Here is a 54917-nt window from a genome sequence, read left to right on the forward strand (position 1 = left end):
TCCTACGAGGGCGGGCACTACATCAGCGTCGTCGGCTACCGCGACAACGGCAACACCGTCACCATCGCCGACTCCGCCGACCCCAACCAGGCCGCCTACCAGATCAGCACCGAGCACCTCGCCGACTGGATCGCCACCCGCGGCTACGCCACCAGCTGACCCACACCACCCACACCACGGCAAGACCACACCACCGCAGCACCGCACCACGGCAAGGCCGCACCGCCGCAGCACCGCACCACGGCAAGGCCGCACCACCGCGAGCCCGCACAGCACCACAGCACGAGCGAAGGGCCGGACCCCTGTCACCGGGGTCCGGCCCTTCGGTCTGACCTGGTCGTCCACGTCGAACTCGCCAGACATGATCCGAAGGCGAGGGTCGATGGCTCGGGCCGCAGCCCGACCCGCAATCGACGCGGTGGTCGGGACCGTGACAGCGCCTCAACCGGCCAAGGACTCAACCGGCCCAGGCTCGGCCGGGCAGGGCCCCGCCGGCCAAGGACTCAACCGGCCCAGGCTCGCCCGGGCAGGGCCCCGCCGGCCAAGGGCACAACCGGCCAACGGCACAACCGGCCCAGGCACGGCCGGCCAAGGGCACAACCGTCCAAGGGCACGACCGACCAAGGGCACGACCGGCCAGGGGCTCAGCCGCCGGAGTCGTCCATCTCGGCACCCTCGGGGACGGCGTCGTCGTCGCGACTGGCCAGCCACCCATCCGGCAGGAAGACCTTGCCCGGCGAGTTGGTACGCCCGCGGGGCTGGCCCAGGGCGGTCAGCGGGAACGGTTCGGTCGGGTCGAGCTTGCCGAGCAGGTCGTCGAGCTGAGCCAGGCTTTCGATCATCGCCAACGAGCGGCGCAGTTCGCCCCCGACCGGGAAGCCCTTGAGGTACCAGGCGACGTGCTTGCGGAAATCGGCGCAGCCGTCCCGCTCACCCCCGGTGGGGTTGCGGGCGGCGGCCACGAACTGGTCGACGAGCAGCTCGGCGTGCCGGCGCATGGTCACCGCCACCTCGCCGAGGGTGGGCAGTCGCCGTTCCGACCGGCCGTTGAAGGCGGCTTCCAGGTCGGCGAAGAGCCATGGCCGACCCAGGCAGCCACGCCCGACGACCACGCCGTCGACCCCGGTGTGCGCGACCATCCGCAGCGCGTCGTCGGCCTCCCAGATGTCGCCGTTGCCGAGCACCGGCACGTCGAGGGCCTGCTTCAACGTGGCGATCGCGTCCCAGTCGGCGGTGCCCGAGTAACGCTGCGCCGCCGTCCGCCCGTGCAGGGCCACCGCGGCCACGCCGGCCTCCTGGGCGGCGAGCCCGGCTTCGACGTACGTCAGGTGGTCGTCGTCGATGCCCTTGCGCATCTTGACCGTGACCGGCACCCCGGCCGGCGCCGCGGCGTCCACCGCGGCCCGCACCAGCCGGGCGAAGAGCCGGCGCCGCCACGGCAGCGCCGCGCCGCCACCACGCCGGGTCACCTTGGGTACGGGGCAGCCGAAGTTGAGGTCGATGTGGTCGGCCAGGTCGCGTTCCACGACGATCCGGACAGCGGCGGCGGTGATCTCCGGATCGGTGCCGTAGAGCTGGAGGCTGCGCGGCTTCTCGTCGTCGCCGAACGCGATCATGTGCAGGGTCTTCGGGTTCCGCTCGACGAGCGCCCGGGTGGTGATCATCTCGCAGACGTAGATGCCGCCGCCCTGCTCACGGCAGAGCCGGCGGAAGCCGACGTTTGTGATCCCGGCCATCGGCGCCAGCACCACCGGCGGCCACACCTGGTAGCCACCGAGGGTCAACGGGCGTCCGGCCGCCACCGCGACATCACTCACCCGGCAAGTATACGGAGGGGTTCCTCCCCCTTTGCCGGGCGCAGGGGGCGCTCGGGTCGACGCCTCCGGGGCCGCGCCTACCGGGCCAGCCGTCGGGCGGTGCTGAAGCCCGTCCCGCTCCTCCCCGTGCAGGTCTGGAGCACGAGGTCGTATCGGCTCGCCCAGTGCGGCATCGTGCCGCCCTTGCGCGGCTGCCACCGGTGCCCGACCACCTGGTAGGTGCCCGCGCACGGCCCCGACGCGACCCGCACCACCCTCCCGGCCGGGAGGTCGTCCAGCCACGCCCAACCCATGGTGTCGTGCCCCGCCAGGAGGCACGTCGGCGAGGTCGTCCAGGTGACAAGCGCTCCGCTGTCGATCTTGGCTTGCGAGTGGATCGCCGTGACGGGGGTGAGACGTGTCACGGGCCGCGGGGGCGCGCTCCGCGCGGGACCACGGCGGGACGCGACCGATGCCTCAGGCCTCCCCTGGGCGGCCTCGATCATCCCCCCGACGGACGACGCGGCCGGCGTTCCCGGCGGACCCGGCATGGCCGACGGACCCGACGTGATCGACGGACCCGACGTGATCGACGGACCCGACGTGATCGACGGGCCCGACGTGATCGACGGACCCGGCATGGCCGACGGACCCGGCATGGCCGACGGACCCGACGGACCCGACGTGCCTGGCGTGGCCGGCAAACCCGGCGTGCCCGGCGGGCCGGGCGGGCCGGGCATGCCCGGCATGCCCTGCGTGCCCGGCGGACCCGGCGTGGCCGTGGCGACCGCGCCGGACGACCCGCGCCATACCGAGGACGCGTACGGCGGCGGCGCGGCCTGGGCGGCAGCCTCGGCACGGGCAGGCCGGACGCCGCTGTGGTGGGCCGTGGAGCCCGAGAGCGCCGGGAGCCCCGCGACGATCGCCGCCGCAGCGGTCACGCGCAGGACGGAGAGCCGCTTCGCCATGTCATCCCACCTTCTTCCGATCGAGACCCAAGATATCGAAAGATGGCATTGAATTAATTTCATCGGCCTGCGCGTCGCCGACGTGTCCCGCCCCTGGTCAGGCCGCCAAAAGGCCCCCTCTCGACCGCGGTCGGGAGGGGGCCTTCGGAGTACGTCAGCAGCCGGGGAGGCGCTCGATCAGGTAGCGCTCGACCTGGTCCAGGGAGACCCGCTCCTGGGCCATGGTGTCCCGGTTGCGCACCGTCACGGCGTTGTCGTCGAGCGTGTCGAAGTCGACGGTCACGCAGAACGGGGTGCCGATCTCGTCCTGCCGGCGGTAGCGGCGACCGATCGCCTGCGAGTCGTCGAACTCCACCACCCAGCGCTTGCGCAGCAGCGTGGCGAGGTCCTTCGCCTTGGGCGACAGCGCCTCGTTGCGCGACAACGGCAGCACCGCCACCTTGACCGGCGCCAGCCGTGGGTCGAACCGCATCACCGTGCGCTTGTCCACGCCGCCCTTGGTGTTCGGCGCCTCGTCCTCGTCGTACGCCTCGAGCAGGAAGGCGAGCACCGCGCGGGTCAGACCGGCGGCCGGCTCGATGACGTACGGCATCCAGCGCTCACCCTTGGTCTGGTCGAAGTACGACAGGTCGACGCCGGAGTGCTTGCTGTGCGTGGAGAGGTCGAAGTCGGTGCGGTTGGCGACACCCTCCAGCTCGGCGAACTCGGTGCCGCCGAACTGGAAGCGGTATTCGATGTCCACCGTCCGCTTCGAGTAGTGCGACAGCTTGTCCTTGGGGTGCTCGTAGAGGCGCAGATTGTCCGCCGACAGGCCGAGGTCGAGATACCAGTTCCAGCGCTCCTGGAGCCAGTACTCGTGCCACTCTTCGTCGGTGCCCGGCTCGACGAAGAACTCCATCTCCATCTGCTCGAACTCGCGGGTCCGGAAGATGAAGTTGCCCGGGGTGATCTCGTTGCGGAACGACTTGCCGGTCTGGGCGATGCCGAACGGCGGCTTCTTCCGGGCGACCGTCTCCACGTTCTTGTAGTTGACGAAGATGCCCTGCGCGGTCTCCGGGCGCAGGTAGTGCAGCCCCTCGTCGCTCTCCACCGGGCCCAGGTAGGTCTTCATCAGGCCGTTGAACATCTTCGGCTCGGTGAAGGTGCCCTTGTTGCCGCAGTTGGGGCAGTTCAGCTCGGCGAGCGAGGTCAGCGGCTTGCCGTGCTTCTCGGCGTACGCCTCTTCCAGGTGGTCCGCCCGGAACCGCTTGTGGCAGAACTGGCACTCGGTGAGCGGGTCGACGAACTCGGCGATGTGGCCGGACGCCTCCCACACCTTGCGGGCCAGGATCACGGCGGAGTCGAGGCCGACCACGTCGTCACGCTGCTGGACCATGTTCTTCCACCACTGCCGGCGGACGTTCTCCTTGAGCTCCACGCCGAGCGGGCCGTAGTCCCACGCCGATCGGGTGCCTCCGTAGATTTCGCTGGAGGGGAAGACGAAGCCTCGACGCTTGGCAAGGCTGACGACGGCATCGATACGGTCGGCTGGCATGTTTCCTCCTACGCCGGCTGGCGGTCGGCGGGGGCGAGATGTGGATGATTCGGTCGGTCCGGGTCAACGGTACGACCACCGTCGCCCTGAGCCCAGCAGAATACCGGGGGCGGGTCAGCTGACCCCGCAGACCTCCACGCCGCCGGTCTGCCCGTCGCGGCCGAGGCTGACCTGCTGCTGCTCCCGGTCGCCGCCGGCGAGGCTCACGTCCACCGGCACGGTCAGGTTGATGGCGTCGACCTCACCGAGCCGAAACGCGGTGACCTGCGGTTCGGCGGCGGCACGCCGTTCGAACTCGGGCCGGGACTCACGCCGCTGCGCGTCGTCGCAGAGCTGCTCGTACGCCCGCCCGTAGTCCCGCTCGACAAGCGCCTGGTAGTAGTCACCGGTCACGGTGCGGGCCTGTTCGCCGACCGCCTGCACACCGGTCACGGCCAGGCCGATGACGGCGCTGCCGCCCCCGCCACAGCAGAGCACCACGGCGAGCGCGCCGATGCCGAGGCCGATCCAGAGCCGAGTCCGGCGGCCCTCGGTGGGCGGCGCGGCGAACGGCGGAGCCACGCCGGGACCGGGTGGCGGGGCGGGTGCGGTCATAGGAGCAGCGTAGTGTCCGGCGCCTCAGCGGTAAGGACCCGCAGCCCGATCACTCTCGGCGACGACCACGGCCCCGCCGGGGGCGGCGGTGGCCAGCGCCTCGTACGCGGAGGGCTCGTCGACCGACTCGGCGAGCAGCGGGACGGCGCTGACCTTGACCTCGAAGGCGCCCAGTGCCCGGCGGTAGGTGCCGACCGACTCCCATTCGGTGACGAGCGACCAGTACCGGGGGTCGTCGAGCGCCCGGACCAGTTGACCGCGCAGGTAGCCGGGGCGGGCGGCCAGCGCGGTGAGGGCGGCGTGCGCCCGTTCGGTGAAGTCGTCGGCGACATCGACGTCGACCACGAACCGGTTGGTCACCAGCAACGGGTGTCCCTCCTCGTAGAGTCTGTGGGATGCAGCGTACGCAGCGCCCTCTGTTGGCCCGGTTGGCCGGGGCCAACCCGACGTCGGTGTTCCTGCTCACCCTGGTGGTGGTGCTGGTGGCGTTCTTCACGCCCGGGGTGATCGGCGGGCTGCTGACGCTCGCGCTCGCGGCCGTCCTGGTCGCCCTGTTGGCGACGACCTGGGCGGTTCAGGCGCCGCAGACCCGGCTGATTCGACTGGTGATGCTGACCCTGCTGGTGGCGGTGGGCCTCGCGAAGCTGCTCTGACATGCAATCATGCGTTTTTGACAATCATTATCGTTGCCACGGACAGTTGACGACATGAGCAACCGCACCACCTTCCGTGTCCTGGCCGCCACGACCGCCCTGCTCGCCCTGGGTGCCGGGGCCGGCTGCTCCACCAGCGCCGGCGGCGCCGACCCCAAGCGGGTCGACGTGGTGGCCGCGTTCTACCCCCTGCAGTTCCTGGCCGAGCGGATCGGCGGCGACGCGGTCCGGGTCACGAACCTGGCCAAGCCCGGCGCCGAACCGCACGACCTGGAGCTCAACCCCAGCCAGGTCGGCCAGGTCAGCGAGGCCGAGCTGATCGTCTACCTGAAGGGTTTCCAGCCGGCGGTGGACGACGCCGTCACGCAGAACGGTGGCGACCGGGCGTTCGACGTGACGAGCGTGCAGCCGCTGTTGGACGCGACAGCCGGCGGGCACAACCACGAGGGCGAGGAGGAGCACCCCGAGGAGGGCGCCGGCAAGGACCCGCACGTCTGGCTCGACCCGACCCGGCTGGCCGCCATCGGTGACCAGCTCGCCCAGCGGCTCGGCAAGGCCGACAAGGAGCACGCCGCCGACTACACCGCCCGCGCCGCGGCGCTGCGCACCGACCTGACGGCCCTGGACGGCGAGTTCCGGAACGGCCTGGCGACCTGCCAGCGGCGGGAGATCGTGACCAGCCACGCCGCGTTCGGCTACCTCGCCGACCGCTACCAGCTCGACCAGGTCGGCATCACCGGGCTGAGCCCCGACGTCGAGCCCTCGCCGCAGCGGCTGGCGCACGCGATCGAGGAGGCGAAGGAGCACCACGCCACCACGATCTTCTTCGAGACGCTGGTCAGCCCGAAGGTCGCCGAGACCATCGCCGGTCAGGTCGGCGCGAAGACCGCCGTGCTGGACCCGATCGAAGGGCTCGCCGCCGGCAGCGACGGGGACTACCTTTCGGTGATGCGTACCAACCTGCGGACCCTGCAGACGGCCTTGGACTGCTCGTGACCTCCCCTGTCATCACCGTCGAGCACGGGGTGGTCGGCTACGACGGCCGCCCCGTGCTCCGGGACATCTCGCTCACCGTGACCGCCGGCGAGGTGGTCGCGGTGCTCGGTGCGAACGGCTCCGGCAAGTCCACCCTGATCCGCGCCGTGCTGGGGCTGGTGCCGCTCAGCGCCGGCTCGGTCGCCCTCTTCGACAGGCCGTTGCGCCGGTTCCGGCAGTGGGCGCGCATCGGGTACGTCCCGCAGCGTCTGGGCGCCGGCGGCGGCGTACCGGCCACCGTTCGTGAGGTGGTGGCCTCCGGGCGGCTGGCCCGCCGGGGGGTGCTCCGCCCGCCGGGTCGCGCCGACCGTGCCGCCGTCGACACCGCGTTGCTCGCCGTCGGGCTCGCCGACCGGGCCGGTGACCCGGTGGCCACGCTCTCCGGCGGCCAGCAGCAGCGCACCCTGATCGCCCGCGCCCTGGCCGGCCAACCGGAGCTGCTGGTCCTCGACGAGCCCACCGCCGGCGTGGACGCGGCCAGCCAGGAGGCGTTCGCCGCCGCGCTGCGCGACTTCGTCACCGGTGGCGGCACGGTGCTGCTTGTCGCCCACGAGCTGGGCCCCCTGCGACCGGTGATCAGTCGGGCGGTGGTGGTGCACGAGGGTCGCATCGCGCACGACGGCGCGGTGCCGGACCCGGCCGGCCATCACGCGGAGCCCGACCACGACCACGTGCACCCGCACTGCTACGACGAGCCCGCCGGGCTGTGGAGCAACTGACCCATGGGACTGTTCCAGTACTCCTACATGCAGCATGCCCTGATCGGCGCGCTGGTGATCGGCCTGGCCGCGCCGGCGCTCGGCATCTACCTGGTGCAGCGCCGACTGGCGTTGATCGGCGACGGCGTCGGCCACGTCGCGCTGACCGGCGTCGGCGCGGGCCTGCTGCTCAACCGCTCGCCGGTGCTCGTCGCGGTGCTCGTCGCCACCGCCGGCGCGATCGCCATCGAGGTGGTCCGGGCGCGTGGGCGTACCTCCGGTGATCTTGCCCTGGCCCTGCTCTTCTACGGCGGCATCGCGGGCGGCGTCCTGCTCGTCGGCCTCTCCGACGCGACGAGCGCGAACCTCAACGCCTACCTGTTCGGGTCGCTGATCACCACCTCCCTCGCCGACGTGGTCACCATCGCGGTGCTCGGCGCGGCGATCCTGGTCACGATGATCGCGCTGCGCCCGGCGCTCTTCGCGGTCAGCCACGACGAGGAGTACGCCCGGGTCTCCGGCCTGCCGGTGCGCACGCTGAACCTGCTGATCGCGGTCTCCACCGCGGTCACCGTGACCATCGCGATGCGGGCCGTCGGGGTGCTGCTGATCAGCGCGCTGATGGTGGTGCCGGTCGCCACCGCCCAGCAGGTCACCCGGGGTTTCCGCAGCACCATGACCGCCGCGATGGCACTCGGGCTGTTCGCCGCCGGCTCCGGTGTCTGGGTGGCTGCCACGGCGGACACCGCGCCCGGCGCCTCGGTGGTGCTGGTGGCGATCGCCTCCTTCCTGGTGGTCGCCGTCGCCGGTGGGGTCTGGCGGACGCTGCGCCGGCGGTCGACGCCGGCCCCCGCGCCGGCAGCGGAACCACACGAGGTCGTGCTGGGCCGATCCTGATCCACGAGCAGTCGGTGGTAATGGGTACCGTTGCGCAATGACCAGCGCGACGGGCTACGAGGGGTTCGACGGGGCCAGCGAACTGCTCCGCGCCCTGTCGGCGCCCATCCGGTTGGCCATTGTCAGCGAGCTGGCCAGCGGCGAACGGTGCGTGCACGAGCTGGTGGACAAACTCGGCGCCGCGCAACCGCTGGTCTCCCAGCATCTGCGGGTGCTGCGCGGCGCGGGAGTGGTGCGGGGTTCCCGTCGAGGTCGGGAGATCGCCTACAGCCTGGTCGACGAGCACGTCGCGCACATCGTGGCGGACGCGGTCAGCCACGCCGGGGAGGGATCATGAGCGAGAACGGCGCCGCGGTGCGCAACACCCGCCAGCGTTCGGCGGTGAGCGCGCTGCTGGGTGAGATGGCCGGCTTCCACAGCGCCCAGGATCTGCACGCGATGCTGCGCCAGCGCGGCGAGCGGGTCGGCCTGACCACCGTCTACCGCACTCTGCAGGGGCTGGCCGACGCCGGCGAGATCGACGTGATGCGACCGCCCGGTGGCGAGCACCTCTACCGCCGGTGCAGCGAGGGGCACCATCACCACCTGGTCTGCCGGGCCTGTGGCAACACCGTGGAGGTGGCCGGGCCCGCCGTGGAGAGCTGGGCCGACCGGGTCGCCGCGCAGCACGGCTACGCCGACGTCAGCCACACCCTGGAAATCTTCGGCACCTGCCCCAGCTGTGCCCCCTGACCGTTGATCCGGCCCTGCCGGGAGCGCTCGGTTCGTGACACGCTGTCCGGCGTGAAAATCTATGCCGATCGGTTTCCGACCGCCGCCCGCCAGTTGCTCACCGACCTGCTCGTCGTCGCCTGGGTGTACGCGGCGATCCGCGGCGCGCTGTGGCTGCACGACCTGGTGCAGAAGCTCGCCGTACCGGGGCAGAAGTTGGAGGGTGCCGGCAGCGGCCTCGCCGACAACCTCTCCGACGCCGGCGCCAAGGTCCGCCGGCTGCCGCTTGTCGGCGACGACCTGACCGCGCCCTTCCAACAGGCCGCCGCCGCCGCCCGAGGGCTCGCCGACGCCGGCCGCGACCAGCAGCACCTGGTCGACCAGCTCGCCCTCGCCCTCGCCATCGCGGTGTTGATCTTCCCGCTCGGCCTTGTGCTGTTCGGTTGGCTGCCCCTGCGGCTGCGCTGGATGCGCCGCGCGGGGTCGGCCGCGAAGCTGGCCGCCGGGCCGGCCGGCCGGGACCTGCTCGCCCTGCGGGCGTTGGCCACCCAGCCGCTGGGCCGGCTGACCCGGATTGGCCCCGACGTGGCCGAGGCGTGGCGGCGCGGCGACGACCAGACAGTCGACGCGCTGGCCGCGCTGGAGCTACGCCAGCTCGGCCTGCGCGGCCGGACCCGCTGACGCCGACGCGACGCCCCCGCTCGTGCTGGCGAACAGCGCTCGTGCCGTGATCAGGTGAGGAAAAGTAGGTCCCGGTGCTGCTTCTGACCTCCTTTTCCTCACCTGATCAACGCAACGGCGGTGCCGACCACCGCGCCGTCGCGGCCTGCGGGGCGGGGACCGTTAAGGTCTTCGGGTGTTCTACTTCCTGCTCGTCATCGCCGTCCTGCTGCTCGGCTACGCCGCTGTCCTGGTGTCCTTCGTCCGCCGGGGCAAGAAGATCCCGCCCGCGGCGTACCTCGGTCTGGCGGCGCTCAACGGTCTGATCCTGGCGGCGGTGCTGGCCTGGGCGGTCTCCCGCTGACCCGCGCCGTGGACGAGGCCGAGAGCCAGCGCCGCGCCGTGGACGAGGCCGAGAGCCAGCGCGGCGACGCGACCAGGCCGCGGGCCAGCGCGGCGACGCGGCTCACGGCTTCGGTGGGATGCGGCGGCGGACGTCCTCGGCGGTGGACGGGCCGGGCGACCAGCCGGCCACCCAGGGCAGCTCGTCGGACGGGGTGATCACGCCCTCCTCCAGGCCCGCGTAGCGGCCCGCGAGGATCCGCTTCGCGGCGGCGGTGTCGACCGAGTCGGTGTTGTCCCAGAGGGCCGAGAACAGGGCGTCCACCCGCACCCGCGCCTGCCGGCAGAACAGGTCGGCCAGCTCGACATTTTCCGGGCGGCTGTCCCGCTCGGATTGTGCCCGGACACAGACCGCGGACATCGCGAACAACTCGGCGCCGATGTCCACCACGCGGCCGAGGAACGCCTGCTTACGTTCCATCTTTCCCTGCCAGCGGGACATCGCGTAGAACGTCGACCGGGCCAGCTTGCGCGACGAGCGCTCCACCTGGCGCAGGTGCGCGGCGAGCGGCCCGAACTCGGCGTACGCCGACGGGCTCTGCCCCCGACCCACGGCCAGGGTGGGCAGCCACTTCGCGTAGAAGGCGCCGGCTCGGGCGCCGGCGCGTGCCTTGCGGCCCAACCCCGCGTCCGGGTCGATGATGTCGCCGGCCACCGACAGGTGGGCGTCGACCGCCTCCCGCGCGATCAGCAGGTGCATGATCTCGGTGGAGCCCTCGAAGATCCGGTTGATGCGCAGGTCGCGGAGCACCTGCTCGACGTTGGCGGGGCGTTCGCCACGGGCGGCCAGCGAGTCGGCCGTCTCGTAGCCGCGCCCGCCCCGGATCTGGACCAGGTCGTCGGCGATCTTCCAGGCCATCTCGCTGGCGTAGAGCTTGACCAGCGCGGCCTCGATCCGGATGTCGTTGCGGTCGTCGTCGGCGAGCAGGCAGCACAGGTCGAGCATGGTCTCCATGCCGTACGTGGTGGCGGCGATGAAGGAGAGCTTCTGCGCGACCGCCTCGTGCTCGCCCACCGGCCGGCCCCACTGGACCCGGTCGGCGGCCCAGCCCCGGGCCACGTTCAGCGCCCACTTGCCGGCGCCCACGCACATCGCCGGGAGCGACAGGCGGCCGGTGTTCAGCGTGGTCAGGGCGATCTTCAGCCCCTTGCCCTCGCCGCCGATGACGTTCTCGGCGGGCACGAACACATCGTGGAACCGGGTGAGGCTGTTTTCCAGGCCGCGCAGACCGACGAACTCGTTGCGCCGCTCGACGGTGATGCCGGCGCTGTCCCCGTCCACCACGAACGCGGTGATCCCACCCCGGCGCCCCTCGGTGGCGGGCACCCGGGCCATCACCACGAGCAGGGTGGCCACGATGCCGTTCGTGGCCCAGAGTTTCACCCCGTTGAGCCGGTAGCCGGTGCCGTCCTCGGTCGGCTCGGCGACGGTGGCCAGCCGGGCCGGGTCGGAGCCGACGTCCGGTTCGGTGAGCAGGAACGCGGACACCTCGCCGGCGGCGAGCCGGGGCAGGAAGCGCTGCTTCTGCTCGGCGGTGCCGAACATCTTCAGCGGCTGCGGCACCCCGATCGACTGGTGTGCGGAGAGCAGCGCGCCGATGGCCGGGCTGACCGAGCCGGCAAGCATCAGCGCCCGGCAGTAGTGCAGGTTGCTCAGCCCGAGCCCGCCGTACCTCCGGTCGATCTTCATGCCGAACGCGCCGAGGTCGGCCAGGCCGTGGAACACCGAGTCCGGAATGGACGCGTCGCGTTCGATGGCCGCGCCGTCCACCTCGGAGCTGAGGAAGGCGCGGAACCGACCGAGGAACTCCTCGGCGCGGGCCACGTCGTCCGGATCGGATTCGGGCCACGGGTCGATCAGGTCGAGGCGGAGGCGGCCGAGGAACAACTCCTTGCCGAAGCTGGGCCGGTCCCAGGCGGACTCGCGGGCGGCCTCGGCGACCCGCCGGGCCTCCTTCTCCGAGACCTGTCCGGCCTCCGCCGACAGCGGTGCGGCGGCCCCGGCGGTCTGCGGGGTGGTTGCGGAATCCGGGCCGTCCGGTGCTTGTCGACCGTCCTGTGTCGTGGTCACGGCTGCCCCCTCGAACCTCGGTGCGGCTGCTCGGCGTGTGCGACTACCGTCACGTTACTCCCGGGTATTACCCAGGGGTAGCTTTCGTGGCGAACTGCTCGATCAGCGTCCGGCGATCTCGTCCGGGTCGTCGTCCTCGTCGTCGATGTCGTCGTCACCCCAGTTGCGGCGGGCGAACGGCAGGGCTGCCCAGAACGTCAGGAACCAGAGCCCGGTCAGCGCGCTGAGCACGAAGGCGATCGGCCGGTCCAGCACGAAGTCGGTGATCAGCAGCACCGCGCTGACCATCGCGATGAGCATGAAGGCGAGACCGCCGGTGGCCATCCGGTGCGCGAAGCGCACCAACTCCGGCTTGCGCCCCTGGCGGAACAGCGCCCGGTGGAACGCCACCGGCGAGATGATCATCGCGGTGGCGGCGGCCGCGGCGAGCAGCGCGATGATGTAGACGTCCCGCTGGAACTCCGTGGTCTCGGTGAACCCGTTGCTGAACGGCAGGGTGAGCAGGAAGGCGAAGAGGATCTGCACGCCCGTCTGTGCGACCCGCAACTCCTGCAACAGGTCGGCGAAATTACGCTGCCAACGCTGCTTCTCGGTCTCCTTGGACACGCGCTACCTCCGGTGCGACGCTACTGCCGACGGTCCCGGCCGTCGGCAGCAACGCCAATGCCCCACCCGGCTGAGCGCGAAACGGGTTCACGACATCCGTTGTTCATCAGCGGTTCACACGCCGCCGGCCGACCGAGTCGACGCCGGGGACGGCCGGCGACGCCTGTCGGCCGGGCGGCGACGCCTGTCGGCCGGCCGGCGACGCCTGGCGGCCGCGGAGGTGCGGCGAGGCGTTCGCCCCGCGACGGCCTCACGACCCGCGTCGGATCCGGCCGGCGTACCGGGCCTCCAACTCCGCGTTGTGCGCGTCGCCGTCCGGGATGTTCGCCGACAGGTAGACCGGCGGCCGCACGCCCGCCGCCAGCAGCCGAGCCACCACCTCCACCGTCACCTGCTGCGCCAGCAGCGCCGCGGTGATCGAGGAGACCGCGCCGACCGCGCCGCCGCCGGGCAGCGGCAGCGTCGCGTCACCGTACGGAGCGCCGTTATCGAGCACGACGTCGGCGAGGTCGGCCAACGTGCGCCCGGACGGGTGGCGGGAGGTCATCCGGCCCGAGTGCTGCGCGGAGGTGATCGCCACCAGCGCGTGCCCGCGCGCCTTGACAAGCGTGGCGAACTCCACCATCGCGCCGTTGACCCCGGAGTTCGAAGCCAGCACGAAGACGTCGGTGGACCGCACCGGCGCCAACTCGTAGAGCCGGTGCGCGACCGCCGGATCCCGCTCCAGCAGCGGACCGAGCCGCTCGGCCGGTTCACCGCCGAGCAGCACCAGGTCACGCAGCGCGATCCGGTTCGTCGGCACCAGCCCTCCGGCCCGGCCGGCGATCTCCATGGCGAGAGCCTCGGAGTGCCCGGTGCCGAACGCGTGCACCACCCCGTCGGCGCGGACGGCGTCGGCGATCAGGTCCGCGGCCCGCCCCACCGCCTCCCGCTGGCTGGCGGCCACCCGGTCGATCGTCTCGGTCACCACGGCCAGGTAGGCCTCGGCACTCACCGTCATGCTTCCTCCGTCGTCCGGTTGCGGTCCAGCCAACGGACCGCGAAGTCGACAGCCGCCCGCTGCCGCATCAACCTGCCGGTCCCGGCGCCGACCGGTCCGGCGCGCACCGACCCGGTGGCCTCCAGGTCGGTGCCCAGCGCGTCGAAGTCGTCCACGTCGAGCCGTACGTCCTGCCACCACACCCACTCCCGACCACCACCGTCGCCGGTCCGCACCGCGGCGCCGACCCGCTCGCGGGGTGAACCCGAGCAGCGGTATTCCGCCAGGTGCAGCGAGGTGCTCACCGAGTGGTCCACGCCGAGCAGCAGGACGTCGGCGTCCAGGTCGTAGAGCCGGGCCAGCGGGGAGCCCTCACCCAGCATGTCGGCCAGGCCGTGACCGGCCACCACCTGCTCGGCGGCCGGCCCGAGCGCGGCGAACGACACGTGCGGATGCACGCTGCGCAGGGCACCGGGCCAGCCGCGAACCGTCTCGGCGAGCACGCCCATGAACCGGCTCGGAGTGACCGCCGGGTCGAAGCCCGGCATCTCGGCACGGATCAGCGGCCACCAGTCCGCCGGCACCGGGGGGTTGCGCCACCCCGCGGGGTCGCTGTTGTCCGGCGTGTGGGTGGGCACCACGATCGTGCCGTCCGGGCCCAGCGCGTCGCGCAGGGCGAGCACCACCGCGTGCGGTCCGCCGGTGACGAACCCCAGCGGACGCAGCGCGGCGTGCACCAACAGCGTGGCCCCGGGGCGTACGCCCAGCAGGCGCAGTTGCGCCGCGATCGTACGTCGAGTGCCCGGACCGCTGGTGTTCGTCGTCACGGTGCCCCTCCCTGACCGACCCGCACGGCTCAGGCCGTCCCGCCGGCCCGGGCGAGGATCGCCTCGGCGAGCGGGCCCGGCGCGGTGTCCGGAATCCAGTGACTCGCACCCGGCAACCGCACGAAGCGGTACGCACCGGTGACGTTCGCCGCGCACGCCTCGGCGGCGGTCCGGCCGATGGCGACGTCCCGGTCACTCCAGACGTACGTGGTGGGCACCGCGACCGGGCCGACACCGGCCAGGTCGGCGCGGGACATCGCCCGGTACCAGTTCAGGGCGGCGGTGAGCGCCCCCGGCTCGCGCATCGGGGCCGCGTAGCGGTCCACCCGGGGCCCGTCGCCCGCCCCGCCGAGCATCTTGCGCAGCGCGGTCGCGTGCCACGCCAGCAGCACCCGCTCCGCCGTGCCCGGCTTACGGAACAAGGTGATGTACGACGAGCGGGCCTTCTGCTGGCCGTCGTTGGCCAGGGCGTACGCCATGGCGGCCGGATGCGGCACGGACACGGCGGTCAGCGTGCGGACCCGGTCGGGGTGCCCGGCGGCGACCGCCCAGGCCACGATCGCGCCCCAGTCGTGGCCGACCAGGTGCACGGCGTCCAACCCCAGGGCGTCGAGCACCGCCACCACGTCGGCGACCAGCTCGGGGATCCGGTAGTCGGCCACCGCCGTCGGCCGCGCGCCGGGCGAGTAGCCACGCTGGTCGAGCGCGTACGTGCGCAGCCCGGCCGCGTGCAGCGCGGGCACCACGTCGTCCCACTCGCCGCTGTGCTGTGGGAAGCCGTGCAGCAGCAGGACGGGTACGCCGTCCGACGGACCACCGGCGGTTACCTCGAACGTGAGACCTCGCGCGTCGACCCGCATGATCGTCAGCCTACCCAGCCGGCGTGCGGCGGGGTGAACGCCGAGATGGCGGGACGCCCTGCTGGGCCGGCACCCCTGGTCGGTGTTAGCGTCGACGAGACAACTTCACATCCGACAGGGGAGCGCACAGCGCTGAGAGTGCGGGCACGCCCGCAGACCCTCGAACCTGATCTGGGTAATGCCAGCGCAGGGAGTTCGGTCGACCTCCAGCCGCGCCGCCGTCCGGTGCCACCGGACGCGCGGCGTGCGTCTTCTCCTGGTTCGCACGCAGAACTGGGAGTAACACATGACATCCACCACCGACACCGGTCGTTGGCGCACCATCGACATCGTGGTCGCCTCGGTGATCGCGGTCGCCTTCGGCGTCATCTTCTGGGCCTGGGGCCTGGTCTGGAGCGCCACCGAGGGTGCGTTCGCCTTCTTCCCGCCGGCGCAGGCGCTGCTCTACGGCGTATGGCTGATGCCGGCCGTGATCGGCGGTCTGGTCATCCGCAAGCCCGGCGCCGCGCTCTACTGCGAGACGGTGGCCGCGGTCCTGTCCGCGCTGCTGGGCAGCCAGTGGGCCGGCACGGTGATCCCGCAGGGCATCGTGCAGGGCATCGGCGCCGAGCTGGCGTTCGCCGCGTTCCGGTACCGGTCGTACCGGCTGCCGACCGCGATACTGGCCGGCGCGCTCACCGGTCTCAGCGCCGCGCTGTTCGACTTCTTCGTCTGGAACGACGCCTACGCGCTCGCCGACTACCGCATCCCGTACGCGCTGATCACCATCGTCAGCGCCACCGTGATCGCCGGCGTTGGCGGCTGGCTGCTGACGAAGGCCCTGGCCAACACCGGCGTCCTGGACCGCTTCCCGGCAGGCCGCGAACGCGCCCTGATCTAACCCCGCCCACTCGCGTCGGTCATGAGGTGAGAACCACCGTCAACCTCATGACCGACCGAGCAGGGTGGAGCCGGGCCGGAAAGGGGGTGTGTGGTGGGCGGGGTGTTGCTGCGGGGGTTCGGATGGCGGCACGCGGGGCGGCGCGCCTGGGCGGTGCGCGGGGTCGACCTGCGGGTTGAGGCGGGGGAACGCGTTCTGCTGCTCGGGCCCTCCGGGGCCGGTAAGAGCACCCTGCTCAGCGCGCTGGCGGGGCTGCTGCCGGAGGACTCCGGCGAGCAGGAGGGCACCGTCGAGATCGACGGCCTCGACCCGCGCAAGGGGCGGGAACGCGTCGGCATCGTCTTCCAGGATCCGGAAACCCAACTGGTGATGGCGCGCTGCGGCGACGACGTCGCGTTCGGGCTGGAGAACCGCGGGACACCTACCGACGAGATCTGGCCCCGGGTGGACGAGGCGCTGCGCCGCGTCGGCTTCCCGTACCCCCGGGACCGCCCCACCGCCGCGCTCTCCGGCGGCGAGCAGCAACGCCTCGCCCTGGCCGGCGCGCTGGCGCTGCGTCCCGAGTTGCTGTTGCTCGACGAGCCGACCGCGAACCTCGATCCGGCCGGGGCCGACCTGGTCCGCGAGGCGGTGGCCGGCGCGCTGCACGCCGACACCACGCTGATCCTGGTCGAGCACCGGGTCGCCGAGGCGCTGCCGCTCGTCGACCGGGTCGTCGTCCTGGAACCGGGCGGCGGGGTCCGCGCGGACGGCACCCCGGAGGCCGTCTTCGCCGCCCACGGTGCCTCGCTCGCCGCCGAGGGGGTCTGGGTGCCCGGTCACCCCATCGCGCCCCGACCGGCCACCGCCGCGCCCGGGGACCTGTTGCTCACCGCCGACCGGCTCGGCCTGCCGCCCCGGTTGGGCTCCACCGACCTGGCGGTACGCGCCGGAGAGGCACTCGCCGTACGCGGACCCAACGGCGCCGGCAAGTCCACACTGGCGCTCCTGCTCGGCGGGTTGCTCCGGCCGGGCGCCGGACGGGTCACCGCATCCGTCGAGCTGGCCGGCACCGACCACGGCACTCCCCCGCACCGGTGGCGGGCACCCGCGCTGGCCCGGCGGATCGGGTCGGTCTTCCAGGACCCGGAGCACCAGTTCGTCACCAGCACCGTCTTCGACGAGCTGGCGCTCGGGCCACGCCGCACCGGTCAGCCCGAGGAGGCCGTCCGGGAGACGGTGAGCGGGCTGCTGGAACGGCTGCGGCTGGTCCACCTCGCCGCCGCCAACCCGTACACCCTCTCCGGTGGTGAGGCGCGGCGGCTGAGTGTGGCGACCGCCCTGGCCACCGCGCCCCGCCTGCTGATCTGCGACGAACCCACGTTCGGTCAGGACCGGCGGACCTGGCGGGAACTCGTCGACCTCTTCGCCGACCTGCGCGACGCGGGGCACGGCGTGGTCGCGGTCACCCACGACGCGGACTTCGTGACCGCGCTCGCCGACCGCACCGTCACCCTGCGACGCGCCCCGGACGACGACCGATGATCACCATCGGGTCGGTCGCCACGCCCGGTGCGCCGTTGGCCCGCCGCAACCCGGTGGCGAAGGTCGCCGCCGCGCTCGTCTTCTCGTTCACCCTGCTCGCCACCCTGGACCCGCTGGCACCGGCGATCGCCATCGCGCTCGAACTCGCCGTGCTGCCGCTGTTCGGCATCGGCTACCGGGTGCTGGCCCGGCGGGCCTGGCCGCTGCTCCTCAGCGCCGCCGGCATCCTGGTCACCCTGACGCTCTTCGCCGCCGACCGGTCCGGCCGGGTCCTGCTGGACGCGGGACCGGTCCTGGTGAGCACCGGCGTGCTGCTCACCGCGCTCGGGCTGGTGCTGCGCGTCTTCGCGGTGGCCCTGCCCGGCGTGATCGTCTTCGCGACCACCGACCCCACCGACCTGGCCGACGCGTTGATCCAGAACGCGAAGGCGCCGGCCCGGTTCGCCATCGGGGCGCTGGCCGCGTTCCGGCTGGTGCCGCTGCTCGGTCAGGAGTGGCAGATGATCAGCATGGCCCGACGCGCGCGCGGCGTCGACGCGGGACGCAACCCGGTCACGAAGCTGCGACTGTTCGCCTCCACCGCGTTCGCGCTGCTCGTCGGCGCGATCCGCCGGGGCACCCGCCTGGCCGTCGCGATGGACGCCCGGGGCTTCGACGCCGGTACGCCCCGCACCGTGGCCCGCCACCAACGCTTCACCTACGCCGACGCGCTCCTCATCGCCGGGTCCGCCGTGCTGGCCGGCGCCGCCCTCACGACAAGCGTCCTGGTCGGCACCTTCCGCCCCCTGATCGGCTGAGCCCGACCGCCCCCGGTCGCCCCCGGTCGCCCCCGCGCGCGACCGACGCTCTCGCACGCCCGCACGCCCGCACTCCGCCCGCCGCCCGCACTCCGCCCGGCGCCGACTCGCCCCCAGCCCGCACTCCGCCCGCCGCCGGGCGCCGACTCGCCCGCGCTGGCGACTGGCCCGCCGCCCGCACGCCGCTCGCCGACTTGCCCGCGCTGGCGACTGGCCCGCCGTCCGCAGGCCGCTCGCTGCACGCCGACCGCCGACCGCCGAGCGGGGCAAGATCCGCGCAACAACAGGGATGTAGTGGCCTCGTTGGCGACGGAGGCCACTACATCCCTGATATTGCTGTCACCACCCAGCGCCTCCGCCAACGGCGGGGACGGCTCGGTCAGCTGCGGCGGAAGGCGTAACGGCGGGTCTGGCCGGCCTGTTGGCTGCGGCCGCCGCCCGAGCGGTTGCCGCCGCCCTGGGGCGGACCAGCCGTCGGCGCCGTTGGTCGCCCGGCCGCCGGTGGCAGGTCTTCCACCGCCGGCGCGTCGACCACCGTCGGCACGTCGACCGGCAGCGCGAACGCATCCGAGGCGGCCGCCACCGGCAGCGTCGACTCGATCGGCACCGCCGGCTCAACCAGCACCGCCGGCAACGTCGGCTCAACCAGTACCGCCGGCAGTGCCGGCTCGACCAGTACCGCCGGCAGTGCCGGCTCGATCGGTTCGACGGCGAGGTCGGGGTGGGTGGACAGGGACGGGCCGGGCTGGGCCGCCGGGTCGATGCCCAGCGGCGTCGCGCCGGGGATACGGGACTTCTTCGGATTGCGCCTGGCAGGCATCCGGGCCTCCTTCGGTGCCGACCGGCTCGGCCGTCCCGCGTTCCGGCGGTCGGTCGGATCGGCTGGTGACCGCCGCGTCGCGACGGTCGAACGGGAGAGAGACTGCTCACCGGGGGTCGGGCAGGGCCAGCACCGCCGAACTGCGGGTGGGATGCGGGACGCCCAGGAGCGCACGGACCGCGACGCGGGGCGGCGGGCCGGCTCGGAGAAGGGGCGTCAGTAGCGCATGCCCGCACACTATCGGCCGGTCGTCCGTCGGCGCAGCCGATTTTCCTGGCACCATCGGCGACATGCTTATCGCGTTCTCGGTAACCCCGCTCGGTGTCGGTGAGTCTGTCGGTGACCTGGTCGCCGAGGCGGTACGCGTGGTCCGCGACTCGGGCCTGCCCAACCGCACCGACGCCATGTTCACCACGATCGAGGGTGAGTGGGACGAGGTGATGGCTGTCGTCAAGCGGGCTGTCGACGTGGTGGCCGCGCAGGCGCCCCGGGTGAGTGTGGTGCTCAAGGCCGACGTCCGCCCGGGGGTGACGGACGCGCTCACCGCGAAGGTGGCACACGTGGAGGATCGCCTGGCCCGGCAGAGCTGAGCATCATTTGCCGATAACCGGCTGTCGAGACGACACGCCCACGTTCCGCCGCACCGCGATACGGTCCTAGCACGCAAGTCCGACGGCGAGAGGTGGCGGCACGAATGGCTGAGCAGGCGACGGCGCAGATCGGTGTGACCGGGTTGGCGGTGATGGGCCGGAATCTGGCCCGCAACCTGGCCCGCAACGGCTTCACGGTGGCGGTGCACAACCGGTCGCCGGAACGCACCCGCAGCCTGGTTGCCGAGCACGGTGACGAGGGCACGTTCGTGCCCGGCGAGACGATGGCCGACTTCGTGGCGTCGCTGGAGCGACCCCGTGCGGTGATCGTGATGGTCAAGGCGGGTGCGCCCACCGACGCGGTGATCGACGAGTTGGTGCCGCTGCTGGAGGAGGGCGACATCATCGTCGACTGCGGCAACGCCCACTTCGCCGACACCCGCCGTCGGGAGGAGGCGTTGCGCGCGCAGGGACTGCACTTCAGTGGCACCGGCGTCTCCGGTGGCGAGGAGGGCGCGCTGCTCGGGCCGAGCATCATGCCCGGCGGTTCCGCCGAGTCGTACGCCAAGCTCGGTCCGATGTTCGAGAAGATCGCCGCCCAGGTCGACGGTGTGTCGTGCTGCACCCATGTTGGACCGGACGGCGCCGGGCACTTCGTCAAGATGGTGCACAACGGCATCGAGTACGCCGACATGCAGCTCATCGCCGAGGCGTACGACCTGCTTCGGGCCGGTCTGGGCGCGAAGCCGGCGGAGATCGCGGAGATCTTCCGCGACTGGAACGGCGGCGAGTTGGAGTCGTTCCTCATCGAGATCACCGCCGACGTGCTCGCGCACACCGACGCGACGACGGGCCGGGCCTTCGTCGACATCGTGCAGGACCGGGCCGAGCAGAAGGGCACCGGCCGGTGGACCGTGCAGAGCGCCCTGGACCTGGGCATTCCGATCACCGGGATCGCCGAGGCGACCTTCGCCCGCTCGCTCTCCGGGCACGTCGACCAGCGGGAGGCGGCACGGCGGGCGTTCCCGGACGCGGGTGAGCAGTGGCAGGTCGACGACCGGGACGCGTTCGTCGAGGACGTCCGCCGGGCGCTGCTCGCTTCCAAGATCGTGGCGTACGCGCAGGGCTTCGACCACATCCGCGCCGGCAGCCAGGAGTTCAACTGGGACATCGACCTCGGCGGCACGGCCACGATCTGGCGGGGCGGCTGCATCATCCGGGCCCGCTTCCTGGACCGGATCCGCGAGGCGTACGACGAGAAGCCGGACCTGCCGACGCTGCTGGTGGCGCCGTACTTCGCCGAGGCGGTCGCCGCCGGCGTGCCGAGTTGGCGGCGGGTGGTGGCCGACGCGACCCGCGCCGGTGTGCCGACGCCGGCGTTCTCCTCGTCGTTGGCGTATTTCGACGCCCTGTGCGCCGAGCGCCTGCCTGCCGCGTTGATCCAGGGCCTGCGGGACAACTTCGGCGCGCACACCTACCAGCGGGTGGACCGCGAGGGCTCGTTCCACACCACCTGGGCCGGCGAGCGCACCGAGTCCCCGGCGTAGTCGGCGCGGCGCCCCGCGGCGCCGTGATCGTGCTCGATCCATGATGTAGTGGCCTTCCGCCCGTGGGGAGGCCACTACATCCATGTCAACGCCGTTGCGTTAGCGCCGTGGCCGGCAGGTCAACACGTGCTGGATAACGGGACTCCTGGGGAGTGCAGCTAGATCAGGGCGTGTCTCGCGAGAAGTTCGCGCCGATCTTGCAGTTTCGGTTGTCCATATAGGTGATATGCCCCTTGTGTCGGGACAGAAAGTGCAAGATCGCGGAGCGGAGGCAGTCCGGACCCGGCAATCACCTCATCCTGGTGCCGGGCTTGGGGCTTTATGGGCGCCCTGCCGCATGCCACAACTTCGTGACCGGCGACGCGGCGCGGTTGACGAGCAGCGGTCCCGCCTACAGCAACGGTGTTGTCCTGGATCTCAACGTGGTTACGGTGGCGCTGCGCCGGCCAGGCACGACCTCGATCACCAACCGCCCCGTCAGGCACGGTGCACGAGCCGCCCCCCTTTGCTCTGCACCCCAATAAGCACCGGTCACAGACCGTAGCCGTCGCACCCGCGGGTGCAGAGCAAAGGACCCCCGACCACCCCCCGGACACGCAGAGCCCGCCCCGTCGACCGGCACCCCGCGCACCCCTGGCCGATCAACCTGGGTCGACGCACAAGACCACCCCGGCACAACAGCATGAAAGGCGAGACACTGCCCGTTGACGAACAACCGCTCGCCCTAACACAACGGCGTTGACGTCCTGGTTCGAGCGAGATCATGGGCCAGGGCGGTGCGAGCCGCCCACCCCGGGCACCGGTCAGGTGACGGTGGCGTGCATCTCCCAGACGAGGATCTCGGCCGGTTCGTCGGCGGTGACCCGCCGGCCGCCGGTCCTGGTGAGCCGGGCCGCGTCGCCGGTGCGGAGCGGGCCGCTGCCCTCCAGGGTCACCGTGCCGTTGGGCACGTACAGGTGCACGAAGGGCGCGTCGGGGATGGTGACCTCGTCGCCGGGGGTGAGCCGCGCGGCGTGCAGGGTCGCGTACCGGTTGCGGATCCGGATGGCGGACGCGCCGTCGTAGCGGTCCATTCCGGAGGCGATCGGCACCAGACCGCCGCGGAGAAGCTCGTCCTCGATCTCCAACTGCTCGTAGCCGGGATCCACGCCCGGTTCGTCGGGGAGCACCCACATCTGCACGAAGTGGACCGGGTCGGTGTGCGGTTCCTGGTTGTTGAGTCGCCAGGCGTCGTTCTTCTCCGAGTGCAGGATGCCGGTGCCGGCGCTCATCCGCTGGGCCAGGCCCGGATAGATCACCCCGGAGTGGCCGGTGGAGTCCTGGTGCACCAGGGAGCCGCGCAGCACCCAGGTGATGATCTCCATGTCCTGGTGCGGGTGGGTCTCGAACCCGGCCCCCGGGCGTACCACGTCGTCGTTGTTGACGAGCAGCAGACCGTGGTGGGTGTTGGCCGGGTCGTAGTGCCGGGAGAACGAGAACGAGTGCTTGGAGTCCAGCCAGGAGATCCGGGTGGCGAAGCGGTCGTCGGCGCGACGCACCTCGACCGACGGCGCGGGAGCGGTCACCAGGCCCGCCGCGCGGTGTCGGGGGTCGTGGGCGCCCAGGTCAGAGCCGGTTCGCCGGTGGCCAGCTCGGCGATCTCACCGGTGCGCAGTTGCGGCGTGTGACCGAACTCGGCGCAGTGCTGCTCGGCGATCTCGGCACAGATGTCGGCCACCTGCGCACAGATCGGCTCGCCCAGATCCGCGGCGTTCAACGCCATGATCATTTTGTACCGGAGATCCCGCACAGCCACCCCCACCGCCGTCGTCCCGCCACTCTCGGACCCTACCCGGCCCCCATTTCCGCGGCACCCCAAAACAACCGACCCCGCCCCGGCCGTGCGCCCGACCCCCGGCCGTGTCGATCATGGAGTTGTGGTGGTGGACGTAAGTCGCATAAACGCCCGATCCGGCCACCACAACTCCATGATCAACCGGGCGGGGCGGGGAACACGCCGGGCTGGGAACGCGCGGGGGCCACGAACACGCCGGGGGCGGGGGCACGCCGGGGGTGGGGCACGCCGGGGGTGGGCACGCCGGGGGTGGGATGGACGGCGCCGCCCGCACCGGGGGTGCGGGCGGCGCCGGGGACGGGCGAAGGGTGATCAGAAGAAGCGGCGCCGCTTGGCCTTCTGGGGACGCACGAGGTCCGCGCCCTTGGTGAGCAACCGGGTCATCCCGGAGGGACCACGCCGGGTCTCCAGGGTGTGGCTGAGTCGGCGGGCGCCGGCAGCCGCCAGGGGCACCGCGACCGCCATCACCGCCCACTGGGCAATGCGCTTCTGGATCATGTGGGTTCACCTCCGTCAGTGGCTTCTGACAACTGTGATACCCAGGGTGACGAGAGCGTAAGCGCGTCGGCTCAGATCACCGGGGCGACCGGGTTGGGCAGCGCCCCGCCGAAACGTCGGTCCCGCTGCGCGTACAACTCGCACGCGTACCAGAGGTGGCGGCGGTCGAAGTCGGGCCAGAGCGTGTCCAGGAAGACCAACTCCGCGTACGCGGACTGCCAGAGCATGAAGTTGGAGATCCGTTCCTCCCCCGAGGGACGCAGGAACAGGTCCACCTCCGGGATCTCCGGGTGGTAGAGGTACTTCGCCACGGTCTTCTCGTTGACCTTGGCCGGATCCAGCCGCCCGGCCGCCACGTCGCGGGCGATCGCGGCGGCCGCGTCGCCGATCTCGGCCTGCCCGCCGTAGTTGACGCAGAACTGCAGGGTCAACGTCGAGTTGTCCCGGGACATCTCCTCGGCCGTCTGCAACTCGGAGATGACGCTCTTCCACAGCCGGCCGGAGCGACCCGACCAGACCACCCGGACGCCGAGGTCGACCAACTGGTCGCGGCGACGACGGATGACGTCCCGGTTGAACCCCATCAGGAACCGGACCTCGTCGGGCGAGCGCCGCCAGTTCTCGGTGGAGAACGCGTACGCCGTCAGGTACGGGATGCCCATCTCGATCGCGCCCTCGATGGTGTCGAAGAGGCTGTGCTCCCCGGCCTCGTGACCCTTGGTGCGCGCCAGCCCGCGATCCTTGGCCCAGCGACCGTTGCCGTCCATGACCACCGCCACGTGCTTCGGCACCGCCTCGGTGGGCAGCGCCGGCGGCCGGGCGCCGGACGGGTGCGGTGTCGGCGGCGTCGGCTCGCGCCGGCCGGCCTTCTTCGATCGGATCACTCGGTCACTCCCTGTTCGTGCCGTCCGCCCCGGCCTCGACGTCGCCACGTGGCCGGAGCACCACGACCCCGACGCCGTCCGGCGGCGAGGCCGTGCCGGCCGCCGAGGGACCCCGGTCGACCAGCGGCAGCGAGCGTAGCGCGCGCTCCAGGTGCCACTGCAGGTGAGCCGCGACCAGCCCACTGCACTCCCGGCGTACGCCGGAGTCGGTGGCGTCGGCGAGCACCCAGTCGCCGGTGGTCAGCGCGGACATCAGGTCGATGGTGGCCGGCGCGGGGTGGGCCGCGCCGGGCGGCCGGCAGTCCGGGCAGACCGCGCCCCCGGCGGGTACGGAGAAGGCGCGGTGCCGCCCGGGGGTGCCGCAGACCGCACAGGCGATGAGCGCCGGCGCCCAGCCGGCGAGGGCCATCCCCCGCAGCAGGTACGCGTCGAGCACCAGGGTGGTGGCGTGCTCGCCCCGGGACAGCGCCTTCAGCGCGCCCACGGTGAGCTGGAACAGCCGCAGCGACGGCTCCCGCTCGACCGGGGTCAGCCGCTCGGCGGTCTCGGCGATCGCACTGGCCGCCGTGTAACGGGGGTAGTCCCCGAGGAACCGCTTGCCGTACAGCTCGATGCCCTCGACCTGGCTGACGGTGTGCAGCGAGCTGCCGGTGTTGCCCTTCGGGTCGCCGGCGAGCTGGAGGTCGACGTGGCCGAACGGCTCCAGCCGGGCGCCGAACTTGCTGGTCGTGCGGCGGATCCCCCGCGCCACCGCGCGCAGCCGGCCGTGCCGACGGGTGAGCAGGGTGATGATCCGATCGGACTCGCCGAGCTTTTGCACACGCAGCACCACCGCGTCGTCGCGGTAGAGCTGTCGGCGATACCCGGCCATCGGGCCATTCTCCCTCGGGGTGTGAAATCAGGGTTGGTTCGGGGTGGATGCGCGGACGAACCCCGATGCGCCCGGCTCGCCGCCGGCCGTAGCGTGCTGGTCATGGCAACGCACCCCACCACCAGCGCCGTGCGTCGGCGCGCCACCGCGCCCGTCGCGCTGGGCCTGGCAACCGCCCTCATCCTTGTCGCCGGGTGCGACAACCTGGCCATGCGCCGGCTCGACTACGACGACACCGAGGCGGCGAAGATCACCACCATCCGGGTGTTGCCCGGTGCGGGCGACGTGATCGTCCGGGGCAACGGCACGGCCGGCGAGGCGCGGATCAAGCGGGTGGTGCGCTACCAGGGTGGCGAACCCCATGCCCGGTACGAGATCAAGGGCAGCGAGTTGGTGCTGGACACCAACTGTGGCGACAGGTGCAGCATCTCCTACGAGGTGGCCCTGCCGGAGGGCGTGGCTCTCCAGGGCGAGTCCGGCTCCGGCGACGTCGAGCTGACCCGGGTCGGCACCGTCGATCTGCGGCTGGGCTCCGGCGACGTACGGATCGTCGGCGCGTCCGGCGCGGTCGGGGTCGAGACGGGCTCCGGCGACATCGACGTGAGCGAGGCCAGCGGGGCGGTCCGGCTGCGCGCCGGCTCCGGGGACATCACCGCGCGCCGACTGGGCGGTGCGGTCGACGCGGAGGCCGGGTCCGGCAATGTCAACGTCGAGCTGGACAAGCCCGCCGCGGCCCGCGCCCATGCCGCCAGCGGCGATGTCACGCTGCTGGTGCCGGCGGGCAGCTACCGGGTCCGGTCCAACACCGGCTCCGGCGACGCCCGGGTCACCGTCGCCGATGACCCGGCCGCGTCGCTGGTGCTCGACGGCTCGGCGGGCAGCGGCAACGTCACCATCAGCCAGCGGTGACGGGCCGGCTTACCGCCGAGGACGCTCAGAAACCCAACTTGCGCAACTGCTTCGGGTCGCGCTGCCAGTCCTTCGCGACCCGCACGTGCAGGTCGAGATAGACCCGGCCGCCCAGCAACTCCTCGATCTGCCGGCGGGCGTTGGTGCCGACCTCCTTGAGCCGGCTCGCCTTGTGACCGAGCACGATCGCCTTCTGGCTGGGCCGTTCCACGTACAGGTCGGCGTAGATTTTCATGACCTGACCCTCGGGGATCATCTCCTCCACCACCACGGCGATGGAGTGCGGCAGCTCGTCCCGGACCCCCTCCAGGGCGGCCTCCCGGATCAGCTCCGCGACGAGCACCTGCTCGGGATCGTCGGTCAGCATGTCGTCCGGGTAGAGCTGCGGCGACGGCGGCAGATATTTGGTCATCACGTCGACAAGGGTGTCCACCTGGTGCCCGGAGACGGCGCTCACCGGCACGATCTCGGCGAACTCTCCCATCTGGCTCACCGCGAGCAACTGCTCCGCCAGGCGGCGCTTGTCGACCAGGTCGGTCTTGGTGACCACCGCCAGCACCGTGGCCTTCAGCTCGGCCAGCTCACCTGTGATGAACCGGTCTCCGCGCCCGACCGGCTCGTCGGCCGGGATGCACAGGCCGATCACGTCGACCTCCGTCCAGGTGGACCGGACGAGGTCGTTGAGGCGTTCGCCGAGCAGCGTACGGGGGCGGTGCAGCCCCGGGGTGTCGACCAGGACCAGTTGCGACTCCGGTCGGTGCAGCACGGCCCGGATCACGTGGCGGGTGGTCTGTGGCTTGTTCGAGGTGATCGCGATCTTGGTGCCGACGATGGCGTTGGTGAGCGTCGACTTGCCCGCGTTGGGTCGGCCGACGAAGCAGCCGAAACCGGCGCGGTACGGCCGGCTCTCCGGATCCCGGACGGGACTCACTCGGTCACCGTGCCGAGGACCGTGCCGTCCGGGGCGGCCACGTGGATCGGCGCGTCCGCCGCGAGGTCACGCACGGCCAAATGCCCGGCGCCGTCCAGGGTCGACGCTTCGGTCACCACCACCGCGGCCTCCAGCCGGCTCGCCCCGGCCGCCACGGCCGACGCGACAGCCAACTGCAGCGCGGTGAGGGTCAGCGAGGGCAGCGCGACACTTGCCGCCGCGTACGTCCGGCCGTCCTGATCCCGGACCGCGGCACCCTCCACGGCGGTGACCCGGCCACGGGCGCCCCGGGCCAGGACGACAAGCTTGGCGTCCTCGGCGCTCAGGGTTGCCGGCGCGGTGGGCGCGGGCTGGGCGGCGGGCGCAGCGGGTGTGTCAGGCATCGGCGGATTGCCTCTCGTCGTCTCGGTAGTTGTCCGTGTCGTCCCCGGAGCCGGCGTGCTCGCCGCGCCCCGCGGTGTCCTGCTCGTGGCCCGACTCCACCCTGTTGACCAGGACGGTGTCGATCCGGTTGCGCCGGCCGGTGGTGCCCTCGGCGAGCAGCCGGAGCCCGGCGACCTCGACCTCCGCGCCGGGGATCGGCACTCGCCCCAGCGACTGGGCCAGCAGGCCACCGACCGTCTCCACCTCGTCGGTGGGCAGCTCGGTGTCGAACATCTCGCCCAGGGTCTCCACCGGGAGGCGGGCGGTCACCCGCACCGAGGAGTCCGTCAGACGTTCGACGGGCGGGCGCTCGACATCGTACTCGTCGGTGATCTCACCGACGATCTCCTCCAGGATGTCCTCGATGGTGACCAGACCGCCGGTGCCGCCGTACTCGTCGACGACGATGACCAGGTGGTTGCGGGCCGCCTGCATCTCCGAGAGCAGGTCGTCGACAGGCTTGGACTCCGGCACGAAGGTCGCCGGGCGCATCAGCTCGGCCACCGGCAACTGCTCGGCCGCCGGGTCCCCACCACGGGAGCGCCGGATCAGGTCCTTGAGGTAGAGCACACCGAGCACGTCGTCGACGCTCTCGCCGATCACCGGGATGCGGGAGAACCCGGAGCGCAGGAAGAGCACCAACGCCTGCGCGAGCGTCTTGCCCTCCTCGATCCACACCATCTCGGTACGCGGCACCATCACCTCACGGGCGATGGTGTCACCGAGCGCGAAGACCGAGTGGATCATCTGACGTTCGCCGTGCTCGACCACGCCGCGCTGCTCGGCCAGGTCGACAAGCTCACGCAACTCGACCTGGCTGGCGAACGGCCCCTCCCGGAAACCGCGCCCCGGCGTGACCGCGTTGCCGATCAGGATCAGCAACGAGGCGAGCGGGTTGAGCGCCCGGCCCAGCCAGCGGACCAGCGGCGCCACGGCACGACCCACGGCGTACGCGTGCTGTCGGCCGATGGTGCGCGGAGCGACGCCGACGACCACGAAGCTGACCACGGTCATCGCGCCGGCGGTCACCAACGCGGCCCGCCAGCCGGCGCCGAAGCTGTCCACCGCGACGAGCGCCACCAGGGTGGTGGCGGTCAGCTCGGCGAGCAGCCGCAACAGCAGGAGCAGGTTGAGGTGCCGGACGACGTCGCCGGCCACGGCCTGGAGGGTACGGGCGCCCCGCACACCGTCGCGGGCCAGCTCGGCGGCCCGCGCCGGTGAGACCGCGGCGAGCGCCGCCTCGGTCATCGCGATCAGGCCGGCCAACACCACCAGGCCGGCCGCGAAGACGATCAGCTGGAAGTCGGGAAGGCCGGCGGTGGCGCCGGCCGCCAGTAACGGAGGAGTGGACATCACTGGGTGCGGGTCGACCGCCAGCTGGACAGCAGGCGGGCCTGGAGGGCGAACATCTCCCGCTCCTCCTCCGGCTCGGCGTGGTCGTAGCCGAGCAGGTGCAGCACCCCGTGCACGGTGAGCAGGTGCAGCTCGTCGGCCGAGGCGTGCCCGGCGGTCGCCGCCTGCTTGGCCGCGACCTCGGGGCAGAGCACGATGTCACCGAGCAGGGCGGGCTCGCCACCGGCCGGCGCGGACTCCCCCGGGCCGTGGTCGACGCTGCCCTCGTCCATGGGGAAGGCGAGCACGTCGGTCGGACCGTCGCCACCCATCCAGCGGTGGTTCAGCTCGGTCATGTAGTCGATGTCGACGAGCAGCACGGACAACTCGGCGAGGGGGTTGACCCCCATCTCGTCGAGGGCGTGCCGGGCGACGGCGAGCACGGCATCGGTGTCAACCTCGACACCGGACTCGTTGGCGATCTCGATGGACAACTGCTTTCCTCTGCTTTAGCGGCGGCGGCCGGCCCGGCCGCCCTGGGCGGGTCGCCCGGGCACGGCGTGGACGCCCTGCGCCTGCTGGTTCTCCCGCTCGGCGTCCCAGCGGGCGTACGCGTCGACGATCTCCCCCACCAGCCGGTGGCGGACCACGTCGGAGCTGGACAACTGGGAGAAGTGCACGTCGTCGACGTTTTCCAGGATCTCCCGGACGACCCGCAGGCCGCTGCTGGTCCCGCCGGGAAGGTCCACCTGGGTGATGTCACCGGTCACGACGATCTTGGAGTTGAAGCCGAGCCGGGTGAGGAACATCTTCATCTGCTCGGGCGTCGTGTTCTGGGCCTCGTCCAGGATGATGAACGCGTCGGAGAGCGTCCTGCCCCGCATGTAGGCCAGCGGGGCGACCTCGATCGTCCCCTGGGCCATCAGCTTGGGGATCGTCTCCGGGTCGAGCATCTCGTGCAGCGCGTCGTAGAGCGGGCGCAGGTACGGGTCGATCTTCTCGTTGAGCGTGCCGGGCAGGAAGCCCAGTCGCTCACCCGCCTCCACCGCCGGCCGGGTCAGGATGATCCGGTTGACCTGCTTGGCCTGCAACGCCTGGACGGCCTTCGCCATCGCCAGGTAGGTCTTGCCGGTGCCGGCCGGGCCGATGCCGAAGACGATGGTGTGGGTGTCGATCGCGTCGACGTAACGCTTCTGCCCGAGCGTCTTGGGGCGGATGGTGCGCCCGCGACGGGAGAGGATGTTGAGCGTCAGGACCTCGGCGGGCCGCTCGGCACTGCCCTCCTCGAGCATGCCGACGGTACGCCGGACGGCGTCAGTGGTCAGGGTCTCGCCTTTCTCGATGAGTTCGAGCAGCTCACTGAAGACTCGCTCGGCCAGGGCATTGTCCGCGGGGTCACCGGTGATGGTGATCTCGTTGCCGCGGACGTGCACGTCACTGCTGACCGAGCGTTCGACGAGCCGGAGGATCTCGTCGCCCGCGCCGAGCAGATTGACCATGATCTTCGAGTCGGGCACGGTGATCCTGGTCTGCACCCGGGGCGGGCCGGGAGGTGGGGTGCCGGTCATAAGTTGGGCCGAAGGGCCCTGCGCACCTGCTCTCGATCTCGGCGCCGGCCCTGCTGGCACGGCGTGCGGACGTTACACCCATCGTATCTGTTCAACGTGGGCGGCATCGCGCCCATTTCCGCTGGCCGCGATCAACTCCCGACGCGGAAGTCGTACCTGTCGAAGGTCTCCTGATGACGGGTGAACCGGTACGTCGCCCAGTGCATCCGGACCACCGCGCCGACCTCGTCCCGGGTCAGCCGCAGCAGCTCACCGGTCTCCCGACCGGAGACCGTGCGGAACACGTCCGGCTGGGCCGGCAACGGGGTGAAGATCGCCGGCGGACGTCCGGCCGGGCCGCCGACCCGCTGCGCCCGCAGGGTGCCGTCGTGCCAGGAGAAGACGTACTCGAAGCCCTCGCCCCACCAGCGGCCGAGAGCACCCCGCAGGGCCGCCGGCGCGGGTGCGCCGGGCCGCCAGGGCTCGATCTCGGCCGGGTCGTGCTCGACGGCCGTCGCGAGCAGCAGGTGCGGCAGGTCGAACACCTCGGTCGCCGTGCCGGACGAGCCGAGCACCGCGGCACCCATCGCGCCGGCCGTGCCGTCGCCTCCTCGCCGGCCGTAGACGGCGGCGAGGAAACCGGGCATCGCCCCGTCGTGCCCCACGTGCACCACCCGTTCCCCCTGCGGGACGAGGATCAGCCCGAGCCCGAATCCCTCGCCCCAGAGGGTCTCGTCGGTGGTGGTCACCGGCCAGCGCATCTCGTCGAGCGTGGTGGTGGCGAGGACCGCGCCGGCCGGATCCAGCGCGGCCGGGTCGGCGAGGAACGCCGCCCAGCGGGCCATGTCGGTAGCGGTGCTCCAGAGCTGGGCGGCCGGGCCGACCGCGCCGAAGTCGGTGGGCGGCTCGGGGTGTGCCTCGTCGGAGTAGGCGTCGACCAGGAACCCGGTGGCCGCCGTCGGCCGCGGGGTCACGCTGGTGTCGGCCAGCCCCAGCGGTGTCAGGACCCGGTCGGTGAGCGACCGCGCCCAACTCTCGCCGCGGAGCCGGGCGACAAGGTGACCCAGCACGGCCAGGCCGAGATTGGAGTAGTGGAACCGCCGGGCCGTCGGCAGCACCCGCTCGGCCCGGTCCAGCTCGGCCACCAACTGGTCGGCGTCCGGCGCGCGCAGGGTGTCCCAGACGTCACCGAACGGCTCGCGTTGCAGGCCGGCGGTGTGCGACAACAACCGGCGGACGGTCAGCTCGCCGTGCGCGGGCAGGTCCAGGTGCCGGCCCACCGGGTCGTCCAGGTCCAGCAGCCCGTCGTCGCGGCACTGCAGGACCAGCACCGCGGTGAAGGTCTTGGTGACCGAGCCGATCCGGAACTGGGTGCCCGGCCCCAACGGGCTGTCGGTGCCGGTCGCGCCGACGGCGCAGCTGAAGAGCGGTCGGTCGGCCCGGTGCAGCGCCGCCGACACCGCCGGCACCCGAGCGTCGGCCTGCACCCTGCGGACCAGCCGGCCCAGCCGCTCGTCCATCCGGGCGTCGGCCCCGGAACCCGCGGTCACGCCGCCGGTCCGCTCCGCCGCCCGCCGGCACGCGGCTGCACGCCGAGCCCGCTCACGCCAGGTCCCGGGCGAGCATCGGGCCGAGCGGCGCGCCACCGAGCAGGTGCGCGTGCACGTGGAAAACCTCCTGCCCGCCGTATGCGCCGGTGTTGAACATCAGCCGGAAACCGTCGCCGAGCAGGCCCTCGTCCTCGGCCACGGCGGCGGACGTGGCCAGCACGTCGGCGGCCAGCGCCGGGTCGCCCTGGGCGAGCGTGGCGACGTCGGCGTAGTGCTCCTTCGGAATGACCAGGACGTGCACCGGCGCCTTCGGGTCGATGTCACGGAAGGCGAGCGTGGTGTCGGTCTCCCGGACCACGGTGGCCGGGATCTCCCCGGCGACGATGCGGCAGAACAGGCAGTCGGATCCCATCGGGGCAGTCTAGGGACTGACGGGCCGGGGGCGCTCCGGCGCGGCAGGGGCAGCCGGCCCGTTCGCGGAAGGGGCGGCTGAGGCAGGATGGCCGCCATGACGGATCGAGCGGTACTCGTGACCGGGGCCTCGCGCGGCATCGGCCGGGCGGTGGCGACGGCGTTCGCGGCAGGTGGTGACCGGGTGGCGATCCACCACCGCGACTCCGCCGACGCGGCCGAGGAGCTGCGGGCACAGCTACCCGGCGCCGGGCACGTGGTGGTCCGCGCCGACCTCACCGACCCGGACGCGGTACGGGCCATGGTCGACCGGGCCGCCGAGCTGCTCGGCGGGCTGGACGTGCTCGTCAACAACGCCGGGACGTACGGCGACCGGGACGATCCGCACCCGGTCTTCGGCGCCTCCTACGAGCAGTGGCAGCAGCGCTGGCAGCAGGTGCTGGCGACGAACCTGACCGGTGCCGGCAACGTCACCTGGTGCGCCGCCCAGCACATGCGCGAGCGGGGCGGTCGGATCGTCAACGTCTCGTCCCGGGGAGCGTTCCGCGGCGAGCCGGACCAGCCGGCGTACGGCGCCAGCAAGGCGGGACTGAACGCGCTGGGTCAGTCCCTGGCGGTGGCGCTCGCGCCGTACGGCATCACTGTCGCCACTGTCGCGCCGGGCTTCGTGGCGACGGACATGACCACCGAGTACCTGCACGGCGAGCGGGGCGCGGCGATCCGGGCGCAGAGCCCGTTCGACCGGGTCGCCGAGCCTGCGGAGATCGCCGCCGCCGTGCACTGGCTCGCCTCTCCGCAGGCCGAGTGGGCCTCCGGCACGATCGTCGACCTCAACGGCGCCTCCTACCTGCGTAGCTGACGGCGGAACAGCCGCCCACATCACCCGGCCAGGGGGGTGGGTTGCGGCACGAGGCGGGTAAGTCTCACCGACATGGCCGACACCGCGCTGCTGGACCTCACCGCCGACTACCAGGTGGCCGATGGCCACGACGACGACCCTGTCCTGCTGCGCCCGGACGGCACCCCCGTGGAGACGTGGCGGGAGGACTACCCGTACGACGAGCGGATGGACCGCGACGAGTACGACCGCGACAAGCGACTGCTCCAGATCGAACTGCTCAAGCTCCAGGACTGGATCAAGGAGTCCGGCGAGCGCCTGGTGATCATCTTCGAGGGGCGGGACGCGGCCGGTAAGGGCGGCACCATCAAGCGGTTCATGGAGCACCTCAACCCGCGCGGCGCGTCCGTCGTGGCGCTGGCCAAGCCGGACGAGCGGGAAGCTGGCCAGTGGTACTTCCAGCGGTGGCTGGCGCACCTGCCGGCCGCCGGTGAGATCGTGCTGTTCGACAGGTCCTGGTACAACCGGGCCGGCGTCGAGCGGGTGATGGGCTTCTGCTCCCGCAAGGAGTATCTGGAGTTCCTGCGGCAGGCCCCGGAGCTGGAGCGGATGCTCGTGCGCTCGGGGATCCGGTTGGTCAAGTTCTGGTTCTCGGTGTCGCAGAACGAGCAGCGCACCCGGTTCGCGATCCGCCAGGTGGACCCGGTCCGGCAGTGGAAGCTGTCCCCGATGGACATCGCCTCGCTGGACCGGTGGGACGAGTACACGGAGGCCAAGGAGGCGATGTTCTTCTGGACCGACACGGCCGACGCGCCGTGGACGGTGGTGAAGAGCAACGACAAGAAGCGGGCCCGTGTCGAGGCGATGCGGCACGTGCTGCACCGCTTCGACTACACCGGCAAGGACCCCGAGGTGGTCGGCACGCCCGATCCGCAGATCATCGGGCCGGCCGGGCTGGACCTACGTCCGGAGGAGGAGGTCGTGCCCGTCTTCCCCCGCCCCTGACCGAGCACGCGTCGGGGGCACCGTTGTTACAGCGGGCCCAGAACCTCCTCGGGCGGGGCATCCAGCGAGAGTGTCTCGAGCACGCTGAGCAGCTGACGCTCCTCGTACCGAAAATGGCTCTCCATAATGGCTGCGGCGCCCTCGAGGTGACGACCCAACTCGGCAACCGGTGCCGCCCGATCGACCGCGGCCCGCAGTACGCCGAGTAGGTGCGCGATCATCGAGTGGTCCTGGGAGAGGTTGCGGAGCACGGGCTCCAACTCGGGATGAGCCGCCTTGATCGCCGGAAACAGGCGGTGGTCCTCGGCCCTGTGATGTCCATCGAGGGCAGCGCAAAACCCGTGGCAGTACAGCAGCAGCTCACGCGTGGCCGCCTCCGCGGAGCGACCTTCGGCAACTGCGGTGCGAGTGAGGTCAAGTGCTTCGCGCAGGCGCACATGCACCTGGCGAAGCTCACGGCTCCAGGCGATCAGCCTGGTCGTCTCGCGCTCAGTCACGCGAAGACGAAGGATGCGACGTCATCGTCGTCGGTCTCCCTCGGTCGGGCGCCTCCATGCCTGACACGGTCTGCCACCGGCACGCGACGCTAGTCAAGGATAGTAGGTGGGCGGTGGGCACCATGGGGCGTTGTGGGTCGGTTCCGCCGCCGCGTGGGGAGCAGCGGGCTGACTGCGGCAATCGTCAGGGCGACACCGGCCGCTATCCCGAAAACCAGTGCATATCCAGAGGCCAGTGCGTCGAGCGGGGCGCTCACGCTGTGGTTCGCTGCGGCTCGGGTGGCGGCCGCGGTCGCGTACACCGCAAGGGCGATCGAGCCACCAACCTGGCTGGCGGTGTTGGCCAGGCCGCCGACAATGCCGGCATCACCGGGCGAGAGGTCGGCGGTCGCCGAGGCCATCAGGGTCGGGAAGACCAGGCCGATGCCGATCGCGACGAGCAGTGTCGGCCCGAGCACGCCGGCGGCGTAGTGACTGTCGGCGTCGGCTTGGGAGAGCCAGGCGAAGCCGGCCACGAAGCATGCACACCCAGTCACGATGAGCACGCGGGCACCGCTCTGGAGAAGCCAGCCGGTGGCGAAGCGGGCGACCACTACGAACACGACTGCGGCGGGGGTCTGTCCGAGCCCGGCGTCCAATGCGCTGTACTGCAGCACGTTCTGCATGAACAACGAGGAGAAGAACCACATCGCGATGGCGATGCCGCCGAACAGCAGAAGCATCGCGTTGCTGACGGCTACGGTGCGGTTCCTGAACAGCCGCAGTGGCATCATCGGGGCCGCGACGCGCTTCTCGACCACCAGGAACACGGCGAGCAGGACCACGCCGGCCAGGATCGGCGGCATCACCCGCGGGGAGCCCCACGCGTGATTGGCGGTCTGCATGACGCCGTAGATCAGCGACGCCAGGCCGGCCGTGCCCGTGATCGCGCCGAGCAGGTCGAGCGATTCGCGCCGGAGCGCCGGTGCCGCGGTCAGCGATGTGGCCACCAGGAGCAGCACGATGCCAATCGGCACGTTGATCAGGAACACCCACCGCCAGGAGAGCCCGGAGGTCAGCACGCCGCCGGCGACCGCGCCGACCATGCCGCCGACGCCGCCCGCCGAGGACCACGCACCGAAGGCCCGGGCGCGCTCCTTTCCTTCGGGAAAGCGGATGTTGATCACCGCGAGGGTGGCCGGTGCCAGCATGGCGCCGCCCAGACCCTGAGCGACCCGGGCGCCGACGAGCAACTCCGGCGTGTGGGCCAGGCCGGCGGCCAGGCTGGCCAGCGAGAACAGGCCGAGGCCGGCCACCAACATCCGGCGGTGCCCGAACAGGTCCGCCGCACGGCCGCCCAGCAGCATGAACCCGGCGAACGTCAGAACGTAGCCATTGACCACCCAGGCCAGCCCGGTGTCGGTGAACCCCAGGTCACGCTGTACGGAAGGCAGGGCGACGTTGACGATCGACACGTCCAGCACGACCATGAACTGGCAGGCGCAGGCCAGCGCGAGGACTAGCCAGGGAGGCCCGGCGGACGGCGTGGTCGCCGGATTCTCGGGACGGATACTCGTCATCATTTCCTCCGAAGCAGGGTGACTGCTCAGGCCGCTGCGGAGCGGCTTGGGACGGGGACGTCGCCGCTGAGCCGGGCGGCGAACTTGGCCAGACGCTGCCCCTGGTAGCGAGCGGCCCCGAGAGCCGCGGCGTCGGCGCCCTCGCTGCCGGTCGCGACGGTGCCGTAGGGGTTGCCGCCGGCCGCGTAGACGGTGGCGTCGGTGAAGCCGGGCGGGATGATGACCGAGCCCCAGTGGTAGAAGACGTTGCCGAGCGCGAGGATGGTGGCTTCGCTGCCACCGTGCCGGTTATGGGCCGAGGTGAAAGCGGTGACCGCCTTGTCGGCCAGCACGCCCGCACGCCACAGGCCGCCGGCCTGGTCGATGAACTGCTTGAGCTGCGCCGCCGGCGTGCCGAAGCGGGTCGGCGTGCCGAACGCGAACGCATCAGCCCAGGCGAGGTCGTCGAGCTCGGCCACCGGCACCGACTTGGTGGCGTCGGCGTGCCGGCGCCACAGCGGATTCTGGTCGATCGCCTCATCCGGCGCGAGCTCGGCGGCCCGGCGCAGGCGCACCTCCGCGCCGGTGGTCATGGCCCCGCTGGCAACGGCCTGCGCGAGGGCATGCACGGTACCGGTCGAGCTGTAGTAGATGACTGCGACCTTCACCGTCATGCTGGCTCCTTGGTAGCGTTAGTTATGCGCCTAACCATTAGGCAGATAATGTTATGCGCATAACGAATGCCGTTGTCAAGGAGGTTCCGTGGATTACGAGTACGCCGACGCCCTGAACCAGGCGATCCGCCTGCTCAGCCTGCGTCACCGGGCCAGGGCGGCACATCTGCTCGCCTCGCTCGGCCTGCACGTCGGCCAGGAGGCTCTGTTGCTCGAACTCGACCGGAGTGGCCCTCGCATCCAGGCGCAGCTCAGCGAGGCGCTGGGTTGTGAACCACCCAGCGTCACGCTGATGACCCGGAAGCTGGAGGCCTCCGGCCACATCAAGCGCACACCCGATCCGGCCGACAAGCGCGCCACCGTCGTCGCTCTCACCGACAGCGGCGAGGCGCTGGTCGGGCAGATCCAGCAGCTTTGGCTCACCCTTGCGGAGGAGACGATCCGCGACCTACCCGCCAAGATGCTCGAGCAACTGCCCGGCATCCTGCACACGATGTCCACAAACGTCAACGGCAAGCTGCCCGCTTGACCGTTACACCGTGCGAGAGTCCGGCGTGCGGTCGGCGTCTGGCGCACGCCATCGCCGCCGTTCGATAGCCCTCCTGGGGGTGGCCGGCACTGACCGTCGCAACCAGCCGGCGTGAGCGCGGGAGCGGGTCACCAGCGGCCGAGGCGGGTGGCGAGCACGCTGAGCGCCGCCACGCCTGCGGTCGAGGTACGCAGCACGGCCGGGCCGAGCCGCACGACGCGCCCGCCCGCCTCCCGAAACGCCGTCAGCTCGGCCGCGGCGATGCCGCCCTCCGGGCCGACGACCAGGACGATCTCACCGCCCGGCGGCAGCTCGGCGGTGCTGAGCCGTTCCTCGGCCTCCTCGTGCAGCACGAAGGCGGCGGCAGCGCCGGCGATCCGGCGGGCGACGGTGGCGGTGGACTCGTCCGGCGCGCCGGCCACCACCGGCAGCCAGGGCCGGCGGGCCTGCTTGGCGGCCTCCCGGGCGGTGGCCACCCACTTCTCCCGGGCGCGTACGCCCCGGTCGCCGCGCCACTGGGTGACCGAACGGGACGCCGCCCAGGGCACGATCTCGTCCACCCCGACCTCGGTCATCGCCTGCACCGCCAGCTCACCCCGGTCGCCCTTGGCGATGCCCTGCACCACGGCGATGCGGGGGACGGGCGCGTCCGCGTACCCCCGGGAGGTGATGGTGACCTCCAGGCTGCCCCGGCCGACGGCGGTGACCACGGCGGCGGCCGTGCCGCCCCGACCGTCGGCGAGCAGCAGCTCCTCGCCGACGCGCAGCCGCTGCACGGTGGCGGCGTGGTGCCCCTCCGGACCGTCCAGGGTCAACGCGTCACCGGTGGGCAGCGCCTCGACCAGGAACAGCGGCGCGGACACCTCAGGCGTGCCCGTTGAACGCGTCGCGCATCCGGGAGAAGAAGCCGCCCTGCTTGGATAACTCGGCGACCTCCTCGCCACGGGTCTTGGCGAAGTCGCGCAGCATCTTCTCCTGGTCGGGGTCGAGCTTGGTCGGGGTCCGCACGTCCAGGTGCACGTAGAGGTCGCCCCGGCCGGTGCCGCGCAGGTGTGGCACGCCCCGGGCGCGCAGTCGCAGCGTGCTGGCCGGTTGGGTGCCGGCCTTGACGTCGACCGTCTCCTCGCTGTCCAGGGTCTTGATGGTGAGTCGGGTGCCCAGCGCCGCCGCGGTCATCGGCACGGTGACCCGGCAGTGCAGGTCGTCGCCCTTGCGGGAGTAGACGTCGTGCGGCCGCTCGTGGATTTCCACGTAGAGGTCACCGGCGGTGCCGCCACCCGGGCCGACCTCGCCCTGCTGGGCCAGCCGGATCCGCATGCCGTCCTCGACGCCGGCCGGGATCTTGACGGTCAGCGAGCGGCGGGTGCGTACCCGGCCGTCGCCGGCGCAGGTGGGGCAGGGGTGCGGGATCGTCGTGCCGTAGCCCTGGCACACGGTGCACGGCCGGGCGGAGACCACCTGGCCGAGGAAGGTGCGCTGCACCGACTGCACCTCGCCGCGACCAGCACACGCCTCGCAGGTCGCCAGGTGGGTGCCGGCGGCCGTGCCGGCGCCGGAGCAGGTGGTGCAGAGCACCGCGGTGTCGACGGTGATCGGGGCCTCGACGCCGAAGGCGGTCTCGTGCAGGTCGAGTTCGAGCCGCAGGATCGCGTCGGCGCCCGGCCGGGTCCGTGGACGGGGGCCGCGCGCCCCACCGGCCGCGCCGCCGAAGAACGCGTCCATGATGTCCTGGAAACCGACGAACGGGCCGGCGCCACCGGGGCCACCCGGGCCGCCGGCGCCACCGCCGCCCGGGGCGAGCGGGTCGCCACCCAGGTCGACGATCTGCCGCTTGCGGTCGTCCGAGAGGACCTCGTACGCGGCATTGATGTCCTTGAACTTCTCCTGAGCCTCCGGGTCCGGGTTGACGTCCGGGTGGAACTGGCGCGCCAGCTTGCGGTAGGCGCGCTTGATCTCGTCATCGGAGGCTTCCCGGCTCACACCGAGGATGCCGTAGTAGTCCCTGGCCACTGCGTTCCGTGTCCTCATGTTCGTCTCGCGTTGCGCCGATCCGGCGGCAAACAGCCGGCCGTCGGCCCTGACTGGTCAGTTCTGGGCCAGCAACTCGCCCACGTAGCGTGCCACGGCGCGCACCGTGGCGATATTGCCGGGGTAGTCCATCCGGGTGGGCCCCAGCACCCCCAGGCCGCCGACGATCGTGGCGCCCGGGCCGTACCCGGTGCTGACCACCGAGGCGGCCCGCAGGTTGTCGAACTCGTTCTCGTCGCCGATCAGCACCCGGGTCGTGCTCGGCTCGGTCTCACCGATGAGCTTGAGGAGCACGACCTCCTCCTCCAGCGCCTCCAGGATCGGCCGTAGCGAACCCTGGAAGTCGAGCAGGCCGCCCCGGGTGAGGTTCGCGGTGCCGGCCAGCGCGATGCGTTCCTCGTGCCGCTCGACAAGCGTCTCCAGCAGCACCGTGGAGAGCGTGGTCATCGCCGGACGCAGCTCGGACGGCACCTCCTCGACGAGCGCCTGCACCAACGGTGGCGTGTCGGACAGCCGCGCGCCGGCGAGCTTCTCGTTCACCAGCCGGCGCAGGTCGGTGACGTTGTCGGCGGGCACCGGACCGGGCAGCTCCACCAGCCGCTGCTCCACGCGCCCGGTGTCGGCGATCATGACGAGCATCAGCCGGGTGGTGGAGATCGGCACCAGCTCCAGGTGCCGAACCGAGGAGCGGGCCAGGCTCGGGTACTGCACGACGGCCACCTGCCGGGTGAGCTGGGCGAGCAGTCGCACCGTGCGGTGCACCACGTCGTCGAGGTCGACCGCGCCGACCAGGAAGCGCTCGATGGCCCGACGTTCGGCCGGGCTGAGGGGCTTGACCCGGGACAACCTGTCGACGAAGAGCCGGTAGCCGCGGTCGGTGGGCACCCGGCCGGCACTCGTGTGCGGCTGCCGGATGTAGCCCTCCTCCTCCAGCACGGCCATGTCGTTGCGGACCGTGGCCGGGGAGACCCCGAGCTGGTGCCGCTCGACAAGCGCCTTGCTGCCGACCGGCTCCTGGGTGGAGACGTAGTCCTCGACGATCGCGCGGAGCACGGCGAGTTTTCGGTCGTCGAGACCCATCCTCCGCACCTCCTGTCGCACGTCGGCCGCCGGTGCCGTAAGCCCGGCCGGGCCGCCCTGGCACTCGACTGTAACGAGTGCCAGTCTACGTCGGCGTGCCCGCCGGCGCGATGATCAACGGTCGCCCACTGGTGCGGCGTTGCCACGGACCCCTACCGTGACACTCATGACTGAACCTCCTCGCCCTCCCGGCGCGGGTGACCCCGGCAACTACCCGCCGGAGCCGACCTCTCCCAGCTCGTACCCGTCGGCCGAGCCACCCACCGCACCACTGTCCGGGGCGCCTGGCCCGGGCGGCTATCCCCCGGCCGGTGGCTATCCGCCGCCCACCGGTGACCAACCGCCGTCGGGCGGCTACCCCCCGGCGGGTGGCTATCCGCCGCCCGGCGGCTACCCGCCCGGTGGCAACCCGGCTGGCGGATATCCGACCGGCGGCGCCTACGGCGGCCCCGGCGGCGGCTTCGCCAGCAACGAGGACAAGACCTGGGCGCTCGTCGCGCACTTCGGCGGTGCCGCCGGCATGATCCTCAGCGGCGGTGTGCTGGGCTGGATCGGCCCGCTGGTGGCGCTGCTCGCCCGCGGCAACCAGTCCCCGACGGTGCGGTCGCACGCCGTGGCGGCGCTCAACTTCCAGCTCCTCTGGTCGATCGTCGGCCTGGTCGGCTGGGTGCTGTCCTGCATCCTGATCGGCTTCCTCGGGGTCGCGGCAGCCCTCATCCTCGGTGCCGTGTTCGGCATCATCGCCGGCATCAAGGCCAACGAGGGCCAGCTCTACCGCTACCCGCTCTCGGTCAACTTCATCAAGTGACCTCCTCCGGCCGCTCCCCCGGCCGGTCCGTGCCCCGCTGCCCCGGTCCCGGGCGGCGGGGCTGGTTCAGGGCAGCAGGTCGCGCACGACCGCGTCGGCGAGCAGCCGCCCGCGCAGGGTGAGCACCGCCCGACCGGCCGCGTACTCGTCGGCGGCCAGCAGGCCACCGGCGAGGGCTCGCTCGGCGCCCGCCCGGCCGGTGGCGTCGAGCACCGCCAGCGGCAGGCCACTGGCGAGCCGCAGCCGGAGCATCACGTCCTCCATGTGCGCCTCGTCGGCGGTGAGCACCTCGCGGGCCAGGCCGGGAGACGCGCCCGCGGCCAACCGCTTGGCGTACGCCGAGGGGTGCTTGACGTTCCACCAGCGCACCCCGCCGACGTGGCTGTGCGCCCCGGGCCCCAGCCCCCACCAGTCCGCGCCGGTCCAGTAGAGCAGGTTGTGCCGGCACCGGGCGTCGTCGGTGCGGGCCCAGTTGGAGACCTCGTACCAGGAGAGCCCGGCCGCGTCGAGCGCGGCCTCCGCGGCCAGGTAGCGGTCCGCGGCCACGTCGTCACTCGGGTACGCCAGTTCGCCGCGCCGCATCCGGGCGGCGAGCCGGGTGCCGTCCTCCACGATCAGGGCGTACGCGCTGACGTGGTCGACCCCGGCGGCCACGACCTGCTCCAGCGAGGCGGCGAAGTCCTCGGGCCGCTCCCCCGGGGTCCCGTAGATCAGGTCCAGGTTGACGTGCTCGAACCCGGCGTCGCGCGCCTCCAGGGCGGCGGCGGTGGCCCGGCCGGCGCTGTGGGTGCGGTCCAGGATCGCCAGCACCCCCGGGGAGGCGGACTGCATGCCCAGCGAGATCCGGGTGTAGCCGGCCGACCGCAGCAGCTTCAACGATTCCGGGGTGACCGACTCGGGGTTGGCCTCGGTGGTCACCTCGGCGTCGGCGGCCAGCCCCCAGGTGCGGTCGATGCCGTCGAGGATGCGGGCCAGGTCGTCGGCGGGGAGCAGGGTGGGCGTGCCGCCGCCGACGAAGACGGTGTCGACCCGGGGCGGCGGGCTGTCGCCGAGCACCCGGGCGGCGAGTGCCAGCTCGGCCAGCACGGTGTCGGCGTACCCCTCGCGGCTGGCACCACCGCCCAGCTCGGACGCCGTGTAGGTGTTGAAGTCGCAGTAGCCGCAGCGGCTGGCGCAGAACGGCACGTGCACGTACACGCCGAAGCCGCGCGCGCCGACCGCCGCGGTGGCGGTGGCGGGCAGCGATCCGTCGACGGGGACGGTCTCACCATCTGGAAGGAGGCCGGGCATGGCCACTAGTGTGCCCGGCATGACCTCTCCCGACGTCCTCGTGCGGGTCGCCACGGCCCGCGGGGTGACCACCCTCACCCTGGACAGCCCGCACAACCGCAACGCCCTCTCCACCGGTCTGATGACCCAGTTGCTGGCCGGGCTGGGTGACGCGGTCGCCGACGAGACGGTCCGGGCGATCGTGCTGGACCACACCGGCCCGGTCTTCTGCTCGGGCGCGGACCTGAAGGAGACGGCCGCGGCGTACGCCACCGGCGCGGTGCCCGCCGGGATGCTCGGTGACGTGCTCGCGGCGTTGTGGGAGTGCCCGAAGCCGGTGCTGGCCCGGGTGGGCGGGCCGGCGCGGGCCGGTGGGCTGGGTCTGATCGCCGCCGCCGACCTGGCGGTCTGCGCCGACGAGGCGACGTTCGCGTTCACCGAGGTGCGGATCGGGGTGATCCCGGCGGTGATCTCGGCGACCGTGCTGCCCCGGCTGCACCCGCGCGCCGCCGCCGAGCTGTATCTGACCGGAGACACCTTCGACGGCCGGCGGGCCGCCGAGATCGGCCTGGTCACGGCAAGCGTGCCGGCGGACGGGCTGGACGACGCGGTGCGGCGCTACCGCGACTCGCTGGTGCGTGGCGCGCCGGGCGCGTTGGCCGGGGCGAAGGAGTTGCTGCGCCGGCCGGGCACCGCCGAGCTGCGTGCCGACCTGGCCCGGCTGTCCGCCCTGTCGACCGGGTACTTCCTGTCCGACGAGGGACGCGAGGGGGTCACGGCCTTCCGGGAAAACCGATTAACTCGATGGGTGGCCGCTCTGGACGCGGGTTCCGGTGATCAGGCCGGGTAGGACCGGGGGTAGCGGCGATCACGCCGGGTAGGACCGGGGGTGCCGGCGATCAGGCCGGGTAGGACCTGGGGGTGCCGGTGATCGGGCCGGCTGGGACCGGGCCGCCGGGGACGCCGCCTGCGTGCGGTGGCGTCCCCGGGCCCTTCGGTCCGCTCACCAGGCGGTCGCGCCGCCGTCGACCGGGTAGTTCGCCCCGGTGATGTACGACGCCCGGTCGGAGGCCAGGAACACCACGAGCTCGGCCACCTCCTCGGGTTGAGCGAACCGCTTGAGCAGCGTCTTGCCGGTGATCGCGTCCCGAGCCGCCTGGTTGTCGCCCAGGTCGCGCTCACTTGCCGGGCTGATGATCGGCCCCGGGCTGACCGCCACCGCGCGGATCCCGTGCGGCGCGCCCTCGAGCGCGAGCTGTCGGGTCAGGCCGATGACGCCGGCGTTGGCGGCGGTGTGACCCACCATCGGGGGGACGTGACCGGCGATCATGCCGGCCATGGAGGCGGCGTTGATGATGACGCCCCCGCCCCGCTGGACCAGGTGCGGCCAGGCGAACTTCGACACGAAGTACGGGATGTCCAGTTCACCGGTGATGGTGTAGCGCCAGTCCTCGACCGAGAAGTCCGGCATCGGGCCGAAGCGGAGCGCGGCCGCGTTGTTGTAGACCACGTCGAGCCCGCCGTAGGCCGCGGCGGCGTCCTCGACGAACGTCCGCACCTGCTCCGGATCGGCGAGGTCGACAGGCGCGATGCCGGTCATCTCACCGCCGGCGGCTCGGACGAGTTCGACAGTCTCGTCGTTGCCGGCGACCTGGATGTCGGCCCCGACGACCTTCGCGCCTTCCCGCGCGAAGATCTGCGCGGCGACGCGTCCCAGACCGCCGCCGGTGCCGGTGATCAGCACAACCTTGCCGTCGAGCGTTCCCATGGAACTCCTCCTTGCTCCGTGGCCCCGGGCCGGTGGCGCACCACCGGGCGGGCCAGCGATTGACATGTCAACCGTAGTAACTCCTTGACCGGTCAACCACTTCCCGGTCCGGCCGAGGCGGTGACCCGCACGACAGGCCGGCGACCCGAGATGCCGGGCGCACACCAGCCAGCCGGCGACAACCGGCACCACACGCCTTGGATCCTCGTTGAGCCAGGGTGGGCGGGAGAGCGATACGGGCAGGTGAGACCGCGCCCGCAGCGGGAATGCCTCGATCGGTTCACGTCGGCGGAGCCGACCCGAACCGGGACGGAGTCGCCGAGCCAGCCCCGAACCCGCTCGGACGACCCGTTGGGCGCGAGAGGGACGTACGCTTGGCGGACTTGTCGATCTGGGGGTGTGGGTGCGAACTCGGGCAGCCGTAGCGGGTGGAGTGGTCCTCATCCTCGTCGCCGTGATCGCGATCTGGCTCGTCGTACGGCAGGTCGGCGGCGGTCTCCAACTGCCGTTGGCGGCACGCAAGTGCACCGTGCGGGCCGACGGCCGGGTCGCCCTGGACGCCGACCAGATGGCAAACGCGGCGACCATCGCGGCGATCGGCGCCCAGCGCGGCATGCCCGAGCGGGCCGTGGTGGTCGCGCTGGCCACGGCGTACCAGGAGTCCGGGCTGCGCAACCTCGCCGACGGCGACCGCGACTCGGTCGGCCTGTTCCAGCAACGGCCGAGTCAGGGCTGGGGCACCTCGACGCAGATCCGCGACCCGCGCTACGCGGCCAACCGGTTCTACGCGGCGCTCAAGAAGGTCCGCGGCTGGGAGAAGATGCGCGTCACCGACGCCGCCCAGCGGGTGCAGCGCTCGGCCTTTCCGGAGGCCTACCAGAAGTGGGCCAACGACTCCGAGGTGCTCAGCCGGGCACTGATGGGCGACGCCACCGGCGCGGTCGCCTGCACGGTGGGGCGTACCCCGGTGATGCATGGCGCGGCGGCGGCCGCGCAGCTCACCCGCAACCTCGTGCTGGACTGGGGGTTGAAAGGCCTCGACCCGAACGACCCGACCGGCCTGACGGTGACCCCGGGCGATCAGCGGGACGGCTGGCGGTACGCGCACTGGCTGGTCTCCCACGCCCAGGACCACGGGGTGAAGCGGGTCAGCTTCGGCGACCTGGAGTGGACCGCCCGGGGCGGCACCTGGGTCCGGGTGGACGGCAAGCAGAAATCCGCCGGCCAGGTGGTGGCCGAGGTGTTCGACGAGGGCTGACCGGCCCCGGATCTCTTAACCGGCAGTCACCGCACAATCGGACAAAGGACCGCAAAGACCTCTATCGATCACGGAAAACTCACTTAACGCAACCCTCCCGCTGCGAGGGGTTCCACCCGGGGCCCCACGCGCAACATGCCCTCCCCGACGGCTTGGCCATCGCGTTACGATCGGCGGCCTGTGCCAGAAAAGGTTTCACCTCATGGGGAGGGGTACGACACGGTGTTCGATTACGGCGACCGGACCGGTTACGAACCGATCAGCGACACTGACCGCAAGGAGTTCCACGAGCAGGGCTTCCTCCTGCTGCGCAACGTCCTGACGGAGGACCACCGGGCGGCGCTGGAGGCGGCTGTCGACCGCGTCTACGCGGAGGAGCAGGCCAAGGGCACCACCAAGAAGGACGGCACCCTGCACCTGCTGGGCTTCCTGGAGCGCGACGAGCTCTTCGGCGAGCTGCTCACCCACCCGATCGCCTTCCCGTACATGTGGGGGCTGGCCGGCTGGAACATCTACACCCACCACAACCACCTGGACGTCACCCCGCCGGCCGCCGAGCCGGAGAAGCCGTACTGGGGTTGGCACCAGGACGGGTACCGGCAGAACTCCGACCCGGAGACGATGGACCCCAACCTGCCCCGGCCGATGTTCTCGCTGAAGGTCGCGTACGTGCTGTCGGATCTCTCCGAGACCGGCCGTGGCGCCACCAAGGTCATCCCGGGCAGCCACCTGAAGAACTCGCTGCCCCGGCCTGCGGACCTCACCGTCCAGAACCCCGACCCGGAGGGCACGGTGGAGATCACCGCCAACCCGGGCGACGCCTTCATCTTCGACCGCCGGCAGTGGCACTCGCGCTCGACGAACCTGTCGACGATCACCCGCAAGATGCTCTTCGTCGGCTACACCTACCGGTGGATCCGTCCGCTGGACGAGCTGCACCCCGACGTGAACGGCGAGTGGTACCGCAACCGCACCCCCGTGCAGCGCCAGCTGATCGGTGAGGGCACCCACACCGCCAACTACTGGGGCATCAACTGGGACGGGTACGTCGACGACGAGATCCCGCTGCGCAAGGAGCTCAAGGAGCGCGGCCTGCTCGACCGCAACATCCCCTGGCTCCGCTGATCTCCCGCTCGTAGAACGGCCCTCTGCCACCGTTGCACCACGGCAGAGGGCCGTTTCGCGTCTGCGGGGGCCCGATCACCCGGGCCGAGCCCGTTCCCGACCACCGGAGACCGCACTGTCGGTAGCGTGGCGGGTGCGCAGGTCGGGGCGCCCCCGCCGGAGGGCGCGGGGTGGCACAGGAGGCAGTCGCAGTGACGTCCGCTCCGCTTCCCCGGATTCTCCGCCGCCGGGGCGAGCCGGCCTACCCGACCTTCCTGGAGCTCTTCTTCGACCTGGTCTACATCTTCATGTTCTCCCGGCTGGCCGCCAGCCTGGCCGCCGACCTCACCGTTCGCGGTGCGCTGCAGACCGCCGTCCTCCTGCTGGCCGCCTGGTGGGTCTGGGTGCTCACCGCGTGGCTCACCGACCTGTTCGACCCCCGGCTGCCGATCATCCAGGCGACCGCCCTGCTGGTCATGCTCGGCACCCTGCTGATGGCGATCGCCACGCCGTACGCCTTCGGCCGGTACGGGTGGCTCTTCGTCGCCGCGTACTTCGGCATCCACCTGGTCCGCGACGCCGTCCTGATCCCCGGCACCCGGGTGAACCGCCCGATCCAGGCCAGGAGCATCCGGGTGTTCTTCTGGTTCGGCATCACGGTGGCGCCCTGGGTGGCCGGCGTGTTCGTGGACGAGACGCCCCGACTGGTGCTCTGGTCGATCGCGGCGGCGGTGGACCTCGGCTCGGCCCGGTTCGGCTGGCCGACGCCCCGGCTGGGACGTACCGAACTCGCCAGCCAGATCTTCACCGGCATGCACCTCACCGAGCGGCACCGGGCGATCTTCATCGTGGCGCTCGGCGAGTTGATCCTGAGCACCGGGATGGGGCTGGCCGACAGCGGGTTCACGGCCGGCCCGGTGGCCACCTGCGCGGTCGCGTTCGTCAGCGCGGTCCTGCTGTTCCAGCTCTACTTCCAGCGGGTCCAGCGGATCCTGGCCCCACCCAGCGTCAGGACCGTGGAGCGGGTCCGCCCCGGCACCTCCACCTCGTACAGCCACCTGGTGATGGTGGCCGGGGTGGTGTTGGTCTCGACAGGCACGACGCTCGTCATCGACCGGCCGTTCGGTCCCGCCTCGGTCGAGGTCATGGCCGCCGCCCTCGGCGGACCGGCCCTGTTCCTGCTCGGCACCGTCCTGTTCGACGCCGTGGTGACCGGCCGGACCCTCTGGTCCCGGGTGCTGGCGATCGCGGTGCTGTGCGCCCTGCTGGCGCCCGCCACACTCCTGCTCCCGCCCCTGACCGCCCTGGTGCTGGCGAACCTGGTCCTGCTGCTCACCCTGGTCGGGGAAGGGCTGGCCGCGCGGAACCGCCCGGTCCGGCCCGCCGGGCCAGGATGAGGCGAGGCGTGGTCACCGCAGCATCGGCGGTGCCGGCGCACGCGCGTGTAGCCGGGTACTCACCAGGTTCGCCACGGCGATCAGGAGCAGCACCGTCATGGCGAGCAGCGCGACCGTGACCGGCGGCAGCAGGGGCGTGGTCGGCGCCAGGCACGCCAGCAGCACCACACCGGCCAACCGGGACCGGGAGATCCGCCCGAACACGGTGAAGTCGAGGACGCCCCGGCCGAGCAGGTACAGCGCGGGGCTGCCGAGGATGACCGCCGCCCACGAGGGTGGGGTGTCGCCCAACGGGCGGCTCACGACGAGGTGGCTGGTGACCGCCGCGCCGACGATCCCGGCCACCATGATCAGATGGGTGACCGCCGCGGACTGGGTGAGCAGCTCCGGGTTAGTCGATCGGGCGATCGCGTCGGTCAGCAGCTCACCGGCGCGGTAGATGTAGATCCGCCACATCAACACGACGGTGGTGAACACCACGAGCAGTGCCCAACCGCGTTCCAGCGTGTACGCGCTCGTGCTGAAGGTCGTTCCGGTCACGAAGATCGAGACACCGAGCGCGACGATGACGAACTGCCGGTACCGCTCGGCCACCCGTGCGCCGACCAGCCGCCAGTCACGCGCCCGGGAGCGGCCGATCCCCGGCACCGGCCAGCCCAACGCCGCAGCGCCGTACTCGACGACGACGGCGAGCACCCAGATCGCCAACTGCCCCGAACCGCCGACGAGCACCCCACCGATCCAGCCGATGCCCGCGACGGCCTCCCAGATCAGGATCCGGATGCTGCGACGCGGCGGTCTCCTGAGCGAGACGACCAGGATGTAGTAGGCAGCGGTGCTGAGGTGGATGACCACGTACGTGGTGGCGAAGAACAGCCGGCGATCGCCGTAGGCGTCGGCCACGAGCGCGGCCAGCAGCAGGCTGGTCGCCGCCACCCAGATGAACTGCCCCTGCCCGGACGGGCGGGTCAGGTCGACGCTGTCCGCCGCCCACACGGTCAGCGCCCAGATCATCGTGAACGCGAGCAGCAACACCACCGTCTCGACGAGGCCGGTCCAGCTGAGGTTGTCGGCCAGGACGGTCGCCAGGGTGATCAGCGCGAAGACGTAGACGAGGTCGAAGAAGAGTTCCAGGAACGCCGGACGCTCCAGGCCCGGATCGGGGGGTGCCGCCGCGGCACCGCTGTCCGTCGCCGTCGACATCGCGCTCCACCCGGCCCCCCGCCGCACGCCCTCGGTAGGGACAATACGGGCAACCGTGCGCCGCTGGTCCCGTCCTCGGGTTCTTGCCGGCCGCCAGCTACCCCGACCCGGACCGCAAGGTCGCGTATCGCCGCGGCCGCACGCTCAGCCGCGGGAGGCGAGGCGGCGGCGGGCCTTCTCCCGGATCGGCTCCGGCAGGTCCTCCGCGTCGAGCAGCCGGGGCAGCAACTCCGGCTCCAGGCTGTTCGCGCGGAACACCTCGCCGATCGTCACACCGTGCGCGGGCCGCTCCACCACCTCGACCGGGTCACCCGGGCCGACCTCGCCCTCCCGCAGCACCCGCAGGTAGGCGCCGGGCAGCGCCCGCGCGGTGAACCGCTTGATCAGATCCGGTACGCCCCAGAACCCGGCGAATGTGGTGCAGGGCGTCCGCGGCTTGGTGACCTGGAGCAGGGTGGAACCGATCTGCCACTGCTCGCCGATCACCGCGCCGGTCACGTCGACCGCGTAGGTGGACAGGTTCTCCCCGAACCCACCGGGCCCGATGGCGCGGCCCAGCTCGGCCGCCCACCAGGCGGCGTCCTCCTCGGCGTAGGCGTAGACCGCCTGGTCGGGACCGCCGTGATGGGCTCGCTCGCCGACGAAGTCACCGACCACCCCGTCGACGCGGACCAGCACCGGGCCGTCCACCGGCCGCTTGTCGATGCCGCTGCGACCGCTCGCGTCGCCGGCCCACTGCGCCTCGGTCACGATGCCGAGGTTCACCGCTGCCACCCTGCCCGTCATGACCGTCAGCCTAACCGTGCGTCGATGCCCGGAAGCGTCACCTCTCCGCCGAGGAAGAAAGTACTTTCCCGTTAGGCAAGAACGTGCTCTACTTGCCTAACGGGAAAGTGTTTGCCTCACTCTCAAGGAGTTTCAATGACCGACTCTGGCGTCACTCCCGCGTCGGCCGCCGACGCGCTCGCCGAGATCCACGCCCGCCGCGACCAGGTGGTCACCGCCACCCTCGTTCCCCACTGGTACTGGCCCGCGGTGGGCGGGCTCATCGTCGCCTTCACCGCGGCCGTGGAGACCCACCGGCCATGGGTGGTCGCGGTCGGGTCGGTGGCGTACGCGATCGGTCTGGCCGCCGTCGTGGGCCGAGTCGTGGTGCGGCACCGGGCCCAGGTCCGCACGAGACTCATCGGCGTACACGGCGTGATCACCATCTCCGCGTACGCGCTCGTCCTGGTCGCGCTCGGCCTCGGCACCGGGTTCGCCGCCGAGGCGGCCGGCCTGCCCTGGCCGTCGACGATCGGCGCGGCCACCACCGCCGGCGCGATGACCGCCACCGGGCTGCCGCTGATGCGCTACCTTCGCCGGGTGATGACCACCCGACCGCTTGGCGGCGGCCGGTGAGCGCTCCCCGGTTCGACGAGCTGATCCACGCGCCGACCCGACTGTCCCTGGTGAGCCTGCTCGCGGCCACCGAGTGGGCGGAGTTCCGCTACCTACGCGAACAGCTCGGGCTCTCCGACTCGGCGCTGTCCAAGCAGCTCACCACGTTGGATCAGGCCGGCTACGTGGAGATCCGCAAGAGCTTCGTGGGCAAGCGCCCGCGTACCTCGGTGAGCCTGAGCAGAGCCGGCCGGGCGGCCTTCGACGGGCACGTGGCGGCGTTACAGGAGATCGTCGCCCGGTCCGGGCTCACCGTCCTGCCCGGCGGATGACCACCAGGCCCGGCGGTCCTCCGCCGGGCCGGTCAGCCCTTGACGGCGCCGGCCACCAGACCGGAGACCATCCGCCGCTGCACCAGCAGGAAGAAGATGATGACCGGCAGGGTGAACAGGGTGGACGCGGCCATCACCGGACCCCAGTTGGTGTCGTCGCGCCCGAAGAAGAACGTCATCGCCACCGGCAGCGTGTAGCTGCCCTGGTCGTTGATGAACGTCAACGCGAAGATCAGCTCGTTCCACGCGGTGATGAACGAGAAGATGCTGGTGGCCACCAGGCCGGGCGCGACGAGCGGAAACAGGACCCGGCGGAAGATCTGGGCCCGGCTGGCGCCGTCGATGGCCGCGGCCTCCTCCAACTCCTTGGGCACCGCGGCGACGAAGCCGCGCAGCATCCAGACCGCGAAGGGCAGCGAGAAACCGAGGTACGTGAGGATCAGGCTGGGCAGGGTGTTGTAGAGCCCCAGCCGCTGGATCATCAGGAACAGCGGGATGACGAGCGCCTCCAGCGGGATCATCTGCACCACCAACAGCATGATCAGGAAGCTGGTCCGCAGCTTGAAGCGGAACCGCGCCACCGCGGTCGCCGCCAACAACGCGACCAGACCACTGAGCACCACCGTGGAGACCGCGACAAGCGCGCTGTTGAGGAAGAAGTCGAAGAAGCTCACCCCGGGGATCAGGTTGCCGGTCAGGATCTCCCGGTAGTGCGCCAGCGTCGGATGGGTCGGCACCGGCTGCGGGGTGGCCGAGAAGATCTCGTCGCTGGGCTTCAGCGAGGTTGAGATCATCCAGTAGACCGGGAACGCCGCGAAGAGCGCGACAAGCAGCCCGGCGGCGTTGAGGGCGACCTTCTTCACGACTCGTCCTCCTGCCTGAGCACCATCCGTACGTAGAAGCCGGTCACCACGAGCAGGATCAGCGTGAGGATCACCGCGATGGCCGCGCCGAGTCCGTACTTCGGCGGTGGGGAGAAGGCTTCGGCGTACGAGTAGATGGCGAGCATGAACGTCGGCCGGTCCTGGGTGCCGCCGGCCAGGACGAACTGCTGGGTGAACACCTTGAAGTCCCAGATGGTGGAGAGCACGATCAGGATCCCGAAGACCGGGCGCAGCAGCGGGAAGGTGATCTTCCAGAAGACCCGCCACGGGCTGGCGCCGTCGACCCGGGCCGCCTCGTGCAGCTCGCTCGGCACGCTCTTGAGACCGGCGAGCACGCTCACCGCGATGAACGGGAACGAGTGCCAGACCACCACGAGGGTGAGGATGGCGAAGAAGAGCAGCGGTGAGTTGAACCAGCCGTAGCCGGTCCAGTCACTCCGGCCGAACAGGCTGCTGGACAGCCCGTCCGGCAGCGCGTTGAACAGCCACGTGACGAGGCCGCTCGTGTCGTCGAAGATCCACTTCCACACGATGGTGCCGGTCAGCGCCGGCGTGGCCCAGGCGAGCATCACGCAACTGGCCACAAAGGTCGCCATCTTGCGGCCGAGCCGGTTGAGCAGCAGCCCGACAAGCGTGCCGAGGACCATCGTGAGCAGCACGTTCGCCGCGGCGAAGAGGACCGTGTTGCGCAGCACGGTCAGGAAGAACGGGTCGGAGAGGATGTCGGCGTAGTTGCCCAACCCCACCCACGGCCACTCCCGGTCGCCGCGCAGTTGACGGACGCTGTTGAGCCGGTAGAAGGACATCACCACCACCTGGCCGAGTGGCCAGAGCAGCAGCACTCCGATGATCACCAGGGCGGGCAGGAGCAGCAGGTAGGGCAGGCGGTCCACCCGGCGACGCCGCCGCGCGGGGGTCTCCCGCGCGGCGGCCGTCTCCGGCACCTCGGTCAGCGTGGTCACTTGGCGTTGAGGATGCTTTCCATCTCACCGGCCGCGTCGGCGGTAGCCTTCTCGACCGTCTTCTGACCCTTCATGACCGAGCTGTTCATCGCCTGGGTCACCGTCTTCGTCCGGCTGACCTCCACCCACTTCGGGGTGAGCGGCGTGAGCTTGGTGTTCTGCATGGTGGTGGCGAACGCCGCCATCACCTTGTCCTTGGTGTACGTGTCACCGGCGACCAGATCCTGGTAGACCGGGAAGAAGCCGAGGCTGCTCGCGAAGCTCTGCGAGTTCTTCTTGTTCAGCAGCACGGTCAGGTAGTCCCAGGCCAGGTCCTGCCGCTCGCTGTCCTTCCAGATCGCCACGTCCGAGCCGCCCGCGAACCCGGGTGCCGCCTTGCCGTCCGGGCCGGGGATCGGGAACGTACCCCAGACCTTCTCGATCTCGGGGTTGTCCTTCTTGATGGCGTTCTGCTGCCAACTGCCGGCGAACGCCATCGCGGCCTTGCCGGTGGCGAACTGCGTACGCGCGTCGATCTCGTTCCAGCCCGCCGCGGCCGGCGGGGCCACCTTGTGCACGGTCACCAGGTCGGTCCAGAACTTGACGGCCCGCTGCGCCTCCGGCGTGGTGTAGCCGGACTTCCAGGTGCCGCCCTGGTTGCTGGCGATCTCGCCGCCGGCGCCCCAGAGGAAGGAGTAGAACGGCAGCTCGGAGTTGCCCGGCAGGGCGATGCCGTAGGTGCCCTTCTTCTTCGCCTGCACGGCCTTCGCCACGGTGACCAGGTCGTCCCAGGTCTTCGGTGGCTGCACGCCGGCCTCGGCGAACCAGTCGGTGCGGTAGTAGATCGCGCGCACACCCGCGTACCAGGGCACGCCGTACTGCTTGCCGTCGAGCTGGGCGTTGCGCACCAGGTCGGGCAGCAGGTCCTTGCCGTCGGCCCAGCCGCCCATCCGACCGCTGACGTCGGCGAGCGCCTCCTGGGCAGCCCACCCCTGGGTCTCGGTGTTGCCCAGCTCGGTGATGTCCGGCCCCTCGCCCCCGGCGAGCGCGGCCTGGAACTTCTTGGGCGCCTCGAGCCAGGGAATGTACTGCACCACCACGTCGGTGTCGGGGTGCTTCTGGCGGAACTCGGTCTCGACGGAATCGAGGAAGGCGTTCTGCGCGTCGCCGCCCTCGCCCATCATCCAGACCGTGAGCTTGCTGTCGTCGGCCGCGTCCTCACCAGAACCCCCGCAGCCGGTCAGCACCATCGCGGCCGAGGCCACCATGGCGGTGACCGGGGCCAACCGCTTCCACCTGTTCACGCCACTTCTCCCCTCGCGCCACCTGGAACTAACCTTCTCCGCCGCACCCTAGTACGGAGAATTCCTTTACGACAGTGGGCAGGACTGATCGAAGCGTGGCGACCGTATCGCAGCGGCCCGACGAACGACGCTCCGACATCGGGTCGAAGTAGGGCACATGGCACGAAAAAGCGCCCGGCTCTCGGCCGGGCGCTCCTTCAGTCGTGCTGTTCTACTGTGGTGCTGTCTCGCCAGGTGTTGCCAGGTCGTTATCGGGTGTGGCGTTGTCTCGCCAGGTGATGCCAGGTCGTTACCGGGTCACTCGGCGGCGGCCACCCACGCCGGCCACCAGGGCGACCGCGATCGCGGCGACCACGACCTGCACCAGCAGCTCGGTCCAGTCGATGCCGCTCGTCTCGGTCGCGATGCCGACGGCCCGCGCCAGCACCGTACCCAGCAGGG

62 protein-coding genes, 1 pseudogene and 1 riboswitch (1 of these 64 running past the window's edge) are annotated in these 54917 nt (G+C 71.6%); of the genes and pseudogenes, 26 read left to right on the top strand and 37 right to left on the bottom strand.

Translation table 11 applies throughout. From position 1 onward, the window contains the following. Window positions 1-159, top strand: a pseudogene (locus ACGFH8_RS33765) (phytochelatin synthase); the annotation flags it as partial. 485 nt (window positions 160-644) lie between these two features. On the opposite strand, the gene dusB reads toward ACGFH8_RS33765, so the two are convergent. Next, on the bottom strand, window positions 645-1817 hold the full coding sequence (gene dusB, locus ACGFH8_RS33770) for a tRNA dihydrouridine synthase DusB (protein ID WP_393375440.1): 1173 nt from the start codon (window positions 1815-1817) through the stop codon (window positions 645-647). 77 nt (window positions 1818-1894) lie between these two features. Next, window positions 1895-2221: a hypothetical protein gene (locus ACGFH8_RS33775; RefSeq protein ID WP_393375443.1), complete on the bottom strand. Its 327-nt coding sequence runs from the start codon at window positions 2219-2221 to the stop codon at window positions 1895-1897. Between the two features lie 124 nt (window positions 2222-2345). On the opposite strand from ACGFH8_RS33775, the gene ACGFH8_RS33780 reads away from it, so the two are divergent. After that, complete coding sequence (locus tag ACGFH8_RS33780) at window positions 2346-2816, top strand: hypothetical protein (RefSeq protein WP_393375446.1); 471 nt, start codon at window positions 2346-2348, stop codon at window positions 2814-2816. 102 nt (window positions 2817-2918) lie between these two features. Here the strand turns inward: ACGFH8_RS33780 and ACGFH8_RS33785 are convergent, their stop codons facing one another. The 3 genes from ACGFH8_RS33785 to ACGFH8_RS33795 form a co-directional block, all read right to left on the bottom strand. Beyond that, a complete protein-coding gene (locus ACGFH8_RS33785; RefSeq protein ID WP_393375448.1) occupies window positions 2919-4298 on the bottom strand; it encodes a glycine--tRNA ligase in 1380 nt (459 codons plus the stop codon). A gap of 114 nt (window positions 4299-4412) precedes the next feature. Further along, entirely contained in the window at window positions 4413-4892 is a 480-nt protein-coding gene (locus ACGFH8_RS33790; RefSeq protein ID WP_393375450.1) for a hypothetical protein, read from the bottom strand. Between the two features lie 24 nt (window positions 4893-4916). Then, window positions 4917-5258, bottom strand: a complete 342-nt coding sequence (locus tag ACGFH8_RS33795; protein WP_110566725.1) for an antibiotic biosynthesis monooxygenase — start codon at window positions 5256-5258, stop codon at window positions 4917-4919. Window positions 5259-5287: 29 nt separating this feature from the next. Between ACGFH8_RS33795 and ACGFH8_RS33800 the strand changes: the two genes are divergently transcribed. The 8 genes from ACGFH8_RS33800 (at window position 5288) to ACGFH8_RS33835 (ending at window position 9910) form a co-directional block, all read left to right on the top strand. Next, on the top strand, window positions 5288-5545 hold the full coding sequence (locus ACGFH8_RS33800) for a hypothetical protein (protein ID WP_393375453.1): 258 nt from the start codon (window positions 5288-5290) through the stop codon (window positions 5543-5545). A 54-nt stretch (window positions 5546-5599) separates the two neighbouring features. Then, complete coding sequence (locus ACGFH8_RS33805) at window positions 5600-6541, top strand: metal ABC transporter substrate-binding protein (RefSeq protein ID WP_393375454.1); 942 nt, start codon at window positions 5600-5602, stop codon at window positions 6539-6541. Next, window positions 6538-7299, top strand: a complete 762-nt coding sequence (locus ACGFH8_RS33810; RefSeq protein WP_393375455.1) for a metal ABC transporter ATP-binding protein — start codon at window positions 6538-6540, stop codon at window positions 7297-7299. Before ACGFH8_RS33805 ends, ACGFH8_RS33810 begins: the two co-directional genes overlap by 4 nt. 3 nt (window positions 7300-7302) lie before the next feature. Further along, the gene (locus ACGFH8_RS33815; RefSeq protein WP_393375456.1) at window positions 7303-8175 is read left to right on the top strand and encodes a metal ABC transporter permease; all 873 of its coding nucleotides are present in this window, start codon (window positions 7303-7305) and stop codon (window positions 8173-8175) included. A 37-nt stretch (window positions 8176-8212) separates the two neighbouring features. Beyond that, on the top strand, window positions 8213-8512 hold the full coding sequence (locus ACGFH8_RS33820; protein WP_355030824.1) for a metalloregulator ArsR/SmtB family transcription factor: 300 nt from the start codon (window positions 8213-8215) through the stop codon (window positions 8510-8512). After that, window positions 8509-8907 (top strand): Fur family transcriptional regulator, encoded by a 399-nt coding sequence (locus tag ACGFH8_RS33825; protein ID WP_393375459.1) that lies wholly within the window; start codon window positions 8509-8511, stop codon window positions 8905-8907. The genes ACGFH8_RS33820 and ACGFH8_RS33825 overlap by 4 nt, the downstream gene beginning before the upstream one ends. A 51-nt stretch (window positions 8908-8958) precedes the next feature. Then, window positions 8959-9567, top strand: a complete 609-nt coding sequence (locus ACGFH8_RS33830; protein ID WP_393375462.1) for a hypothetical protein — start codon at window positions 8959-8961, stop codon at window positions 9565-9567. A gap of 175 nt (window positions 9568-9742) precedes the next feature. Further along, window positions 9743-9910, top strand: coding sequence for a hypothetical protein (locus ACGFH8_RS33835; protein ID WP_393375465.1), 168 nt, complete (start codon window positions 9743-9745; stop codon window positions 9908-9910). Between the two features lie 102 nt (window positions 9911-10012). Here the strand turns inward: ACGFH8_RS33835 and ACGFH8_RS33840 are convergent, their stop codons facing one another. The 5 genes from ACGFH8_RS33840 to ACGFH8_RS33860 form a co-directional block, all read right to left on the bottom strand. After that, window positions 10013-12019 (bottom strand): acyl-CoA dehydrogenase family protein, encoded by a 2007-nt coding sequence (locus ACGFH8_RS33840; RefSeq protein ID WP_393375468.1) that lies wholly within the window; start codon window positions 12017-12019, stop codon window positions 10013-10015. A gap of 102 nt (window positions 12020-12121) precedes the next feature. Continuing rightward, window positions 12122-12625 (bottom strand): DUF6328 family protein, encoded by a 504-nt coding sequence (locus ACGFH8_RS33845; RefSeq protein WP_393375471.1) that lies wholly within the window; start codon window positions 12623-12625, stop codon window positions 12122-12124. 250 nt (window positions 12626-12875) lie between these two features. Continuing rightward, complete coding sequence (locus ACGFH8_RS33850) at window positions 12876-13625, bottom strand: sugar isomerase domain-containing protein (protein WP_393375473.1); 750 nt, start codon at window positions 13623-13625, stop codon at window positions 12876-12878. After that, window positions 13622-14431, bottom strand: coding sequence for an aminoglycoside N(3)-acetyltransferase (locus tag ACGFH8_RS33855; protein ID WP_393375476.1), 810 nt, complete (start codon window positions 14429-14431; stop codon window positions 13622-13624). Before ACGFH8_RS33855 ends, ACGFH8_RS33850 begins: the two co-directional genes overlap by 4 nt. A gap of 29 nt (window positions 14432-14460) precedes the next feature. Continuing rightward, window positions 14461-15291 carry an alpha/beta fold hydrolase gene (locus ACGFH8_RS33860; RefSeq protein ID WP_393375478.1) on the bottom strand — a complete coding sequence of 277 codons (831 nt, stop codon included), beginning with the start codon at window positions 15289-15291 and terminating at the stop codon, window positions 14461-14463. Between the two features lie 106 nt (window positions 15292-15397). Further along, a riboswitch (TPP riboswitch) is annotated at window positions 15398-15502 on the top strand. Window positions 15503-15577: 75 nt separating this feature from the next. Between ACGFH8_RS33860 and ACGFH8_RS33865 the strand changes: the two genes are divergently transcribed. The 3 genes from ACGFH8_RS33865 to ACGFH8_RS33875 all read left to right on the top strand — a co-directional run bounded on the left by ACGFH8_RS33865 (window position 15578) and on the right by ACGFH8_RS33875 (window position 18492). Then, window positions 15578-16171, top strand: a complete 594-nt coding sequence (locus ACGFH8_RS33865; RefSeq protein ID WP_393375481.1) for an ECF transporter S component — start codon at window positions 15578-15580, stop codon at window positions 16169-16171. Between the two features lie 93 nt (window positions 16172-16264). Then, window positions 16265-17695 carry an ABC transporter ATP-binding protein gene (locus ACGFH8_RS33870; RefSeq protein WP_393375484.1) on the top strand — a complete coding sequence of 477 codons (1431 nt, stop codon included), beginning with the start codon at window positions 16265-16267 and terminating at the stop codon, window positions 17693-17695. Then, window positions 17692-18492 carry an energy-coupling factor transporter transmembrane component T family protein gene (locus ACGFH8_RS33875; protein ID WP_393375486.1) on the top strand — a complete coding sequence of 267 codons (801 nt, stop codon included), beginning with the start codon at window positions 17692-17694 and terminating at the stop codon, window positions 18490-18492. The genes ACGFH8_RS33870 and ACGFH8_RS33875 overlap by 4 nt, the downstream gene beginning before the upstream one ends. Before the next feature lie 379 nt (window positions 18493-18871). Here the strand turns inward: ACGFH8_RS33875 and ACGFH8_RS33880 are convergent, their stop codons facing one another. Next, window positions 18872-19312 carry a hypothetical protein gene (locus ACGFH8_RS33880; protein WP_393375487.1) on the bottom strand — a complete coding sequence of 147 codons (441 nt, stop codon included), beginning with the start codon at window positions 19310-19312 and terminating at the stop codon, window positions 18872-18874. Window positions 19313-19602: 290 nt separating this feature from the next. On the opposite strand from ACGFH8_RS33880, the gene ACGFH8_RS33885 reads away from it, so the two are divergent. After that, window positions 19603-19902 (top strand): MTH1187 family thiamine-binding protein, encoded by a 300-nt coding sequence (locus ACGFH8_RS33885; RefSeq protein ID WP_357417733.1) that lies wholly within the window; start codon window positions 19603-19605, stop codon window positions 19900-19902. A 104-nt stretch (window positions 19903-20006) separates the two neighbouring features. Further along, on the top strand, window positions 20007-21449 hold the full coding sequence (gndA, locus tag ACGFH8_RS33890) for an NADP-dependent phosphogluconate dehydrogenase (RefSeq protein ID WP_393375490.1): 1443 nt from the start codon (window positions 20007-20009) through the stop codon (window positions 21447-21449). Between the two features lie 803 nt (window positions 21450-22252). On the opposite strand, the gene ACGFH8_RS33895 is transcribed toward gndA, so the two are convergent. The 5 genes from ACGFH8_RS33895 to recO all read right to left on the bottom strand — a co-directional run bounded on the left by ACGFH8_RS33895 (window position 22253) and on the right by recO (window position 25536). Beyond that, a complete protein-coding gene (locus tag ACGFH8_RS33895) occupies window positions 22253-23014 on the bottom strand; it encodes a pirin family protein (protein ID WP_393375493.1) in 762 nt (253 codons plus the stop codon). Next, window positions 23011-23211, bottom strand: a complete 201-nt coding sequence (locus ACGFH8_RS33900; RefSeq protein ID WP_393375495.1) for a thioredoxin reductase — start codon at window positions 23209-23211, stop codon at window positions 23011-23013. Before ACGFH8_RS33900 ends, ACGFH8_RS33895 begins: the two co-directional genes overlap by 4 nt. 384 nt (window positions 23212-23595) lie before the next feature. After that, entirely contained in the window at window positions 23596-23781 is a 186-nt protein-coding gene (locus ACGFH8_RS33905) for a hypothetical protein (protein ID WP_393375498.1), read from the bottom strand. 71 nt (window positions 23782-23852) lie between these two features. Then, entirely contained in the window at window positions 23853-24665 is an 813-nt protein-coding gene (locus ACGFH8_RS33910) for an isoprenyl transferase (protein ID WP_393375500.1), read from the bottom strand. Between the two features lie 4 nt (window positions 24666-24669). Continuing rightward, window positions 24670-25536, bottom strand: a complete 867-nt coding sequence (gene recO, locus ACGFH8_RS33915; RefSeq protein ID WP_393375503.1) for a DNA repair protein RecO — start codon at window positions 25534-25536, stop codon at window positions 24670-24672. Between the two features lie 102 nt (window positions 25537-25638). Between recO and ACGFH8_RS33920 the strand changes: the two genes are divergently transcribed. Next, entirely contained in the window at window positions 25639-26445 is an 807-nt protein-coding gene (locus ACGFH8_RS33920; RefSeq protein WP_393375505.1) for a DUF4097 domain-containing protein, read from the top strand. A gap of 25 nt (window positions 26446-26470) precedes the next feature. Here ACGFH8_RS33920 and era read toward each other — a convergent pair whose 3' ends face one another. The 7 genes from era to ACGFH8_RS33955 all read right to left on the bottom strand — a co-directional run bounded on the left by era (window position 26471) and on the right by ACGFH8_RS33955 (window position 32640). Then, window positions 26471-27376, bottom strand: a complete 906-nt coding sequence (gene era / locus ACGFH8_RS33925; RefSeq protein WP_393375508.1) for a GTPase Era — start codon at window positions 27374-27376, stop codon at window positions 26471-26473. Then, window positions 27373-27759, bottom strand: a complete 387-nt coding sequence (locus ACGFH8_RS33930) for a cytidine deaminase (RefSeq protein ID WP_393375511.1) — start codon at window positions 27757-27759, stop codon at window positions 27373-27375. The genes era and ACGFH8_RS33930 overlap by 4 nt, the downstream gene beginning before the upstream one ends. Continuing rightward, window positions 27752-29176, bottom strand: coding sequence for a hemolysin family protein (locus tag ACGFH8_RS33935; RefSeq protein WP_393375680.1), 1425 nt, complete (start codon window positions 29174-29176; stop codon window positions 27752-27754). The genes ACGFH8_RS33930 and ACGFH8_RS33935 overlap by 8 nt, the downstream gene beginning before the upstream one ends. Next, window positions 29152-29625 (bottom strand): rRNA maturation RNase YbeY, encoded by a 474-nt coding sequence (gene ybeY / locus ACGFH8_RS33940; protein WP_357077118.1) that lies wholly within the window; start codon window positions 29623-29625, stop codon window positions 29152-29154. Before ybeY ends, ACGFH8_RS33935 begins: the two co-directional genes overlap by 25 nt. A gap of 15 nt (window positions 29626-29640) precedes the next feature. Beyond that, on the bottom strand, window positions 29641-30699 hold the full coding sequence (locus tag ACGFH8_RS33945; protein ID WP_393375514.1) for a PhoH family protein: 1059 nt from the start codon (window positions 30697-30699) through the stop codon (window positions 29641-29643). A 131-nt stretch (window positions 30700-30830) separates the two neighbouring features. After that, complete coding sequence (locus tag ACGFH8_RS33950; protein ID WP_393375683.1) at window positions 30831-32198, bottom strand: serine hydrolase domain-containing protein; 1368 nt, start codon at window positions 32196-32198, stop codon at window positions 30831-30833. Between the two features lie 82 nt (window positions 32199-32280). Continuing rightward, complete coding sequence (locus tag ACGFH8_RS33955) at window positions 32281-32640, bottom strand: histidine triad nucleotide-binding protein (protein ID WP_088988083.1); 360 nt, start codon at window positions 32638-32640, stop codon at window positions 32281-32283. A 96-nt stretch (window positions 32641-32736) separates the two neighbouring features. Here ACGFH8_RS33955 and ACGFH8_RS33960 point away from each other — a divergent pair, with 96 nt between their 5' ends. Both ACGFH8_RS33960 and ppk2 read left to right on the top strand, forming a co-directional pair. Continuing rightward, window positions 32737-33498: an SDR family NAD(P)-dependent oxidoreductase gene (locus tag ACGFH8_RS33960; RefSeq protein ID WP_393375517.1), complete on the top strand. Its 762-nt coding sequence runs from the start codon at window positions 32737-32739 to the stop codon at window positions 33496-33498. Between the two features lie 72 nt (window positions 33499-33570). Then, window positions 33571-34482: a polyphosphate kinase 2 gene (gene ppk2, locus ACGFH8_RS33965; RefSeq protein ID WP_393375520.1), complete on the top strand. Its 912-nt coding sequence runs from the start codon at window positions 33571-33573 to the stop codon at window positions 34480-34482. A gap of 26 nt (window positions 34483-34508) precedes the next feature. Here ppk2 and ACGFH8_RS33970 read toward each other — a convergent pair whose 3' ends face one another. The 3 genes from ACGFH8_RS33970 to wrbA form a co-directional block, all read right to left on the bottom strand. Beyond that, a complete protein-coding gene (locus ACGFH8_RS33970; RefSeq protein WP_393375523.1) occupies window positions 34509-34979 on the bottom strand; it encodes a hemerythrin domain-containing protein in 471 nt (156 codons plus the stop codon). A gap of 89 nt (window positions 34980-35068) precedes the next feature. Further along, on the bottom strand, window positions 35069-36538 hold the full coding sequence (locus tag ACGFH8_RS33975) for an MFS transporter (protein ID WP_393375526.1): 1470 nt from the start codon (window positions 36536-36538) through the stop codon (window positions 35069-35071). 26 nt (window positions 36539-36564) lie between these two features. Next, window positions 36565-37191, bottom strand: coding sequence for an NAD(P)H:quinone oxidoreductase (wrbA, locus tag ACGFH8_RS33980; protein ID WP_393375528.1), 627 nt, complete (start codon window positions 37189-37191; stop codon window positions 36565-36567). 88 nt (window positions 37192-37279) lie between these two features. On the opposite strand from wrbA, the gene ACGFH8_RS33985 reads away from it, so the two are divergent. Continuing rightward, window positions 37280-37720 carry a MarR family winged helix-turn-helix transcriptional regulator gene (locus ACGFH8_RS33985; protein ID WP_393375531.1) on the top strand — a complete coding sequence of 147 codons (441 nt, stop codon included), beginning with the start codon at window positions 37280-37282 and terminating at the stop codon, window positions 37718-37720. Window positions 37721-37848: 128 nt separating this feature from the next. Here the strand turns inward: ACGFH8_RS33985 and ACGFH8_RS33990 are convergent, their stop codons facing one another. The 3 genes from ACGFH8_RS33990 to hrcA all read right to left on the bottom strand — a co-directional run bounded on the left by ACGFH8_RS33990 (window position 37849) and on the right by hrcA (window position 40828). After that, window positions 37849-38583 (bottom strand): 16S rRNA (uracil(1498)-N(3))-methyltransferase, encoded by a 735-nt coding sequence (locus tag ACGFH8_RS33990; protein WP_393375533.1) that lies wholly within the window; start codon window positions 38581-38583, stop codon window positions 37849-37851. A gap of 1 nt (window position 38584) precedes the next feature. After that, the gene (gene dnaJ, locus ACGFH8_RS33995) at window positions 38585-39730 is read right to left on the bottom strand and encodes a molecular chaperone DnaJ (protein ID WP_172862226.1); all 1146 of its coding nucleotides are present in this window, start codon (window positions 39728-39730) and stop codon (window positions 38585-38587) included. Between the two features lie 75 nt (window positions 39731-39805). Next, on the bottom strand, window positions 39806-40828 hold the full coding sequence (hrcA, locus tag ACGFH8_RS34000; protein ID WP_393375535.1) for a heat-inducible transcriptional repressor HrcA: 1023 nt from the start codon (window positions 40826-40828) through the stop codon (window positions 39806-39808). A 166-nt stretch (window positions 40829-40994) separates the two neighbouring features. On the opposite strand from hrcA, the gene ACGFH8_RS34005 reads away from it, so the two are divergent. Then, window positions 40995-41636 carry a DUF4870 domain-containing protein gene (locus ACGFH8_RS34005; RefSeq protein ID WP_393375538.1) on the top strand — a complete coding sequence of 214 codons (642 nt, stop codon included), beginning with the start codon at window positions 40995-40997 and terminating at the stop codon, window positions 41634-41636. A gap of 66 nt (window positions 41637-41702) precedes the next feature. Here ACGFH8_RS34005 and hemW read toward each other — a convergent pair whose 3' ends face one another. Continuing rightward, complete coding sequence (gene hemW, locus ACGFH8_RS34010; RefSeq protein WP_393375685.1) at window positions 41703-42926, bottom strand: radical SAM family heme chaperone HemW; 1224 nt, start codon at window positions 42924-42926, stop codon at window positions 41703-41705. Between the two features lie 19 nt (window positions 42927-42945). On the opposite strand from hemW, the gene ACGFH8_RS34015 reads away from it, so the two are divergent. Then, window positions 42946-43755, top strand: a complete 810-nt coding sequence (locus ACGFH8_RS34015; protein WP_393375541.1) for an enoyl-CoA hydratase-related protein — start codon at window positions 42946-42948, stop codon at window positions 43753-43755. A gap of 153 nt (window positions 43756-43908) precedes the next feature. Here the strand turns inward: ACGFH8_RS34015 and ACGFH8_RS34020 are convergent, their stop codons facing one another. Continuing rightward, window positions 43909-44673, bottom strand: coding sequence for an SDR family NAD(P)-dependent oxidoreductase (locus tag ACGFH8_RS34020; protein ID WP_393375544.1), 765 nt, complete (start codon window positions 44671-44673; stop codon window positions 43909-43911). Window positions 44674-45070: 397 nt separating this feature from the next. Here ACGFH8_RS34020 and ACGFH8_RS34025 point away from each other — a divergent pair, with 397 nt between their 5' ends. The 3 genes from ACGFH8_RS34025 (at window position 45071) to ACGFH8_RS34035 (ending at window position 48432) form a co-directional block, all read left to right on the top strand. After that, window positions 45071-45931, top strand: a complete 861-nt coding sequence (locus tag ACGFH8_RS34025; RefSeq protein WP_393375546.1) for a hypothetical protein — start codon at window positions 45071-45073, stop codon at window positions 45929-45931. Window positions 45932-46153: 222 nt separating this feature from the next. Then, the gene (locus ACGFH8_RS34030; protein ID WP_091409805.1) at window positions 46154-47056 is read left to right on the top strand and encodes a phytanoyl-CoA dioxygenase family protein; all 903 of its coding nucleotides are present in this window, start codon (window positions 46154-46156) and stop codon (window positions 47054-47056) included. Window positions 47057-47247: 191 nt separating this feature from the next. After that, complete coding sequence (locus ACGFH8_RS34035; protein WP_393375548.1) at window positions 47248-48432, top strand: low temperature requirement protein A; 1185 nt, start codon at window positions 47248-47250, stop codon at window positions 48430-48432. 12 nt (window positions 48433-48444) lie between these two features. Here ACGFH8_RS34035 and ACGFH8_RS34040 read toward each other — a convergent pair whose 3' ends face one another. Continuing rightward, the gene (locus ACGFH8_RS34040; RefSeq protein ID WP_393375551.1) at window positions 48445-49635 is read right to left on the bottom strand and encodes a low temperature requirement protein A; all 1191 of its coding nucleotides are present in this window, start codon (window positions 49633-49635) and stop codon (window positions 48445-48447) included. 144 nt (window positions 49636-49779) lie between these two features. Continuing rightward, entirely contained in the window at window positions 49780-50421 is a 642-nt protein-coding gene (locus ACGFH8_RS34045) for an MOSC domain-containing protein (protein WP_393375553.1), read from the bottom strand. Window positions 50422-50556: 135 nt separating this feature from the next. On the opposite strand from ACGFH8_RS34045, the gene ACGFH8_RS34050 reads away from it, so the two are divergent. Both ACGFH8_RS34050 and ACGFH8_RS34055 read left to right on the top strand, forming a co-directional pair. Next, window positions 50557-51036 (top strand): hypothetical protein, encoded by a 480-nt coding sequence (locus ACGFH8_RS34050; RefSeq protein ID WP_393375555.1) that lies wholly within the window; start codon window positions 50557-50559, stop codon window positions 51034-51036. Continuing rightward, complete coding sequence (locus ACGFH8_RS34055) at window positions 51033-51347, top strand: winged helix-turn-helix domain-containing protein (RefSeq protein ID WP_393375557.1); 315 nt, start codon at window positions 51033-51035, stop codon at window positions 51345-51347. Before ACGFH8_RS34050 ends, ACGFH8_RS34055 begins: the two co-directional genes overlap by 4 nt. 32 nt (window positions 51348-51379) lie before the next feature. Here the strand turns inward: ACGFH8_RS34055 and ACGFH8_RS34060 are convergent, their stop codons facing one another. The 4 genes from ACGFH8_RS34060 to ACGFH8_RS34075 form a co-directional block, all read right to left on the bottom strand. Beyond that, the gene (locus tag ACGFH8_RS34060) at window positions 51380-52210 is read right to left on the bottom strand and encodes a carbohydrate ABC transporter permease (RefSeq protein WP_393375560.1); all 831 of its coding nucleotides are present in this window, start codon (window positions 52208-52210) and stop codon (window positions 51380-51382) included. Further along, window positions 52207-53193, bottom strand: coding sequence for a carbohydrate ABC transporter permease (locus tag ACGFH8_RS34065; protein WP_393375561.1), 987 nt, complete (start codon window positions 53191-53193; stop codon window positions 52207-52209). Before ACGFH8_RS34065 ends, ACGFH8_RS34060 begins: the two co-directional genes overlap by 4 nt. Next, window positions 53190-54476 carry a sugar ABC transporter substrate-binding protein gene (locus ACGFH8_RS34070; protein WP_393375564.1) on the bottom strand — a complete coding sequence of 429 codons (1287 nt, stop codon included), beginning with the start codon at window positions 54474-54476 and terminating at the stop codon, window positions 53190-53192. The genes ACGFH8_RS34065 and ACGFH8_RS34070 overlap by 4 nt, the downstream gene beginning before the upstream one ends. 289 nt (window positions 54477-54765) lie before the next feature. Next, on the bottom strand, window positions 54766-54917 hold the 3' portion of the coding sequence (locus ACGFH8_RS34075) for a GlsB/YeaQ/YmgE family stress response membrane protein (RefSeq protein ID WP_357077067.1). It continues 133 nt past the right edge of the window; only the last 152 of its 285 coding nucleotides appear in the window; its start codon lies off the right edge, out of view; it ends in the stop codon at window positions 54766-54768.

Origin of the sequence: Micromonospora sp. NPDC049175 (genome assembly GCF_043197345.1) — a bacterium.
In the GTDB taxonomy this organism is placed as follows: Bacteria; Actinomycetota; Actinomycetes; order Mycobacteriales; family Micromonosporaceae; genus Micromonospora.

Coding starts and splice junctions, on each gene's coding strand:
- ACGFH8_RS33780 (WP_393375446.1), top strand. CDS start 2,346: ATGGCCGACGGACCCGACGTGATCGACGGACCCGACGTGATCGACGGA.
- ACGFH8_RS33785 (WP_393375448.1), bottom strand. CDS start 4,298: ATGCCAGCCGACCGTATCGATGCCGTCGTCAGCCTTGCCAAGCGTCGA.
- ACGFH8_RS33790 (WP_393375450.1), bottom strand. CDS start 4,892: ATGACCGCACCCGCCCCGCCACCCGGTCCCGGCGTGGCTCCGCCGTTC.
- ACGFH8_RS33800 (WP_393375453.1), top strand. CDS start 5,288: ATGCAGCGTACGCAGCGCCCTCTGTTGGCCCGGTTGGCCGGGGCCAAC.
- ACGFH8_RS33805 (WP_393375454.1), top strand. CDS start 5,600: ATGAGCAACCGCACCACCTTCCGTGTCCTGGCCGCCACGACCGCCCTG.
- ACGFH8_RS33815 (WP_393375456.1), top strand. CDS start 7,303: ATGGGACTGTTCCAGTACTCCTACATGCAGCATGCCCTGATCGGCGCG.
- ACGFH8_RS33820 (WP_355030824.1), top strand. CDS start 8,213: ATGACCAGCGCGACGGGCTACGAGGGGTTCGACGGGGCCAGCGAACTG.
- ACGFH8_RS33825 (WP_393375459.1), top strand. CDS start 8,509: ATGAGCGAGAACGGCGCCGCGGTGCGCAACACCCGCCAGCGTTCGGCG.
- ACGFH8_RS33850 (WP_393375473.1), bottom strand. CDS start 13,625: ATGACGGTGAGTGCCGAGGCCTACCTGGCCGTGGTGACCGAGACGATC.
- ACGFH8_RS33860 (WP_393375478.1), bottom strand. CDS start 15,291: ATGCGGGTCGACGCGCGAGGTCTCACGTTCGAGGTAACCGCCGGTGGT.
- ACGFH8_RS33865 (WP_393375481.1), top strand. CDS start 15,578: ATGACATCCACCACCGACACCGGTCGTTGGCGCACCATCGACATCGTG.
- ACGFH8_RS33875 (WP_393375486.1), top strand. CDS start 17,692: ATGATCACCATCGGGTCGGTCGCCACGCCCGGTGCGCCGTTGGCCCGC.
- ACGFH8_RS33880 (WP_393375487.1), bottom strand. CDS start 19,312: ATGCCTGCCAGGCGCAATCCGAAGAAGTCCCGTATCCCCGGCGCGACG.
- ACGFH8_RS33885 (WP_357417733.1), top strand. CDS start 19,603: ATGCTTATCGCGTTCTCGGTAACCCCGCTCGGTGTCGGTGAGTCTGTC.
- gndA (WP_393375490.1), top strand. CDS start 20,007: ATGGCTGAGCAGGCGACGGCGCAGATCGGTGTGACCGGGTTGGCGGTG.
- ACGFH8_RS33900 (WP_393375495.1), bottom strand. CDS start 23,211: ATGGCGTTGAACGCCGCGGATCTGGGCGAGCCGATCTGTGCGCAGGTG.
- ACGFH8_RS33905 (WP_393375498.1), bottom strand. CDS start 23,781: ATGATCCAGAAGCGCATTGCCCAGTGGGCGGTGATGGCGGTCGCGGTG.
- recO (WP_393375503.1), bottom strand. CDS start 25,536: ATGGCCGGGTATCGCCGACAGCTCTACCGCGACGACGCGGTGGTGCTG.
- ACGFH8_RS33920 (WP_393375505.1), top strand. CDS start 25,639: ATGGCAACGCACCCCACCACCAGCGCCGTGCGTCGGCGCGCCACCGCG.
- ACGFH8_RS33930 (WP_393375511.1), bottom strand. CDS start 27,759: ATGCCTGACACACCCGCTGCGCCCGCCGCCCAGCCCGCGCCCACCGCG.
- ACGFH8_RS33945 (WP_393375514.1), bottom strand. CDS start 30,699: ATGACCGGCACCCCACCTCCCGGCCCGCCCCGGGTGCAGACCAGGATC.
- ACGFH8_RS33950 (WP_393375683.1), bottom strand. CDS start 32,198: ATGGACGAGCGGCTGGGCCGGCTGGTCCGCAGGGTGCAGGCCGACGCT.
- ACGFH8_RS33955 (WP_088988083.1), bottom strand. CDS start 32,640: ATGGGATCCGACTGCCTGTTCTGCCGCATCGTCGCCGGGGAGATCCCG.
- ACGFH8_RS33960 (WP_393375517.1), top strand. CDS start 32,737: ATGACGGATCGAGCGGTACTCGTGACCGGGGCCTCGCGCGGCATCGGC.
- ppk2 (WP_393375520.1), top strand. CDS start 33,571: ATGGCCGACACCGCGCTGCTGGACCTCACCGCCGACTACCAGGTGGCC.
- ACGFH8_RS33975 (WP_393375526.1), bottom strand. CDS start 36,538: ATGACGAGTATCCGTCCCGAGAATCCGGCGACCACGCCGTCCGCCGGG.
- wrbA (WP_393375528.1), bottom strand. CDS start 37,191: ATGACGGTGAAGGTCGCAGTCATCTACTACAGCTCGACCGGTACCGTG.
- hrcA (WP_393375535.1), bottom strand. CDS start 40,828: ATGGGTCTCGACGACCGAAAACTCGCCGTGCTCCGCGCGATCGTCGAG.
- ACGFH8_RS34005 (WP_393375538.1), top strand. CDS start 40,995: ATGACTGAACCTCCTCGCCCTCCCGGCGCGGGTGACCCCGGCAACTAC.
- hemW (WP_393375685.1), bottom strand. CDS start 42,926: ATGCCCGGCCTCCTTCCAGATGGTGAGACCGTCCCCGTCGACGGATCG.
- ACGFH8_RS34015 (WP_393375541.1), top strand. CDS start 42,946: ATGACCTCTCCCGACGTCCTCGTGCGGGTCGCCACGGCCCGCGGGGTG.
- ACGFH8_RS34020 (WP_393375544.1), bottom strand. CDS start 44,673: ATGGGAACGCTCGACGGCAAGGTTGTGCTGATCACCGGCACCGGCGGC.
- ACGFH8_RS34040 (WP_393375551.1), bottom strand. CDS start 49,635: ATGTCGACGGCGACGGACAGCGGTGCCGCGGCGGCACCCCCCGATCCG.
- ACGFH8_RS34045 (WP_393375553.1), bottom strand. CDS start 50,421: ATGACGGGCAGGGTGGCAGCGGTGAACCTCGGCATCGTGACCGAGGCG.
- ACGFH8_RS34050 (WP_393375555.1), top strand. CDS start 50,557: ATGACCGACTCTGGCGTCACTCCCGCGTCGGCCGCCGACGCGCTCGCC.